The sequence below is a fragment of the Azospirillum sp. TSH20 genome, assembly GCF_003115935.1.
In the GTDB taxonomy this organism is placed as follows: domain Bacteria; phylum Pseudomonadota; class Alphaproteobacteria; order Azospirillales; family Azospirillaceae; genus Azospirillum.
Genome location: NZ_LGQU01000061.1, coordinates 1 through 55,774, shown reverse-complemented (window position 1 = coordinate 55,774; position 55,774 = coordinate 1). Strand labels below are relative to the sequence as shown.

Sequence of the window (55,774 nt, the reverse complement as noted above, 5' to 3'; positions counted from 1 at the left end):
GAAGAAAATCACCTGCGCCTCGACCGGGTCGATTGGGCGATGGTGGAGCGCTGGTTTGCCACCCTTCCCGCCGATCTTTCGCTCACCACTTATGCCGACCGCGTGCCGATGGCGGCGTTTGAGCGGATGCTGCCGGCGATCAACGCGATGGTCGCCGACATTCCGCGCGACCGGGTGAGCATCCCGGTCATCGAAGATTCCGCCTCGATGATCGAGGACTGGTACGGACGGATTGACCAACAGAATGGCCGCCATCACATGCTGGCGCTGACGGATGCGAATGGCGAGCTTGCCGCCATGGCGGATCTGCTCTGGTTCTCCGATACCCCCGACCGCGCCGGCCACAATCTGATGGGGGTTCGGCGGGACCGGCGCGGACAGGGGCTTGGCAAGGCGATCAAGGCCGCCGCGCTGTTGCATGTCCGCAAGTCGCTGCCGAACGTGGAACTGATGACCACGGGCAACAACCAGGTGAACGCGCCGATGCTGGCGATCAACCGCCAACTCGGCTTCTTCACCCACCGCAGCGGCGGCTTCTACGAGATCCCAGCGGACGCCCTGCCCCGAGAGTAAAGCCCCTCACCCCCCCTTCACCTTGTGCAACGGCTGGCTCGTCCCCGCATCGACGCGGCCGCGGCCGGGCTCCTCCGCCTCCAGCGGAGCGCAGGCGACCATGGTGGCGAGCGAGCGGCGGGCGAGGCGCTGGTATTCCTCCGTGCCTTCCGACTTCCAGGCGACCTCGTCCGGCCGCAGCTCGCGCATCACCTTGGCCGGCAGGCCGGCCACCAGCGTGCGCGGCGGCACGACGAAACCGGCCTTGACAAAGGCCATGGCGGCGACGATCGACTCCTCGCCGATCTCCGCGCCGTCCATCACCACCACATTCATGCCGACCAGCGCGTTGCGGCGGACGATGCAGCCGTGCAGCACGGCGCCATGGCCGACATGCCCGTCCTCCTCGACGATGGCGTCATGGCCGGGAAAGGCGTGGATCGTGCAGTTGTCCTGCACGTTGCTGCCCCGCTGCAGCACGATCCGGCCAAAATCGCCGCGCAGGCTGGCGCAGGGGCCGACATAGCAGCCCGGCCCGACCACCACGTCGCCGATCAGCACGGCGGAAGGATGGACGAAAGCAGTCGGGTCGATGACGGGGATCACGCCGTCGATCGCGTAGACGGTCGGGCGCGGCAAGGTGGGGGCGGTCATTATCGGGCGTTCCTCGGTGTCTCTATTCGGTCTTTTGCCGCAAGGCTACACCGCCGCACGCTGTACGCGATACTGATTTTCCGCCATAATGAACATGTCTGTATCGCTTCACCGGCAGTCCCGCCGATGATGAAGCGAAAGCTTGATTGGTATCAAATGCAACTGTATCGTTGGCAACAATAACAATCCGCCACAAGGCCGGCTGCTCCGCGGCCGGGCCGCCAACGCGTCCTGTCATGGTTTCCGGGGGAGGAAACGCCCAATGCACGCGACTTTCAGCTATCCGAAATACAGCTACGTTCCATCGGACGAACAGCGCACCGGCACCGTCCGGCGTCATCCTGTGGTGGTCATCGGCGCCGGCCCGGTTGGGCTGACCGCGGCGCTCGACTTCGCGCGCAAGGGCGTGCCGGTTGTGGTGCTCGACGCCGAGGACACCGTCAGCGTCGGCAGCCGCGCCGTCTGCTATGCCAAGCGCGCGCTGGAGGTGTGGGACCGGCTGGGCGTCGGCCAGCGCATGATCGACAAGGGCGTGGTGTGGAAGATCGGCAAGGTCTTCAACGGCGACAGCATGGTCTACCAGTTCGACCTGCTGCCGGAGCCGGACCACAAGATCCCCGCCTTCATCAACCTCCAGCAATATTACCTGGAGGATTTCCTGGTCAGGCAAGCCCAGAAAAGCGAGCTGATCGACCTGCGCTGGCTGTCGCGCGTCATCTCCGCCAAGCAGGAGGCCGACCATGTCGTCCTGCAGGTGGAGACGCCCGACGGCGTCCATGCGGTGGAGGCCGATTGGGTGATCGCCTGCGACGGCGCCAAGTCGTCGGTGCGCAAGATGCTGGGGCTGGAGTTCCAGGGAGAGGTGTTCAAGGACCGCTTCCTGATCGCCGACGTGGTGATGAAGGCCGATTTCCCGGCGGAACGCTGGTTCTGGTTCGACCCGCCCTTCCACCGCAAGCAGTCGGCCCTGCTGCACATGCAGCCCGACAATGTCTGGCGCCTCGACTTCCAACTGGGTTGGGACGCCGACCCGGAGGAGGAGAAGAAGCCGGAGCGCGTCATCCCCCGCGTCCAGGCGATGCTGGGCGCCGACACGCCGTTCGAGCTGGAATGGGTGTCGGTCTACACCTTCCAGTGCCGCCGGCTGGAGCGGTTCCGCCATGGCCGCATCCTGTTCGCCGGCGATTCGGCGCATCAGGTCTCGCCCTTCGGCGCCCGCGGCGCCAACAGCGGCGTGCCCGACGCCGACAATCTGGTGTGGAAGCTGGCGCTGGTGCTGGACGGCAAGGCGCCCGACTCGCTGCTCGACAGCTACAGCGACGAACGGGTGGCGGCGGCCAAGGAGAACATCCTGAACTCCACCCGCTCCACCGACTTCATCACGCCGAAGAGCGAGATGAGCCGCGTCTTCCGCGACGCCGTGCTGGAGCTTGCGGTCGACCAGCCCTTCGCCCGCTCGCTGGTCAATTCCGGCCGGCTGTCCACCCCCACCACCTACAGCGATAGCCCGCTGAACACGCCGGACGGCGACGTTTTCGCCGGCAAGATGGTGCCGGGCGCCCCCGCCACCGATGCGCCGGTGGAGCGCGACGGCCATCCCGGCTGGCTGATGGAGGCGCTGGACGGCCGCTTCACCGTGCTCTACGCCGCCGGTGACGGGCCGGTTCCGGCCGAGGTGGCGGAGGCACTGGACGGTCTCGCCGCCGGGCCGCTGCCGCTGGCCTGGCACGCGGTGACCGAGCGGCGTCGCGGCATCGCCGGGGAGCTGGTCGACAGTGCCGGCCGCCTGCGCGAACGCTACGACCTGACGCCGGGCAGCGTCTATCTGATCCGCCCCGACCAGCACATCGCCGCCCGCTGGCGCCGCTTCGACGCCGCGGCCCTGTCCGCCGCGCTGAACCGCGCCACCGGCCGCTGCTGATCCCCCGATTTTCCGGAGTTCCACCCATGGCCAACCTGATGACCGAGCAACGTTTCGCCAGCCCGGACGACGTGTACCAGCTGCTGATCGACAGCCACCGCGACCTGACCCCCGACCAGAGCACCCGCCTCAACGCCAAGCTGATTCTGCTGCTCGCCAACCACATCGGCGACGCGGAGGTGCTGGCCGAGGCGCTGCGCGTGGCGCGGCAGGGGGTGGAGTAGGACGGCGTTAGACCCCCACCTAACCTCCCCCGCTGGGCGGGGAGGGACTGCCGCTGCCTTTCCGAACAAGCACTTGTCCCCTCCCCTGCCCAGCTCTCGCACAAAGCTATGCTTTGTGCTGACGCGGCAGGCGGACCGTAGGTCCGCTGAGAGCGGGGGAGGGTTAGGGTGGGGGCATCGGCAGCCGACACCTTCCTCCGCTGACGCCAAGCCAAAGTTGGCGTACAACTGCGCAGCCCCTTCCCCACGCGAAGACTGCGCCGACCATGACCCTGCGCCGCCTGCTCCCCCTGCTGTTCCTGCTGCTGTGCTGCGGCCCCGCCCTGGCGGAGGGGCTGACGCAGACGGCGCTGTCGATCCCCGCGCGTTTCCCCGACGGCAGCTCCGCCGCGCTGGAGGCGATGCTGCTGCGGCCGGACGGCCCCGGCCCCTATCCCATCGCCGTTCTCAGCCACGGCACGCCGCGCGATCCGGCAGACCGGGCGCAGATGACGCCGCTGCGCTATCTGCCGGAAGCCCGCGAGTTCGCCCGGCGCGGCTGGGCGGTGGTGGCGGTGATGCGGCGCGGCTATGGCGGATCGGACGGTCCCTACAGCGAGACGACCGGCGCCTGCAGCAACCCCGACTACCTGCATTCCGCCCGCCAGAGCGCCGAGGATCTGCGTCAGGCCATCCGCTATGTCGCGACCCAACCCTTCGCCGACGCCAGCCGCATCGTCGCGGTCGGCGTCTCGGCCGGCGGGCTGGCCAGCATCGCGCTCAGCGCCGATCCGCCGCCGGGACTGAAGGCCGCCATCAGCTTCGCCGGCGGCCGCGGCTCCGTCGCTGACAACGAGGTCTGCCAGGAGAACCGGCTGGTCGCCGCCTTCGGCACGCTGGGCCGCAGCTCGCGCGTTCCCACCCTGTGGATCTATGCCGAGAACGACCTGTTCTTCGGCCCCGACCTCGCCCGGCGCCTGTGGGAGGCCTTCATCCATGAGGGCGGACGAGCGGAGTTCATCGCTGCCCCGCCCACCGGAAAGGACGGGCATGGCTTCTTCAGCACCGCCATCCCGCAATGGACGCCGATGGTCGACCGGTTCCTGGCGAAGAACGGGCTGGTGCTGCGCGACACGCCGATGGCGCTGTCGCTGCCGGCGCTTCCCCCGCCGTCGGAGCTGTCCGCCGCCAACCGGGCCAAATTCCCCGCCTACATCGAGGCCGGCGGCAACAAGGCCTTCGCGGTGTCGCCCGATGGCGCCTATGGCTGGAAGTCGGGCATGCGCAGCCTGGACGAGGCGCAGAAGGGCGCGCTGGAGAATTGCGCGTCCCACACCCAGAAGGGCTGCCGCATCGCCTATCTCAACGACCGCCCGGCCGGCGCCGCCGCCGATGCCGCCGCCCCGGCGGAGGCGCCGCTCGGCACCCGCGTCAGCCTGGAGCCGCCGAAGGAGCTGTCGGCCTCCGGCCGCGACAAGTTCGGCGCCTATGTCGCGGCGGCCGGCCGCAAGGCCTTCGCTGTGTCGCAGGACGGCGCCTTCGGCTGGAAATCCGGCATGCCCAGCGAGGACGCCGCCCGCCGCGGCGCCCTTGACAGCTGCGCCAAATACACCCGCCACACCTGCTATGTCGTCATCGTCGACGACCGGCCGCTGCGGTGAGGAAGTTGGGGAGGGGGCAAGGCACTGCCGCATTCAGCAAAGAAAAAAGGCCCGTCCGGCATCCCGGACGGGCCTTTTCCGTAATCTCACCCCGGCGTCAGCGCGGAGCCAGCACCATGACCATCTGGCGGCCTTCGAGCTTCGGCATCTGCTCGACCTTCGCCAGTTCTGTCAGTTCGTCGCGGACGCGGACCAGCACATTCATACCCAGATCCTGGTGCGCCATTTCACGGCCGCGGAAGCGCAGGGTCACCTTGACCTTGTCACCTTCCTCGAGGAAACGGCGCGCCGAGCGCATCTTCACGTCATAGTCGTTGTCATCGATGTTCGGTCGGAGCTTGATCTCCTTGACCTCGATGATCTTCTGCTTCTTGCGGGCCTCGTTCGCCTTCTTCTGCGCCTCGTACTTGAACTTGCCATAGTCGAGGATTTTGCAGACGGGCGGTTCCGCCTGGGGAGCGATCTCGACCAGATCGAGACCGGCATCCTCAGCGGCCAGCAGAGCATCGCGCAACGACACCACCCCGATCATCTCGCCGTCGGCACCGACGAGACGAACGGAACGAGCCGAGATCTCCCGGTTAACCCGCGGGCCTTCGCGGGTCGGGGCGGCTTCGGACGGAATCCTGGCTATGGACGCTTCTCCATGGTCTGAAACCACGCGGAAGCCGGCCGTCCAGAGGAGGGCCGGCGGCGTCGCGCGGTCGGTTAAAACGGCGAATCGGTCACGGTTTCGCCGGCAGGCGATCTCGCTTCCTCAACCAGTTTAGCCACGGCGGCGTCGAGGGCAAGAATTTCCTGATCCTTGCCGCCCAGCACGCGGAGCGCGACCGTCCGTTCGTCCGCTTCCCTCTTTCCGACAACCAGCATCAGGGGGACCTTCTGCAGGCTGTGCTCGCGGACCTTCAGGTTGATCTTCTCGTTGCGGGTGTCGAGTTCGACGCGCAGGCCCTTGCGCTTCAACAGCTTGGCCACTTCCTCGGCATAGCCGTCGGCCTCGCTGGTGATGGTGGCGACGGTGACCTGCACCGGCGACAGCCACAGCGGGAACTTGCCGGCATAATGCTCGATCAGCATGCCGATGAAGCGCTCCATCGACCCCAGAATCGCCCGGTGCAGCATGATCGGCCGATGGCGAGCGCCATCCTCGCCGATATAGCTGGCATCGAGTCGTTCCGGCAGGTTCGGGTCGTACTGCAGCGTGCCGCACTGCCAGGTCCGGCCGATGGCGTCGGTCAGGTGGAACTCCACCTTGGGGCCGTAGAAAGCGCCCTCGCCCGGCAGTTCCTCATACTCCAGCCCGGCGTCGCGCAGCGCCTGGGCCAGCGCCCCTTCGGCCCGGTCCCACAGCTCGTCGGCGCCGGTGCGGACGTCCGGACGCAGAGCCAGCTTCACCGAGATCTTGTCGAAGCCCAGATCCCTGTAAACGCCGAGCTGCAGCTTGAAATACTCGGCCGCCTCGCTCTGCACCTGATCCTCGGTGCAGAAGATGTGGGCGTCGTCCTGGGTGAAGGCGCGGACGCGCATGATGCCGTGCAGCGCACCCGACGGCTCGTTGCGGTGGCAGGCGCCGAACTCGGCCATGCGGATCGGCAGGTCGCGGTAGGAGCGCAGGCCGTGGCGGAAGATCTGGACATGGCCGGGGCAGTTCATCGGCTTGATGCCCAGCAGCTTCTCGCCGCCGTCGGCCTCCACCTTGAACATGTTGTCGCCATACATGTCCCAGTGGCCCGACGCCTTGAACAGCGAGCTGTCGATCAGCTGCGGCGTCTTGACCTCGACATAGCCGGCGGCCTTCAGCTTGGTGCGGATGTAGGTTTCCAGCGTCTGGTAGAGCGTCCAGCCCTTCGGATGCCAGAAGACCGAGCCGACCGCCTCTTCCTGCACATGGAACAGGTCCAGTTCCTTGCCCAGCTTGCGGTGGTCGCGCTTCTCCGCCTCCTCGATCTGGTGCAGGTAGGCCTTCAGCTCCTTCTCGTCGCGCCAGGCGGTGCCGTAGATGCGCTGGAGCATGGGGTTGCGGCTGTCGCCGCGCCAATAGGCGCCGGCCACCTTCATCAGCTTGAAGCCCTGCCCGACCTTGCCCGTGGTCATGGCGTGGGGGCCGCGGCACAGATCCAGCCAGTCACCCTGGCGGTAGATCGACACCGGCTCGCCCTGAGGGATCGCCTCGATCAGCTCGGCCTTGTAATGCTCGCCGAGCTTCTTGAAGTAGGCGACCGCCTCGTCGCGGTCCCAGACCTCGCGCACGATCGGGATGTCGGCGCCGACGATCTCGCGCATCTTCGCCTCGATCTTCTCCAGATCCTCGGGCGTGAACGGCTCGTCGCGCGCGAAGTCATAGTAGAAGCCGGTGGCGATCGACGGGCCGATCGTGACCTGCGTGCCGGGATAGAGCTTCTGCACCGCATCGGCCAGCACATGGGCGGCGTCGTGGCGGATGACCTCGAGAGCGTCGCCGTGGTTGCGCGTGACGATCTCGATCTTGGCGTTGGTAGTGACGGTGGTGGTGAGGTCCTTCACCGTGCCGTCGATCTTGACGGCAAGCGCATCTTTGGCCAGGCGCGAACCGATGGACTGGGCAATCTCAAGCCCCGTCACCGGCCGGTCGAACTCCCGCACGCTGCCGTCGGGCAGCGTGATGGCGATGTTGGACGTCACCGAAGTCACCATTTCACTAGTGTTGGTCTCACCCGCATCGGGTGCCCGGACTTGGCCGGGAACGCGAAATTTCCATCGCCGCGTGGGGGAATGTCAAGCGCGGTGGCGGAAATCAAGGGGAGCGCGGCTCAAGCACTTGCCCCCACCCCAACCCTCCCCCGCCCAGCGGGGGAGGATAGGTGGGGGTCTTACGCCGCCTCACTCCGGCTTCCGGCTCAGCCGCGGTTCGCCGAACAGGTAGCCCTGGCCGAAGTCGAAGCCGGTGTCGAGCACCTCGACCAGCTGGTTCTCCGTCTCGATCTTCTCGACGATCAGGTCGATGCCTTCGGCGGCGCAGCGGTGGCGCAGCTCGCGGATGCGCGCGGCATTGGCGGGGTCGAGCACCAGGGCGCGGTCCAGCTTGATGCAGCGGAACTCGTGGCGCAGCAGCCGGTCCAGGTCGATGGCGAGGTCCGTCACCTGATCCATCGAGAAGCGGAAGCCCAGCCGCGCCAGCTGCGACAGGATGCCCATCGTCACCGCCCCGCCGGCGCGCAGATCCTGCTGGCTCAACTCGAACACCAGTTTCGGCACCAGGGCGTGGTTCTGCGCCATCATGTTCAGGAATTGGCGCATGAACTCCGCATCGGCCAGCGTCGCGGCGGAGATGTTGGCGAAGAATCCGATGGCGTGCTGGCGCCGCTCCGTCTCGCGGATCAGCTGAACGCAGCGGACCAGCAGCAGGTTGTCGATGGTGGCGATCAGCCCCTCGCGCTCGGCGATGTCGAGATAGCGGTCGGGCATGATCTGCTGCCCGTCGGCGGCCCGCACGCGCGAGAATACCTCGTAGAAGCGGTGCTTGCGCTGCGGCAGGCTGACGATGGGCTGGAGATAGACGTCGATGCGGTCGGCCTTCAGCGCGTCGCGCACCGCCTCCAGCACCGCGGCGTCGTCCATCGGCGCCGCCGGCGCGGCCTGAGAAGTGGCGGACGGGGCCGGCGCGGGACGGCGCTCGGCACTTGCGGCCGGCGGACGCGGAGCGCGCCGTTCGGTCAGGCGGGAGACCAGCGACTGCAGAAGCTTCACCTCCTGCATCACCGCGTCGTAGCGGACGCCACCGTCGGGCTGGGCGCCGGGATCGGCCGCCAGCCGCTGTTCCAGCAGATGGGCCAACTCCTCCACCCGGTCGTTCAGGCGGGCGACACGGCGGGCGGCCTTGCGTTCGCGCTCCAGCCGCGTCACCACGTCATGGACCAGGGCACCCGCCAGCACCACCAGCGCGCCGGCCAGCCACGCCACCAGCGGATCGGCCTCCGGACGCAGCGCCCACAGCGCCGCACCGGCCGAAACCCCGGCGATCAGATAGGCCAGCGCATAGACGAGGTGCGTCAGCAGGGTCATCGCGGGAACCAGGGTGAAGGGAACGGCCGCGGATGAGGCGGTTCCGGGGCGGAGGTCGGCGGTCAGGGCCTTCACGGGTGCGCAGCCTCTGGCAGGAGCATGACACGGAACCGTGGCGGGCTCCTCACTGTCGGGGCACCCGCTTGACGATCCGTTAATGCTACGCTCCTGCCCGCCGCATCCTGCGGACCCTCAGCGGTGATCCGCCCCCACCGCCTCGGCGACCGAGCGGAAGCCGTCGCGACGCAGCAGCTCCGCCAGTTCGCGGCGGATGCGGTGGACCACCGCCGGCCCGGCATAGACCATCGCCGAATAGAGCTGCACCAGCGAGGCGCCGGCGCGGATCTTGGCATAGGCGTCTTCGCCGGTCGCGACACCGCCCACGCCGACGATCGGCAGCTTGCCGCCGGTCAGCGCGTAGATCTCGCGCAGGACGGAGGTGGAGGCTTCGAACAGCGGCGCGCCGGACAGGCCGCCGGCCTCGCTGCGCATCGCCGCCGGGATGCTGTCGGGCCGGGCGATGGTGGTGTTGGAGACGATCAGCCCGTCGATGCCGCTCTCCAGCGCCACCGCGGCGATGTCGCTCTTGTCCTCAACCGTCAGATCAGGGGCGATCTTCAGCAGCAGCGGCGGGTTGCGGCTCAGGCCGCAGGCGGCCCGCGCCTCCAGCACCCGCTCCAGCAGGGCGCGTAGCGGGTCGCGGCCCTGCAGCGCGCGCAGTCCCGGCGTGTTGGGGGAGGAGACGTTGACGACCAGATAGTCGGTCAGCGGCGCCAGCCGGCGCACGCCGATCACGTAATCGTCGGCGGCATCCACCGTGTCCTTGTTCTTGCCCAGATTGGCGCCGACGATGCCGGGCGCGCGCTTGCCGGAGTCACGGCGGCGTTCCAGCCGCTGGGCGAAGGCCTCCAGCCCCTCGTTGTTGAAGCCCATGCGGTTGATGACCGCCCGCTGCTCCACCAGCCGGAACAGGCGGGGGCGCGGGTTGCCGGGCTGGGGCCGCGGGGTGACGCTGCCGGGTTCGACGAAACCGAAGCCCAGGTTCAGCATGGCGTCGACCACCTCGGCATTCTTGTCGAAGCCGGCAGCCAGCCCGACCGGGTTGGTGAAGTCCAGCCCCCAGACGCGGGTGTGCAGCGCCGGTTCGTCCTTGCCGCGGGCCGGCGGGACCAGTCCGGACTTCAACGCCTTGATGGTCAGGCCATGCGCGGTCTCGGGGTCGAAGCGGAACAGCAGCGGCCCGGCAAGCGGATAGAGGTCGATCACGGAACGAGGTCCTGAAGGGTGAAGGGAAAGCCGGCCGGGAAGACATGGCGCCCGTCCGGCCCCAGCGGCAGCGGATCGACGCGCAGCACGGCATCCACCGGCAGCGGCCCATAGAGATGCGGGAACAGCTGCCCGCCGCGCGACGGCTCCCAGCGCAGGGCGTCGCCCAGCCGGTCGGCGTCCACCGTCAACAGCAGCAGGCCGTCCTGGCCGGCGCGGTGCTTTGCGGCGCTCTCCACCACCTGCGCGGCGGTCGAGAAATGGATGAAGCCGTCCCGGGCATCCTGGGACGAGCCGGGATAGCGGCCGGCCGGGCGGGCGGCGTCCCACTCGTCCGCGCGGCACATGTGATGAATGATACGGTCGGTCATGACGGTGGGACACTAACGCAACGCGCGGTCACCGGCCAGAGACCTCGAAGCCGCATGCTGCGGCCGGCAAGCGCCGGCACAACGCAAGATCGACTCCCCGAATGCAATTCCGCACGCTTCGCGCGTTGCATTTTGCAAAGCACACTCGAAACTATTCGGCATTTTGCGGGTATTTTTGAAATTCGGCGGCGGCCTTCCCCGCCGGATCGGTCGCTTCGCGCTCTCAACCTCCACGATTCCCTGACTTCAGGCCGTTCGCACCGGTTGGCATTGCTTTTGCTGTGACAGTTCCAAGTCAACGGAGGACCCGCCATGAACGCGATTTCCATGAGCCTGATGAAGAAGACCCAGCCCTGCGACGCGGAACTGGGCGGCTCGGTCACCGCCATGGGCGCACTGTGCGAACCGGGTCAGACCGCGGTCCCGCTGAAGCCGAGCGCCACCATGCTGGCTGCCGGCGCGCGGGCCGGCGGCGTGTCGGTCGAGGTCGCCTGGAAGATCTACCAGACGATGATCCACCACGCCGACTGAGCCGGCCCGCAAGGTCAAGGCCCCGGTCAGCGCCGCCCGCCCTCGAACGGCATGAAGCCCGAATCGAGCTTGGTCTCGATCCGCAGCAGATGGTCGGTCAGGCGTTGTTCCACGTCCTTGAGCGTCGCGAAGGAGACATAGGTCTTCGCGACCTCCAGCTTATAGGCGGCAAGGCTCTCGCGCACCTGCGCCTGGGCCTCCTCGGCCCGGCTGCGCAGATCGTCCAGCGCGCTGTCCGCATCCTTGCGCACCCGCGCGATCAGCCAGAACAGCCCGCCCATCGCCGGCAGCTCGACGGCGGTGATCCACCAGGCGAGATCCAGGCCTCCAGTCAGGGCATCATGCATCGGGGTCTCCCGTTCGTGTGGTGTGGGGATGTCGAAAGCAAAAATCTTCTCGGCTGCCTGCCCTTGAAGCCGGAACTCCGCCCAACCGACCGCTATCCGCGCGAAGGCGGGGATGACGGTCGAGAGGACGGGATGCAGACTTCCACTTCAGAGAGCGGGCGACCGCCACCCTCAAAGCTCCCAATCCGCCTCCGCCATCACCGCACCCGCACCGCGCCAGTCGGCGCGGTGGTCTGCCGGGGCGGTGCTGCGATCGAAGCGGTGGGGTTCGGCGCCCAGGCAGCCGGCAACCGCGTCCAGCCCGTCGTCGGGACCGCGATAGCGGCCGTCCGGGCGCCAGTCGCGCATCTCGCGGATAAACGACGTTTCCCAGACCTGCCGGTGGGCCAGCAGGCGGCGGTCGGCCAGCAGCGCGTCGAAGGCTTCCAAAATGCGCCGGACCTTGGGCGTGTGGCTGAACTCCTCCACCACCCCGGCGGCCAGCCGGTCATTGCGCAGCCGTTCGCGCAGCAGTCCGGGCAGGAAGCGGCCGATGCCGTTGATCTCGATGTGGACCGCCGGCAGATGGTTGTCGGCCAGAAAACGGGAGACCTGCCGGCATTGCTGGTCGGCCTCCGTCTCCGGCGCCTTGGGATCGACGGCGAGATACCGCACCCGGTGCAGATAGAGGCGCTTGTCCTCCCCGGCGAAGACCGCGGCGACCACGCTGCCGTCACCGCTCTTCACCCTGCCGTCCCCCTCCCCCGCTGGCCGGGCGAAGGCCGGGTCCCACCAGCAGGTGGCGGAGACCAGCTTCACCCCGTCCAGCGTCAGCACCGCGCGGCCCAGCGCCTCGCGATACTCCAACTCCGCCTCGTAACGGCCGAGCTTTTCGACGTCCAGCACCCCGTCGGCGACGCTGACCGGGCGCAGCAGCATCTGGCTGGTGAATTTGTTCGGACCGGTGGATTTGCGGATGCGGGCGACATGCGCCTCGCCGAAGCGCTCCTTCCAGGTGTAGGTGCGCTTGCCCTGCTCATCCTCGGTGTAGACCGGCAGGGCCAGCCGCTCGAACCCATCCAGGAAAGGCGGGCTGCCGTCGTCGGTTTCCTCGGCATAGAGGCTGTCCTGCGCATGCGGTGTGCCGACGTAAAGCTGCGCTCCGCCCGGCACCAGCACATACTCCAGCTCCGACAGACGCTCGCGCAATGCTGCGCGCTTCACCGCTGTGTCGGCGTTGCGCGGCACCTCCACGTCGTCGCAGATCACCACGTCGGCGCGGCTGCCGGTGATGTTGCCGCCGATCCCCGCCGCCGCCATCGACGGGTCGCGCAACTCCATCGGCCGCACCACGGTGAAACGGTCGGCCGCCCACTGGTCGCGCTCCTTGCTCGGCGGCTTCAGATGGCTGCAGCCGGGATGGCGTTCCAGGATGCGCTTGACGTTGCGCACCATCTTCATCGCCAGCTTCAGGTCGGCGGCCAGCACCAGCAGCCGGCGGTTGGGATCGCGCAGCAGCAGCCAGGCCGCGAACAGCCCGACCAGCGTCGATTTTCCCGACCCGCGAAAGGCCATCAGCAGCATCCGCCGGTTCGGCCCGGCCATGTGCTCCTCCAGCCAGCCGGCCATCTCCGCATGGTGGGCGGGGGTCTTCAGCTCCACCATGGCGTTCCAGCCATCGACGAAGCCGAAAAAGCTGTCGTCGTCCTTTCCCGTCATGGATTCCGCCCCAGGATGTGCCAGCCGGCGCCGTTGGACATCGCCGTCACCGCGTGGCCCTGCGCGGTCAGCGCGATGGCCTCGCTGTCCGGTCCGCCGCCACCAACCTGGGTGACGGTGACGCGGTTGCCGCCGGTATCGGACTTCTTGACGGTGACTGTCCGCCCGACCGCATGGGGGGCCGACGGCGCCGGCAGCCGCACCTCCACCGCCCCGCTCCAGGCGCTGACCAGATAGAGCTGCTGGTTCAGGTCCGGCTCGAACAGGCCGGGGGTGTCGTGATAATGGGCGTTGCCCGGCTGGCTGTTGCCGGCGACGATCCACCAGCCCGCCCCGTTCGACACCAGCGTGACGAAGTCATACCGGTTGCCGAGCGACAGCGTCCGCCCGTCCGGCCCCGGCCCGCCAAGCTCGGTCACCGTCAGCGGGTTGACCGACGCATCGGTGCGCTTGATCGTCACCGCATGGCCGTTGGCATCCCCGGCCTTGGGTAGACGCAACTCCACCGCCCCGCCATAGGCGCTGGCCAGATAGACCGAACTGCTCAGGTCCAGCGCCACCACCCCGCCCGTGGCCGGCTCCACATACTCGGTGTCGTAACGCAACGCCTCCACCACCAGTTCGGTGACGCGGCTGCGCTGAAACCGGTTCTTCTCCGGATAGCCGGCATTGACCGCCGTATACTGCCCGCCCGACCGGTCGAGGATCGCCGGCCCGGCGGCGGCGGAGAACAGGTTGACGATCGCCGTCTCCACCGACCCGGCATCCAGTTGCAGGTTCGGCAGGGCGCCCAGCGATTCGGCGTAGAAATTCACGATCAGCGTCTTGTCGGTGACGGCGCCGACACGGAAGCAGGCCTCCGCCTGCCGCCACAGATTGGCCTCGCAGTCGAAGAAGGCGTTGTTGAAGCGCCCCTGTTCGACGAAGAAACCGCAGCCGCTCATCGGCGCCGACAGCGAATAGACCCGCACGGCGTGGAAGCGGTTGGCGTTCGGCGTGTCGCCCGCCCCCGTCCGCGTCAGCCACACCCCGTGCCGCGACGGCCGCGCCACCAGCACGCGGGCGATGTTGTTCCAGTAGCAAGGCAGGTTCGGATCAATGTAGCCGTCGAAGACCAGCCCCACCTCCGGCTCCCACAGGGTCAGGTCGGTCAGGCTGTTCTGCACGCAAGGCCCGTCGCGCCCGAACAGCCGCACCCCCGCCTTGCCCTGCTCCAGCCGCAGGCCCGACAGGGTGGCGTAGCCGTCCGGCAGATGGATCAGATCGAAGCCGTTGGACGCGCCACGGATCACCGACGCCTGCCCCACCCCGTACAGCGTCCGCCCATAACCGAGCGTCAGCGTGTTGGCGATGCGGTAGGTTCCCGGCGGCACGAACACCGCGCGGGCCGAGGTCAGCGCCGTCTGCAGGGCCAGCGTGTCATCGACCAGCCCGTCGCCCACCGCGCCGAAATCCTTCACCGACGCGAGGTCGGCCAGCTTGTCGCGCACCGGCCGGGCGGTGGCCCCGGCACCCGGCGGCACATAGGTCGCCAGCGCCTCCTCGTCCACCGGCGGGCGGATTGTCGGATTGCCGGCGCTGTCGAAGGCCAGCAGCTTGCCCTGGCGCAAGGCCCGCTCCGGCAACAGCGGCGAAGCCGGCAGGTCGCTGTCGCCATAGCGCAGCATCAGCTCCTGGTCGCCCGCCACCTGCTGCAGCATCGCCGTCAGCCGGTCCAGCTCGCCATTGAGGGCGGAGGCCGGCAGCGGCCCGCTTTCGCCGAAGTCGCTGCGCCGTTCGATCGGCAGCCGGCGGCGCAGCAGCACGACGGTCCCCTCCGCCGGCGCCGTGGCGAAGGTCACCGCCCCGCCCGCGCCGGCGCCCGCCCCGCCGACAGCATAGCCGGTGCTCTGCAGCGCAGCGCCCAGGAAGACCTGCAGATCCGCGTCGGCGAAGATCGGGAACGGGTAGGTGAAGACCCGCTGCATACCGTCGGCGAGATACTGCACGCGCGGGGTCCCGCGCGGGATGAGAAGCGACGTGGACATCGGGGGTCTCCAAAAGAAAATGCCCTCTCCCGCCCCGGGAGAGGGAGGGGACCCGCCGCACAGCGGTGGGAAGGGTGAGGGGGAATACAAGAATCCCGAACCGCATGGTTCCTTGGATCACCCCTCACCCTTCCCAAGCTCCGCTTGGGCCCCTTCCCTCTCCCGGGACGGGAGAGGGAGCCGTCCCTCAGAAGAACTTGCTCATGTATTCCAGCCGCTGACGGTCGGCGAGTTGCGACAACTCCAGCAGGTTGCGGCGCTTGGCCTCGTCCAGGCTCTGCTGGATGGCGGCGCGCTTCAACTGGTCGGTCGCCTTGGCGTCCTTGCGCTCGGTCTCGCTGGAGTTGGTCAGGCCCAGCAGGATCGCCTCGCCGGAGCCGTCCTGCGCGGTGACGCCGCGCGCGCCCAGCCCGGCGCGGGTCTTGCTGACCGCCTGCCGCAACGCCGCCAGGCGGCGCTGTTCGGCGGCGTCCGCCGCCGCGGTCAGCTGCGCCAGCTGGGTTTGCGCGTCAGTTTCCTTGGCGCGGACCGCCTCCTCCTGGCTGGCGCGCAACTGGGCCAAAGTCTGTTCCTGGGACGAGCGGTAATCGTCCATTTCCTTCGCCCGCGCCGCAGCCGCAGCCGCAGCGGCGGCCTCGTCCTTCTGGCGCTGCAGCTCCTCCTCCCGTTGCCGCAACTCGGCGTCATGGCTCCACTGGCGGGCCTGCGCCTCGGCCTCCAGCTGGGCCTGCTGCTGGCGGGCGGCGGCGGCGGCCTGGGCGCTGCGTTCCGCCGCCGCCGCTTCCTCGCGGTATTTCTGCTCCAGCGCAGCCTGGGCGGCGGCGGCCTGCGCCGCGTCCTGCTGGCGCTTGTACTCAAGCTCGGCAGCGGCTTGCTGGGCGGCCTGTTGCGCGGCGGCGCCGGACTGGCCGGCACTGGCATTGCGCACGGTGCCGATGACGGAGTTCGCCAGCGGCAGCGCCGTGGTCACGAGGGGAGTGATTCCACCCATCAGTCATTCACCTTCAATTCCATGGTCACGGAAAGCAGCGTGAAGGGCAGCGGCGCATCCTGCTCGATGCGCCACAGCGGGACGTCGGTGTCATGGCGCCAGCCGAGCGCCCGCAACCGGCGGTCGCCGGACACGCGCGGCGGCACCCCGCCGGCCGGTTGCGGCCCCAGGCGGTGAAGCGGAAGTTCCTGCAACCCGCGCCCCAGATCGACGCGCAGCGCCGCCGTCTCCTCCAGCCGGAAGGTGACGGCGACCAGCCGGACGATGTCGGCCCCGGTCGCCTGCCCCAGCAGGTTGGGTGGCAGCGGCTCGACCCGGTGGGTGTAGGGCAGCCCGATCTCCACCTTGCGCGCCGGCGGGTCCAGCGTGACGCTGCCGGCCTGCACCGTGGCGGGGTTGCGGATCACTCCATCGGCGACGATGGCGACCGTCCGCCCCTCCAGATGCGCCAGCCCACCCCACACGGCGGTTGCCTCACCCCTTTCGCCGGTGATCGCCGCGTCGAGGTTCAGCGCGTCGTCGAACCGCTCGACGGTCCAGACGCCGCGCCGCTCGACCAGCGCATAGACCTCGTCCCCCACCGCGGCGACGGAGCGCACCGCCCCGTCGGTCTCCAGCAGGGTCCAGGCGGTGACGTCCTCCGCCCGGTAGGCGGTCAGCGCCCCCAGCGAGCCGTCCTCCATCGCCACGAACAGCAGCCGGCGGTTCTGGTCGTAATCCTGGTCGCGCGGGCTGGACACCAGATGGCGGGCCAACAGCGCCAGATCGTTGGCCTGATAGGCCGCTTCGGTGTCGGTATAGAGGAACTCGCGGATTTCGCGCCGGTTGCGCGGCACGAACAGCGTCGCCCCCTCCACATCGCGCGGCGGGATGGCGCGGTCCATCGGCGAGCCGATGCGCGTCTGCCGGTTGACCTGCATGCTCTGCGGGGTCAGCGGGTCGCCGGTCACCATATATTCGGCGCCGGAGGTGAAGACCTGCAGATGCCGGCCGGAGAAGACGGCGCGCACCGCGTTGACCTGATCGGACAGGATGCCGAACTCGATGGCCTGATCGTCCAGCCCCTCGCCCAGGTCGAAGTTCCAGATCTGGGCGGAGCGCGACAGCCACAGCCGGTTGGGCAGGTCGCGCGACCCGCCGATCACCAGCCGGTCCTGATGGAAGGCCGCCGACACCGGCCAGCCGCGCAATGCCGAGAAGGCCTGCTCCTCCCATTGCGTCGTCGGCTGGGTGTCGGCCAATGCCTCCTTGACCGTCGCGTTGACCTGCGTTGCCGACACCACGCCGGTCACCTGCAACTGCTTGCCTTTGATGCGGATGCGGGTGTCATCATGGCGGGGGTCGAACACCGGGGCCGACGCGGTGACGCTGATCGCCCCGCTGGTGCCGGACGGCGTCACCGTCACCGCCGGATCACCGAAGCGGTGGAAGGGCGTGCGCAGCAACTCCCCCTCGACGGCGAAGGCCCACTCCGCCAGCGTCCACCCGCCATTGTCGCCGCGCGTCAGCTTGCGCGGCGGCAGGTCGGGATGGCAGACCAGCAGCGTGTCGGCGCTCTGCGTCCAGGTGATCTGCGCCAGTTGCGTCAACGTCCAGGGCGCGGCAACCGAGGCCAGCTTGGTCCCGCCCTGGAACACGTCGATCCAGCCGTCGGTGAAGACCAGCAGATAGGTCTGCTCGGCATTGCGCTCGAACGCCACCAGCCGGCCGTCGCCACGGGCCAGTGCCGTGAAGGCAAGCCCCGACCGCCGGGTCACCCCGCCGGTCGGGTCGATGAACAGGTTGCGCAGGGCCAGCGCGCCGTTGTCATAGGCCTTGAGATCGCCGCGCCCGAGCAGGCGGCGCGACACCTCGCCGGCGGTGAAGTTGGTCTTGACCTGATGCAGCCGTCCCATCACGCCCTCCCCATCATGCCCGCGCATCGATCAGGGTGAAGTCCTCGAAGCCGGGCTGACTGTCCTGCTGGGCGTCGATCTGGCGGGCGCGGCGGAACTCGCTTTCGGCCAGTTGGGCCAGCAACTCCGCCCGCGTCGAGCTTTCGGTCAGCGGGATACAGAACTCGGAGGCGAGCCGGGCGATCAGCGCCTGATCGAAGAAGGCGGGAAACTCCTCCTCCGCCGGGCGGCCGATGTAGGACAGGGTGACGGCGCCGGCATCGCACAGCAGCGTCCGGCCAACGATGCGATAGGACAGGCCGCGCCCACGCCCGCCCCCGCCAGCCCCCAACGCCCGCAGGAAATCGGCCGGCAGCTGGAAGGCGCAGGCATAATCGGCGACCGGCGGCTCGGCCAGCCGCGGCAGCGTCGCCTGCATGCTGGCGAAGCTCCAGGCATTGGCCGACAACAGCGCGTCGCGCGTCGGTGCATAGAGGGCGGCGGCGACCTCCGCCTCGGCGGAGCCGTCCTCGAAGGAAGCGATGGCGGTGGCGCCGAGCTTGATCAGCGCCCGGCCGCACAGGCCGATGGCGGTCAGGGCCATGACGGGTCTCCCTTTCCAGGGTTCCGGAAAGGCGCAGCCCTCTATGGTCGAGGTGCGGCGCCTCTCCCCTTCGGCGGATCAGTCGCTGTTGGCGCTGCCGAACGGCGTCAGGTTGGCGACGTCCACCGCCCCATTGGCGCTGGCCGCCACCACCAGCACGCCGGTGGCCGGCGTGGCGGTGCCGACCGCACAGTTGGCCAGCAGCATATCGCCAACCCGCAGCAGGTCGGCCGCGCCGTTGAAATAGCCGGCGGTGTCGACGTCGGTCGCCGCGTCGTGCGTGGTGTAGTGCCAGAGCGTGAAGCCGTTCGCATAGGCGAGCACGCTCAAATCCTTGGACGCATAGGCCATGGATCGAAGTCTCCGGATTTTTGTGAGGGATGCGGAAGAGAGGAGGGATCACCCTCCCCCGCTCAGCTCTCCAGGCAGCGCAGGGTGACCACGCCGGTGGTGTCGATCAGCGCGGCGCCCTGGCTCATCATGTTGTTGACGAAATGCGCCGCGCGGTCACCGTGCCAGGTGATGTCGGTCTTCACGTCGGCGCCCGCCGCATGGCCGACCGCCGTCTTGTGGTACCAGTGGCAGAGCCGGACACCGCCGTTCAGCGTCAGGCCGGAATGCGGCAGCCACAGCGTGCCGAGCCAGCGCTTGGCCTGGGTGCCGCGCCAGGGCAGCTCGTCGGTGCCGACATAGTCGGAGCTGGCGAACTCCTCGATGCCCAGCAGCTGGCTCCACTGCTTCCAGCCGACGACGGCATAGCGCTGGCCGTCGTCCGGCACGTCGGCCTCGCCCATCATCTCGAAGGCAGCCAGGATCTTGGCCTTGGTCAGCCCGTCGGCGGCGCTGCCGGCATAGTTGACGGACTTGTTCAGCTCGGCGATCAGCAGTTCGTCGGTCTTGCGGCCCAGCGCATAGGCGCCGGCATTGGCGATGATCTGGCGCTCGTCGATGTTGGTCTTCAGCTCGTCCAGCCGGTCGACCCAATCACCGGCATAGAAGTCGTACAGCGCGCATTCCACCGGCGTGTGGTCCAGGTTCATCACCGGAACCGCGCCGTGCCGCGACTTGGTGGAGGCGGCGCCCTTCCCCACCTTCTGGAAGACGGTGGAGGCGCCCTGCACGTTGTTCTTGCTGCGCACCGTGTTGCGCAGCTTGGAGCCCATGCGCTGGTAGGCCTCGTGGACCTCGCGCTCGAACTGCTTGACGAAAGCCTGGGCGATGCTGGTCGACATGGGTATGTTTTCCTTTCGCGTTCCTGCGGCTCCCGCTCGGGTGACGGCGGGAGGGATCGTTCCGCCATCCGGTTGTCGGGATGCGTGCGGGACGCAGCGCCGGCCGCGGGCGAAACGCGAAAACGAAAAGGGCCGGCCGGACCTTCGAGTGTCCGGCCGGCCCTTTTCGGACCGAAGCGAGGGGGGAGCTTTGGTGCTGTCGGGCGACCGGTCCGAGGGGCGGACCCATCGCCTTGACAGGATTGGTTCTAGGATTTTATGCGGTACCCGTCAAGGACTATTTTCATATATGCGCTGACTGACGAATGCCCCCACCCTGACCCTCCCCCGCTGGGCGGGGGAGGGGATTGGAGCTTTGTCGGCGTTCAGCGGCAGTCCCTCCCCCGTCCAGCTCTCGCACAAAGCTTCGCTTTGTGCTGACGCGACAGGCGGACCGTAGGTCCGCTGTGAGCGGGGGAGGGTCAGGGTGGGGGCATTCGTCAGCCGACACTCGCCCACCCCCCCTCAATGCCGAACCGGCCCCGCCACCCAATGACTGACGATGGTCTCCGCCTGGGCCGGCGGGATCTCCGGATGGTGATAGCGATAGACCGTCACCGCCGCCTCCAGCGCATAGCGCTCCGGCTGGCCGCAGCGGCACAGGCCGGAATAGCAGCGCTGCACGGCGTCGCGGCAGGCAATGGCGTCGGCGATGGAATGATCGGCCTCAAGGAAACGGGGATCGGTCATGGACGCTCCTCCTCATCCTGGGCGTCGTCACCCGCGTCATCCAGCGGGACGCCATAGATTTCCAGCCGGTGGCCGACGATCTTGTAGCCGAGTTCGTGGGCGATCCGCTCCTTCATCGCCTCCAACTCCGGACTGGCGAACTCGATGATCCGGCCGGTGCGGGTGTCGATCAGGTGATGGTGGTGGTCGGCCGTCGCCTCTTCGTAGCGCGCACGCCCGTCGCCCAGATCGACGCGCTCGATCACCTGCGCGTCCTCCAGCAGCCGCATGGTGCGGTAGACGGTGGCGATGGAGATGCGCGGGTCGATCTGCACGGCGCGACGATGCACCTCCTCGACGTCGGGATGGTCATCCGCCTCCGACAACACCTGAGAGATGACGCGGCGCTGCCCGGTCATCTTCAGCCCCTTCTCCATGCACAATGCTTCCAGACGCGACGTCATAACCCCAACCCTGGTCTTTGCTTGCCGAGACCCCATCATACTGAAAACCGTTCGCAATCCCAGAGCGGTTTCGTAGCGACGCAAAGTCGCGAACCCGCCGGCGGCATCCCGCGCGCCGGCAATCACGGAGGACCCACCGGAATGTCGTGCACCCCGCCCCGCCATCTGCGTCGCCATCTGGCCCTTGCCCCGGCCCTGCTGCTCGCCGGCCTGTCGCTGGCGGCCGCTCCGGCTCTCGCCCAGCAATCCGTCCCGGCGCCCGCTCCGGCCGCCCAGGCCGCCATCGTCGATGCGCAAGGCAAGCCGCTGGGCACCGTCACCTTCACCAAGTTCCCGCACGGCATCCTGGTGCATGGCCAGTTGGAAGGGCTGCCGCCGGGCTGGCACGGCATCCACATCCATGAAAACGGCGCCTGCACCCCCGATTTCAAGGCCGCCGGCGGCCATTTCGGCGCCCAGGGCTCCAAGCACGGGCTGGAGGCCGAGCACATGCATTACGGCGAGCTTCCCAACATCTGGGCCAACGAAGCCGGCAAGGCCGGGTTCGAGGCGATCACCCACATGGTCAGCCTGACCGACGGCGCCGACGGCCTGTTCAAGCAGGGCGGCACCGCGATCATCATCCACGCTCAGCCCGACGATTACCTCAGCCAGCCGGCCGGCAACTCCGGCGACCGCCTCGCTTGCGGCATCATCAAGAAGCCGTAAGCGCCGACGGACGGCACCGGGGCGCGACCATTTGCCGCGGCTTCGCGGCGCAGGCTCGCGCCCCTTCCCCTCCCGCCACGTCTCCGCTTGCCCCCACGCAACACTCCGCGCACCCCTGCCGCGCGACGAGTTTGCTTGCCAAATCAAGCCACCGGCCCTATCTGTCCGGGGTCGGACGGCGCCCGGCGCCGCGCAAATCCGCGCAGGCACCTGATCGCCCGCCGCCCGACGGCTCCGCGCCAACCCGCCGCGGAGCGCGCAAGCCCGGCCGCTCCCTCCTGGCGCGGCCCCCATTCTGGTGACCAGGACCATCGCTTCCATGACCGAATTTTCCGGCCTCGGCCTGATCGAGCCTCTTCTGCGCGCCGTCGCGGAGGAGGGATACTCCACGGCCACGCCGATCCAGGCCGGCGCCATCCCGCTTCTGCTGGCCGGCCGCGACGTGCTGGGCCTCGCCCAGACCGGCACCGGCAAGACTGCCGCCTTCACGCTGCCGATGCTGCAGCGGCTGTTCCAGAACAAGAAGCGCGTGGCCGCCAAGTCGCCGCGCGCCCTGATCCTGACCCCGACGCGTGAACTGGCGCTGCAGATCGGCGACAGCTTCACCACCTACGGTCGCCATCTGCCGATCCGTCGCACCGTCATCCATGGCGGCGTCGGCCAGAGCCCGCAGGTCGCCGCCATCGCCCGCGGGACGGAGGTGCTGATCGCCACCCCCGGCCGCCTGCTCGACCTGATGGCGCAGAACCACGTCAATCTCGGCGGCATCGAGCTGTTCGTGCTGGACGAGGCCGACCGCATGCTCGACATGGGCTTCATCCGCGACGTGCGGAAGGTGGTGGCTGTGCTGCCGAAGGAACGGCAGACCCTGCTGTTCTCCGCCACCATGCCCGACGCGGTGGTCGACCTTGCGAACAGCATCTTGACCGATGCCGAGCGCATCGAGGTGACGCCGCAGTCGACGACGGTGGAGCGCATCAACCAGCGCGTCCTCTTCGTCGAGCGCAGCGACAAGCGCCGTCTGCTGGCCGACCTGCTGGAAGACAGCGCGATGGCCCGCACCATCGTCTTCGCCCGCACCAAGCATGGCGCCGACCGCATCGCCGACCATCTGAAGAAGGCCGGCATCGCCGCCGACGCCATCCATGGCGACAAGTCGCAGTCGGCCCGCGTCCGCGCGCTGGAAAGCTTCCGCGCCGGCGAATTGCGGGCGCTGGTGGCCACCGACATCGCCGCGCGCGGCATCGACATCGACGGCATCAGCCACGTCATCAACTTCGACCTGCCGAACGAGCCGGAAAGCTACGTCCACCGCATCGGCCGCACCGCGCGCGCCGGCACCGACGGCAGCGCGGTGTCCTTCTGCGACCATGAAGAGGTCGGCTATCTGAAGGACATCGAGAAGACGATCCGCCAGCCGATTCCGTCCGACACCACCCACCCCTACCATGCGGTGGACGTGGCGCAGATCCACGCTTCGTCCAAGCCGCCGCCCCGCCCCAAGGCACCGGGCAGCAACCGCAACCAGAACAACCGCAACCAGCAGCAGGCCCGCCCGGCGAACGCGGCGCCGAAGGCAGCCCCGAAGGCGGCGCAGCAGCCTGCCAAGGCTCCGCAGGCTGCCAAGACCCCGCAGAAGCCCGGCAAGCCGGCCGGTGCGCCGCGTCCGGACGCCGCTCGCAACGACCAGAACCGCCACGACCGCCGCCCGGCTCCGCATGCCGTGTCGCACGGCAACAGCCAGGGCAACGGCAAGCAGGCGCCGCGCGCCGCCGGTACCCCCGGCGGCAACACCCCGCTGCGCCGCAAGCCCAGCGCCGCCTGATCCGCGCGACGCCGACAAAGAAAAAGGCCCCGCCTCACCGAGACGGGGCCTTCTTTTTTATTCCGACCGGCCGGCCGTCAGCCTTGGGCTTCGGCGGCGTGCGCCGCCTGCACCGCCGGACGGGCGGCGACGCGCTCGGCGAAGGCCGTCAGGTTCGGCCAGGGCGACAGGTCGAAGCCGATGCGCGGCATCCAGCTCAACACCGTATAGGCATAGGCGTCGGCGACGGTGAAGACCTCGCCGGTCAGATAGGCCTTGCCCTCCAACTGCTGGTTCAACACCGACAGCTTGGCCCCCAGCACCTTGGCGGCGAAGTCGCGATAGCTGTCAGGCACCACCTCCTTCAGCATCGGGAACAGCGGGACGACGCCCTTGTGCAGTTCCGACCCGATGAAGTTCAGCAGTTCCTGCACGCGGTAGCGCTCCATCGTGCCGGCCGCCGGGACCAGACCGCTGTCCGGCACCTTGTCGGCGATGTACTGCACGATCACGGCACCCTCGGTCAGGATGCCGCCCTCGTCGAGCGCCAGCGTCGGCACCTGGCCCTTCGGGTTCACCGCACGGAAATCGCTGCCGTCGGCCAGCGTCTTGGTGACGAGATCGACCTTGACCAGGTCGAAGGGCAGCCCGGCCTCGCGCAGGACGATGTGCGGCGACAGCGAGCAGGCGCCGGGCTTGTAATAGAGCTTCATGTCTCCGAAACCCTCTTTGGGTGGTTTAGACCATCATGGCTACCCCAAAGAGGCCGGCACCGCCAGCGTCGCGGCCGGGGTCAGACCGCCTGCGCCGCCAGCTTCCTGGCCTGACGGTCGATGAACCACCACGCCCCGCGTGAGGCGACGCTGCACAGCCGGGTGTGCGGCTTCAGCCCACAAGCCTTGAACACCATGGCGATGGCGCGGTCGACATGCTTGCGGCGATAGCGGCCGAAGGCGCGGCGCTTGTAGGCGGCGTTGTAGAGCTTGTGCTCGTACGCGGCGTCGGCCGGGGCGTTGGCGGCATAGTAGGCGTAGGCCAGCTCGTCGTCCTCGGACTCGCCGATGCGCGACAGCGCCACCTTCAGCCGCTGCACCTTGTTCAACCCTTCGCGGTCCAGATACTTCTTGGCGTAGGTGTAGAAGATCTTGTAGTGGCGCAGCTCATCGGCGGCGATGTTGCGGCAGATCTCCTTCAGCACCGGCTCGTCGGTCGAATCGCCGATGGCGGCGTAGTAGGAGCTGGTGCCGGTCTCCACCATGCAGCGGGCGATCATCTCGCCGGTGCGCGAGCCGCGGACCGAGGCGTCGAGGTCGATCGGCACGCGGTAGCCGGCGCGGAAGCGCTCGACCGCCGCGCGGAAGTCGAAGGTCGGATCGACCAGCTCGGCCCAGCGGCCCAGCGCCTCGCCATGCTGGACCTCCTCGATCGCCCAGCCGCGGGCGGCCTCCTGGAACTCCGGATCGTCCTTGAAGACGTTGCACAGATAGGCTGTGTAGTCGTCGGCGTTGAATTCCACCAGGGCCGCCGCCTTGATCAGCGGGACCAGATCGGAGTCGATCTTGCCGGCGTCGAAACGGTCCCAGGGAAGCTCGTCGATCCGCCAATGCGCACGCGCCATGTCCGCTCTACCGCCTCGTTCGGGGCCGCGCTGCCGTTGCGGCCGGTTCATATCGGGAAAGGGTCCGTCGCTCCCATGCCCCGCCTTTATGCCGTCGGGTACGGCGGGGTTCACGGTTCAGGCCTTCGAATGTAATCGCTCTTTTTCGCCATGCAACCAAGTCGCAACGCGAACGGGCGGCCTGGATGCCCAAGCCGCCCGTTTGACCGAAGGGATATATGCCGTTGGCTCCAGGATCCCGCACAGACGGGAACCGGGCCAACGGCCTCCGCTCAGTGAGCGGAGGTCTGGGTCAGCGCGTCCAGCTTGGCGCGCGCGACGGCCAGCTTGGACTCGGCGGCAGCGCGCTCGGCGTCCGACTTGCTGTCGTCCACGTCCTCGGACAGATCCTTGATCTGCTTCTCGACCGTGGCGCGGTCCAGGTCGGTCAGCGCCACCGCTTCCTCGGCCAGCACGGTGCAGCGGGCCTCGGTGACCTCGGCGAAGCCGCCGGCGACGAAGACGCGGTCGACCACGCGGTCGCCCTCATAGACGTCGATGACACCCGGACGCACGGTCGAGATCATCGGCGAATGACCGGCGAGCACGCCGAAATCGCCTTCCGAACCCGGCACCACGACCATGTCCACGGGCTGCGACTTCAGCAGCTTTTCCGGCGAGACCAGCTCGAATTCGACTTTATCGGCCATGGGTTTCCTGGTGCCTCTTCATAGGAACCCCCTCCCCCGATGACGGGGGGAGGGGGTGTGCTGATGTCGATTTCCGCCCGGCTTTCTCAGGCCCCATCACAAGGCCGATGGAGCCGGGTCGGAATGCCGCAATCCCGGATGGGGATCAGGCGGCGGCCAGCTTCTTGGCCTTGGCGATCGCCTCGTCGATGGTGCCGACCATGTAGAAGGCGGCCTCCGGCAGGTGATCGTAGTCGCCGTTCACGATGCCCTTGAAGCCCTTGATGGTGTCTTCCAGGCTGACCAGCACGCCCGGCGTGCCGGTGAACACCTCGGCGACGTGGAACGGCTGCGACAGGAAGCGCTGGATCTTGCGGGCGCGGGCCACGACCAGCTTGTCCTCTTCCGACAGCTCGTCCATGCCCAGGATGGCGATGATGTCCTGCAGCGACTTGTAGGTCTGCAGAACCTTCTGGACCGAACGGGCGACCTGGTAGTGCTCCTCACCGACGACGCGCGGGTCGAGGATGCGGCTGGTCGAGTCGAGCGGGTCCACGGCCGGGAAGATGGCCATTTCGGCGATCGAGCGCGACAGCACCGTGGTGGCGTCCAGGTGGGCGAAGGAGGCGGCCGGGGCCGGGTCGGTCAGATCGTCGGCGGGCACGTAAATGGCCTGCACCGAGGTGATCGAACCCTTCTTCGTCGAGGTGATGCGCTCCTGCAGGGCGCCCATGTCGGTGCCCAGCGTCGGCTGATAACCCACCGCCGACGGGATGCGGCCCAGCAGAGCCGACACTTCCGAACCGGCCTGGGTGAAGCGGAAGATGTTGTCCACGAAGAACAGCACGTCCTGGCCTTCCTCGTCGCGGAAGTATTCCGCGAGCGTCAGGCCGCTCAGCGCGACGCGGGCGCGGGCGCCCGGCGGCTCGTTCATCTGGCCGTACACCAGGGCCACCTTGGAACCCGGGCCGTCGAGCTTGATGACGCCCGACTCGATCATCTCGTGGTAGAGGTCGTTGCCCTCACGGGTACGCTCGCCCACGCCGGCGAACACCGACACGCCGCCGTGCGCCTTGGCGACGTTGTTGATCAGCTCCATGATCGTCACGGTCTTGCCGACGCCGGCGCCGCCGAACAGGCCGATCTTGCCGCCCTTGGCGTAGGGAGCCAGCAGGTCGATGACCTTGATGCCGGTGATCAGCACTTCGGCGTCCGTCGACTGGTCGACGAAGTCCGGAGCCTGACGGTGGATCGGCAGCGAGCGGGCGGCGTTGACCGCGCCGCGCTCGTCGATCGGCTCGCCGATGACGTTGATGATGCGGCCCAGGGTCTCAGGGCCGACCGGCACGGCGATCGGGGCGCCGGTGTCCGACACCTCGGCGCCACGCACCAGACCGTCGGTGCTGTCCATGGCGATGGTGCGGACCGTGCTCTCGCCCAGGTGCTGCGCCACTTCCAGAACGAGGGTCTTGCCGTCGTTCTGGGTGTGCAGCGCGTTCAGGATCGCCGGCAGGTCGCCGTCGAACTGCACGTCCACGACGGCGCCCGTGACCTGCGTGATCTTGCCGACAGAATTGGTGGTGGCCATGGAGTAAAGCTCCCTAGGAACTCGGTAAGTGTCGGTATGCCGTCGCCGGCGCAAATAGGCTGGACGCTACGTGTCGGATGCGGCCGTTACAGGGCCTCGGCACCGGAGATGATCTCGATCAGCTCCTTGGTGATGTAGGCTTGGCGCGTCCGGTTGTAGGTGATCGTCAGCTTGTTGATCATGTCGCCGGCGTTGCGCGTCGCATTGTCCATCGCGGTCATCCGGGCGCCCTGCTCGGACGCGGCGCTCTCCAGGAGGGCGCGGTAGATCTGGATGGACAGGTTGCGCGGCAGCAGTTCGGCGAGGATCTGCTCCTCGTCCGGCTCGAACTCGTACATCGCCTTGGCTTCCGCGCCGGCGGCCTCGGCGGCCTCGGTGGCGACGGCGAAGGGGATGAGCTGCTGAACCGTGACGACCTGCGAGATCGCCGACTTGAACTTGTTGAAGATGACCGAGCAGACGTCGAACTCGCCGGCGTCGAACATCGACAGCACCTTCGTCGCCACCATGTCGGCGTCGCTGAAGCCGAGCCGGCGGCGGCCGACATCCTCATAGCTCTCGACGATCAGGGAGGCGAACTCGCGCTTCAGCTGGTCGCGGCCCTTGCGGCCGACGGTCAGCAGCTTCACGGTCTTGCCCTCGCCCTGCAGGCGGACGATCTGGCGCTTGGCCTCGCGGACGATGGAGCCGTTGAAGGCGCCGCACAGACCGCGGTCGGAGCTGATGACGACCAGCAGATGCACCTGATCGGCGCCCGTTCCGGTCATCAGCTTCGGGCCGTTGCCGCTGTCCTGCACGTTGGCGGCCAGGGAGGACAGCATGCGGCCCATACGCTCCGCGTAGGGACCGCTGGCTTCCGCCTGCTCCTGAGCGCGGCGCAGCTTGGAAGCCGCGACCATCTTCATGGCCGAGGTGATCTTGCGCGTCGACTGGACGCTCGCGATCCGGTTCTTTAGGTCCTTGAGGTTAGGCATGCCGGCCCTTCAATTCCGCTCGAGGTCGTTCCGTGCCCGTCTCTACAAGACGGTGGGGGGCGGTTTCCCGCCCCCGCGCGCGGTCGGTCAGGCGAAGACCTTGGCGAAGCCGTCGAGGAACGCCTTCAGCTTCTCTTCGGTCGCCGAGGTGATCTGCTTGTCGGTGCGGATCGCCGCCAGGATATCGGCGCCCTTGGCGCGGATTTCCGACAGGAACTTGGCCTCGAAGCGGTTCACGTCCTCGACGCGGATGGCGTCCAGGTAGCCCTTCACGCCGGCGAAGATCGACACGACCTGCTCTTCGACGGGCAGCGGCTGGAACTGGCCCTGCTTCAGCAGCTCGGTCAGACGGGCGCCGCGGGCCAGCAGGCGCTGGGTCGAGGCGTCGAGATCCGAGGCGAACTGGGCGAAGGCGGCCATCTCGCGGTACTGCGCGAGTTCCATCTTGATGGTGCCGGCGACCTGCTTCATCGCCTTGATCTGGGCGGCGGAGCCGACGCGGCTCACCGACAGACCGACGTTGATGGCGGGACGGATGCCCTTATAGAACAGGCCGGTTTCCAGGAAGATCTGACCGTCGGTGATCGAGATCACGTTGGTCGGGATGTAGGCGGACACGTCGCCGGCCTGGGTCTCGATGACCGGCAGGGCGGTCAGCGAGCCGTTGCCATGGGCGTCGCCCATCTTGGCGGCGCGCTCCAGCAGGCGGCTGTGGAGGTAGAACACGTCGCCCGGATAGGCTTCGCGGCCCGGCGGACGGCGGAGCAGCAGCGACATCTGGCGGTAGGCGACGGCCTGCTTGGACAGATCGTCGTACACGATCAGGGCGTGCATGCCGTTGTCGCGGAAATACTCGCCCATCGTGCAGCCGGTGTACGGCGCCAGGAACTGCAGCGGAGCCGGCTCCGACGCGGTGGCGGCGACGACGATGGAGTATTCCATGGCGCCGGCGTCTTCCAGGGTCTTGACGATCTGGGCGACGGTGGAGCGCTTCTGGCCGACGGCGACGTAGATGCAGTAGAGCTTCTTGCTCTCGTCGTCGCCCTGGTTGATCGGCTTCTGGTTCAGGAAGGTGTCGATGACGACGGCGGTCTTGCCGGTCTGACGGTCACCGATGATCAGCTCGCGCTGGCCGCGCCCGATCGGAACCAGGCTGTCGACGGCCTTCAGGCCGGTCTGCATCGGCTCGTGCACCGACTTGCGCGGGATGATGCCGGGGGCCTTCACCTCGACGCGCTTGCGCTCGACGTCGACCAGCGGACCCTTGCCGTCGATCGGGTTGCCGAGGCCGTCGACCACGCGGCCCAGCAGGCCACGGCCGACCGGAACGTCGACGATGGTGCCGGTGCGCTTGACGGTGTCGCCTTCCTTGATGCCGCGGTCGTCGCCGAAGATCACGATACCGACATTGTCGGTCTCGAGGTTCAGCGCCATGCCCTGCAGGCCACCCGGGAACTCGACCATTTCGCCGGCGCGGACGTTGTCCAGGCCGTGCACGCGGGCGACGCCGTCACCCACCGACAGGACCTGACCAACCTCGGCGACATCCGCCTCGGTCCCGAAATTCGCGATCTGCTGCTTGAGGATCGCAGAGATTTCTGCGGCGCGGATATCCATCAGACTGATCCCCCTGAGGCCTTCATGGCGAGTTGCAATTTGTTCAGCTTCGTGCGCACCGAGGTATCGACCATGCGCGAGCCGAACTTAACGATCATGCCGCCGATCAGCTCCGGATCGACGGAGGTGTTCACCAACACCTTGGAACCGATGGACGCCTTGAGCGCGTCGATGACGGCGTCGCGCTGGGCGTCGTTCAGCGGCTGGGCCGTCGTGACCTGCGCCGTGACCTCGCCGCGGCGCCGGGCCAGCTCGGCCAGGAAGCCTTCGATCATCCCGTCGATCGAGAACAGGCGGCGGTTGGCCGCCACCAGCCCGATGAAGCGCTTGGTCAGATCGGACACGCCGGCGCTGTCCAGGACAGCGGCCATGGCCTTGCCCTGATCGGCGCGGCTGATGACGGGGCTGCGGACGAGGCGACGGAGGTCAGCGCTCTCGGCCAGGATCTGCTTCAGCGTGGCCAGATCGCTCGCGACCGTGTCCAACGCCTGATTTTCGTCCGCAAGCTCGAACAGCGCGGTGGAGTAACGCGCGGCGAGTTCGGATACGCCTGTTCCTTCGGATGCCACCTGATCCCTCGAATTGAGTTCGGTAGACGGTGAATTCGGCGGCCTTATAGGGTGTCAACCCGAGGCACAAACACCCCGGCCGCGAAAGCGAGCGGTCCAATATCACAGGAATCGCCACCACGCAACGGGGTCTGGACAATTTGGCTGCGGCGTTTTGAGCAACTGCGGAATCATTGGTCGCAACTGCGTTCGCCGAGGACTCGGGCAACGCTCGACTGGTCATACCGGCTGTGACTTCGATGTGGCCCTATTCCCGGTTTAATTCAAGGTTAACCAATCTGATCCACGGTCGGCCGGAACCGTGCGGGCGGCCGATCCGACCTTGGGATTCCTGTCGTTTTGCCCCGCCGCAGCCGGTCCCGAGAGACCAGAGGCCTTATCCGCCATGACCATCCTGCCGACGACCGACACCCCTGCGGACACCGACGCCGGCGCCGGCTCCCGGCTGGAGGAGCGCGCGCCCAACGTCATCCAGTTCAGCCGCGCCCGCTTTACCCCGGACGATCTGGACGCCTTCGCCGCCGTGGCCGAACCGAAGATTCGCGACGGGCATTGGGTCGGCGTGCTGCGCGAGTCGGGGCGCACCCACGACCGGCTTCTGGTGCTGCTGCCGGAGGTCGACCGCCCGGTCTTCCGCTTCGAACGCGACGCCAAGGGCCGCTACAGCCTGTCCTTCCACGACCGCTCGGGCTGGTACGGCATCGGGGCCGGTGACAACGCCGCCGAATGCCTGTCGATCTGGCGCCCGCGCCGGCCGCGGTCGCCCTGACCTTCCTCGGAATTGGCCCCGTGGATTTGGCCGCTGCAATTTTCACCATGTAAAAAAGCGACCTGCGGCATCCCGCCGCAGCAGTTTCATAAAAGCCTCAACGATAGACGCCGACCGCCAGCATGTAGGGCTTGCCGTTCAGAACCAGACGGCGGGCGTGCATCGTCTTGCGCGCGACTTGGCCCGTAAGCGGGTCGATCCATTGATAGGTGACGTCGGTGCGGCCGGCGCGCGCCACCCCGTCCAGCGCCTCGCGGATGAAGGGCTTGCCGTCGACGTCGCGCAGCTCCTTCAGGTTCGACCCGTTCAGCGTCGCGGTCCAGCCATGGGCGACCATCACGCCGGTGTCGTCCAGCAGCATCGGATAGAGGTCGCGGTCGGTGAAAGCGCTATCATGGGCGACAAAGGCTTCGGCCGCCGCGTCCGGACCGATCCGCTCCAGCAGCTGCTCGGCGCGGTCGATCATGGTCAGCGCTTCGGCATCGGTGCCGCGGGTGCGGGCCGGGGCGCCGGCGGCGAAGGCGATGACCACCAGCAGCAGAAGAACCGGCAGCACGGTCAGCAGGGTTTGCCGCTGAACGCGCAGACGAAGCTTGGAGATCATGCCGACCATCAGCCTGAACCTGTGCCTGTGACGTTTGGGTCCGGGAAGGAAGTTTGGATTCGGAACCATCCCGACCGTGGTAATACCATGCTCCACGCCGCGCAATGGACCAAACGTCACAGGTGCCATGTCGAACCCCTGCCGCGACCGGATCGTGTCAATTCGCCGCAGCCTGCCCTGCCGACGCTAACGCCCCTTAAAGGAAGCTATAGGGGTCGACATCGATCTGCACCCGGATGGCCGGCGGGATCTCCACCCTGTCCAGCCACTCCGCGATCAGCGGCTGCACCTGGGTGCTGCGCGGCGCCTTCAGCAGCAGGCGGCGGCGGTGCCGTCCGCGCAGCAGGGCCAGCGGCGCCGGGGCCGGCCCCAAGATATGGACCGAGTCGCTGCGCGGTGCGGCCCGGCCCAGCGCCATCGCCACCCGCTCCACCAGCGTCGGATCCTCGCCGGACACGATCAGCGCCGCCAGCCGGCCGAAGGGCGGCATGCCGGCTTCCAGCCGCATCTCGGCCTCCAGCTGATAGAAGCCGTCGCGGTCGCCGGCGGCCAGCGCCTGCATCACCGGATGTTCGGGCATGAAGGTCTGCAGCATCACCCGCCCCGGCCGCTCGCCGCGCCCGGCGCGCCCGGCAACCTGATGCAGAAGCTGATAGGTGCGCTCCGCCGCCCGCAGGTCGCCGCCGTTCAGCCCCAGGTCGGCATCGACCACCCCCACCAGCGTCAGCATCGGAAAATGGTGGCCCTTGGCCATCACCTGGGTGCCGATGATGATGTCCAGCTCGTGCCGGCCGATGCTCTCCACCATCTCCTGGATGGCGCGCGGGCCGTGCAGGGTGTCGGACGCCATGATGGCGGCGCGGGCGTCGGGGAACAGCTCCGCCACCTCCTCGGCGATGCGTTCCACGCCGGGACCGCAGGCGGCCATCGTCCCCTCCTCCCCGCATTCCGGGCAGGCGTGGGGCAAGGGCTGCTGCAGGCCGCAATGGTGGCATTGCAGCTTGCGGGCGAGCCGGTGTTCGACCAGCCACGCCGTGCAGTTCGGGCATTGCATGCGGTGGCCGCAGGCGCGGCACAGGGTCAGCGGGGCATAGCCGCGGCGGTTCAGGAACAGCATCGCCTGCTCGCCCGCCGCCAGCGTGTCGTTCAGCGCCTTGCGCAGGCTGGGCGCCAGCCAGTGCCGGGCGGGAGGGCGGTCGCGCCGCAGGTCAATCAGCTCGACGTCGGGCAGCACCGCACCGCCATGGCGGGCCGGCAGCTCGATGCGCGCATAGCGGTGGCTGTCGGCATTCACCTTGGTCTCCAGCGACGGCGTGGCGGAGACCAGCACGATGGGCAAGCCGCCCAGATGCGCCCGCGCCACCGCCATGTCGCGGGCGTGGTAGATCGCCCCCTCCTCCTGCTTGTAGGCGGAGTCGTGTTCCTCATCGACGATGATGACACCCAGATCCGGGTAGGGCAGGAACAGCGCCGAGCGCGCGCCCACCACCACCGGCACCTCGCCCTTGGACACCGCTCGCCAGGTGTCGCGGCGCTGCCCCCCGGTCAGCTCCGAATGCCATTCCGCCGGAGGCGCGCCGAAGCGGCGGGCGAAGCGGTCGAGCCACTGTGCCGACAGTGCGATCTCCGGCAGCAGCACCAGCGCCTGTTTGCCCTGTTCCAGCGCCGCCGAGATCGCCTCGTAATAAACCTCCGTCTTGCCCGACCCGGTGACGCCGTCGAGCAGCACGGTGGAATAGCTGCCGGATGCCACCCGCGCGCGCAGATCGTCGGCCGCCGCCCGCTGGTCGGCCGACAGGCTGGGTCCGGGCCGGCGCCAGTCGGGCCGGCCGAGCCGGGTCGGCTGCAGCATCACCGGCTCCAGCAGCCCGGCCTCGGCCAGCCCGCGCACCACCGTCACGCCGCAGCCGGCCTCCTCCGCCAGCTCCGCCGGGGTACGGGGAGGCCCATCTTCCAGCAGCGCCAGGATGCGCTTGCGCGGGTCGGTCATCTTGAAGCCGGGGGGCGGCTCCGCCCCCTGCTTGCGCAGATAGGCCAGCATCGGCTTGGGCGGCTCCAGCGCCGCCGGCACGCTGACCGCCATGCGCAGGACGAAGCCCGGCGGCGTCATGGTGTAGGCGGCGACCCATTCGACGAAGCGGCGGCCGACCTCGGTCATCGGCGGCACGTCGAACCGCCGCACCACCGGCTTCAGCCGGCCGGACTCCAGCGTCCCCGCACCGCGGCCCCAGACGACGCCGACCACCCGGCGCGGGCCCAGCGGCACCTCGACGAAATCGCCGGGGACCAGCTCCATGCCGTCCGGCACGCGGTAGTCGTAGGCCTCGCGCAGCGGCAGCGGCAGCAGGACGGCGACTCGGCGGTCCGACCCGCGAGGCTGCGGCTTCGCCGGGGAATCGGTGGTTTCACGCACCAAATCGCCTTCGGGCTGCCCCGTTTCGGGCGTGTCCCCAAGAAGATCCCCCTGGAAGCCCGGGGCGGAACTGGCGGAAGTCGAACGCATCGGCTAGAGTGGCCTCATGTCCCGGGCACCGGGCGGGACGGCGCGTCGGTCAGCTTTCCGGCGCGGCCGGTTCCGGTCAACATCAGCAAGCATGGACCCTTCGTCATGAAGTTCTTCGTCGACACCGCCGACATTGCCGAGATCCGCGATCTGGCCGATACCGGTCTGCTGGACGGTGTTACCACCAACCCCTCCCTGATCGCCAAGTCCGGCCGTCAATTCCTCGACCTCGTGGCCGAGATTTGCGACGTCGTCAACGGTCCGGTCAGCGCCGAGGTGGCGTCCACCGACTTCGAGACCATGCTCGCCGAGGCCCACAAGATCGCCAAGATCTCCCACCGCGTCGCGGTGAAGGTGCCGCTGACCCCGGCCGGCCTGAAGGTCTGCAAGATCATCTCGTCCGAAGGCACGATGGTCAACGTCACGCTGTGCTTCTCCCCCGCCCAGGCGATCCTGGCGGCCAAGGCCGGCGCCAGCTTCGTGTCGCCCTTCGTCGGCCGCCTGGACGACATCGGCCAGGATGGTATGGGCATCATCAAGGACATCTGCGAGATCTATAACAATTACGACGCCTTCAAGACCGAGGTGCTGGTCGCCTCGATCCGCAACCCGATGCACATCGTCAAGGCCGCCCGTCTGGGCGCCCATGTCGTGACCGCGCCGGCGTCGGTGCTGAAGCAGCTGTTCAACCACCCGCTGACCGACAAGGGTCTCTCCCAGTTCGTCGATGACTGGAAGAAGACCGGCCAGTCGATCCTGTAAGGCGGGCCGGAGCGATCATGGCCGACAGGGGCCGCGAACCGGGCCACCCCCCGCGCCAGGCGTCGACGCTCTCTTCGGAGGATGTGCGCGCCTATCTGCGGACCCACCCGGACTTCCTGGCCCAGAACGCCGATCTGGTCCACCACCTGACCCCGCCGTCGGTCGACCGCGGGCGTGGGGTGGTGGACCTCCAGGCCTTCATGGTCGACCGGCTGCGCGCCGAGGTCCGCACCCTCAAGGACCAGCAGCGCGAGCTGATCGGCACCAGCCGGGCCAACCTGAACAGCCAGAACCGCATCCACGCCGCGGTCCTGTTCCTGCTCGACGCCCAGAGCTTCGAGCAGCTGATCCAGACCATCACCACCGACCTCGCGGTCCTGCTCGACCTCGACGTCGCCTGTCTGGTCATCGAATCCAACGGCAGCGACATTCCCCACGTCCACCGCTCCGGCGTGCGGGTGGTGGAGCCGGGCGCCATCGCCGACCGGCTGGGCCGCGCCGACGTGGTGCTGAACACCGACATCCAGGGTGATCCCGAGATCTACGGCCCCGGCGCCGGCCTCGTCCGGTCGGAGGCGCTGATCCGCATCCAGGTTTCCAGCGAGACGCCCGACGGCCTGCTCGCCTTCGGCAGCCGCGAGCCGGACACCTTCCACAACGGCCAGGGCACCGAACTGGTCGGCTTCCTCGCCCGCGTCATCGAACGGGTGATCCGCGGCTGGCTGGAGCTGCCGGCGTGACAGAACCTGTTCCCATTGCTCCAAGTTTGGGGTTTTCCGCCAAGCCCGACGTTCAGGACGTGCTGGCCCACTGGCGGCGCTGGATGGAGAGCGAGAAGGCGGTGTCCCGCCACACCCTGTCGGCCTATACCGCCGACGTGGGGGAGTTCCTGCGCTTCCTCACCGAATTCCGCGGCGGATCGCCGCCCTCGCTGAACGACCTGGGCGACCTGAAGGCGGCGGATTTCCGCGCCTGGATGTCCCGGCTGGCGATGGACGGTCTGGTCGGGGCCAGCCGGGCGCGCAAGCTGGCGGCGGTGCGCAACCTGTTCCGCTGGATGGACCGCAGCGGCCGGCTGCACAACCCCGCCGTCGCCACCCTCGCCACGCCCAAGGTCAAGCGCCCCGCCCCGCGCCCGCTGACGGAGATCGATGCCGACCGCCTGCTGGAGGAGGCCGAGCGCGATCGCGACGAGCCCTGGATCGGCAAGCGCGACCGCGCCCTGTTCACCCTGCTCTACGGCTGCGGCCTGCGCATTTCCGAAGCGCTGGGTCTGGCCCGAAAGGACGCGCCGCTGACCGACACGCTGCGCGTCACCGGCAAGGGGCGCAAGGACCGCATGATCCCGGTCCTGCCGGCGGTGACGGAGGCGGTGCGCGCCTATATCGAGTCGTGCCCCTTCACGCTGGCGCCGGACGGCCCGCTGTTCGTCGGCACCCGCGGCGGCCGGCTGAACGCCAGCGTCGCCCAGCATCAGATGCAGAAGCTGCGCGCCCTGATGGGCATGCCCGACAGCGCGACGCCGCACGCCCTGCGACACAGTTTCGCGACCCACCTTTTGGCGGACGGCGGCGACCTGCGCGCCATCCAGGACCTGCTCGGCCACGCCTCGCTCTCCACAACCCAGCGTTACACGGACGTCGAGAACGAGCAGTTGATGAACGTGTACCGCAACGCCCATCCTCGGGCGCGCAAGGGCTGATCGGGACCGGTCTCCACAATCGAGCCTAGCATACCGGGATATTCACGCCGATCCCCGTCGCAAATGTCGGCGGAGCCTTCGCGCATTGAATGCAACCTCGCAACAATCTGTCTGTCTGTGGAAAATGAAAATACATTTCCGGATTTCCCCATGAACGTTAGAATCATTCGCAAATAGTGAAGCAATGCCGCGCAACCGTAATACTTTCGCATCAAAGGCCGTATTCTAACCCTTATCCAGGCTTCACCATTCGTTAAGGGGCGAATTCCACAGTGCCTTCAGCGTGTGATTCATGCTGGGGAAACACCATGCAAATAAGATCAATCCAATCGAAGATCGCGATGCTGTCGGGCTTGTGCCTGGCAGGCACCGTCGCCGTGCTCGTCGGCTTCGCCGTCCTGTCGACGCGCTCCAGCAACGAGTTCGTGACCGGCAACGTCGAACGGATCATCGAAAGCAAGACGACGGAATCCCTGCAGAATCTCGCGGCCACCCAGGCCGGCCTGCTGCGGTCGGAATTCGACACCGCGCTGAACGCCGCGCGGACGATGGCCAGCAGCTTCGCCAGCCTCGCCGACGACGGGGCGCCCGGCCACGTCCTGCCGGAAAAGCGGCGCGAGGCCTTCAACGGCGTTCTGCTGTCGGTTCTGAAAAACAACCCGCTGTTCAACGGCACCTATTCGGCGTGGGAGCCCGACGCGCTCGACGGCCGGGACGAGGAGTTCCGCAACCGCCGCGAAGCCGGCACCGACGCCACCGGCCGTTTCATCCCCTATTGGAACCGCGACCAGAACGGCCGCATCGCCATGCAGTCGTTGGTCGAGTATGACAGCCGCGACCGGCATCCCAACGGCGTGATGAAGGGCGGCTGGTACATCGGCCCGCAGGAGAACGGACGCGAAAGCGTGCTCGACCCCCTGCCCTACATCGTGCAGGGCAAGCAGGTGTTCCTGGCGACCCTGTCGGTGCCTGTGGTCATCGGCGGCAAGTTCCGCGGCGTGGCCGGCGCCGACTTCAACCTCGATTTCGTGCAGCAACTGTCGACCAAGGTCAGCGCCGCCGTCTTCAACGGACGCAGCCAGGTGGTCATCATCAGCAACATGGGCCTGATCGTCGCCCACAGCGCCCGGCCCGACCTGATCGGCCAGTCGATTTCCACCTTCGATGCCTCGTGGCAGAACGATCTGACCAGTGTCCAGGCCGGCAAGCCACATGTCGACATCGAAGCCTCCACCAACATGCTGCGTGCATTCGCTCCCATCACGCTCGGCAACACCGAAAAGCCGTGGGCCGTGCTGGTCCAGGTGCCGAAGGACATCGTGCTGGCCGACAGCATGGCCCTGGCCTCGGAACTGGGCGAGCGGGCCAACTCCAGCATCCTGTGGCAGGTGACCGTCGGCGCCCTGGTCGCCCTTGGCGCGGTCGCGGTGATGTGGGTGGTCGCCGGCGGCATCGCCCGGCCGATCCGCGCCAGCGTCAGCTTCGCCGAGGGCATCGCCGCCGGCCGCTTCGACCAGACGCTGGATATCCGGCAGGCCGACGAGGTCGGCGCCCTTGCCGACGCCCTGCGCAAGATGCTGGCCGACCTGAAGCGGATGATCGACCAGCGGGCCAAGGATCAGGCCAAGGCCGACGCCGAACGCCGCAAGGCCATGCTGCAGCTGGCTGACACTCTGGAAGCCCAGGTGATGAATGTGGTGGACGGCGTCGACCGCGCCGCCCAGTCGATGACCGGCACCGCCCAGACCATGACCGCCACCGCGACCCAGACCAGCCAGCAGGCCGGCGTGGTCGCCAACGCCTCGCAGGATGCCAGCAGCAACGTGCAGACCGTCGCCAGCGCGACCGAGCAGCTGTCCTCCTCGATCCAGGAGATCGGTGAGCGGGTCAACCGCTCCGCCCAGATCGCCCGCGAGGCGGTGGAGGCGGCCCAGCAGGCCAACGGGCAGGTGCTCAGCCTGACCGAGGCGGCGGAGAAGATCGGCACGGTGGTGCAGCTGATCCAGGACATCGCCAGCCAGACCAACCTTCTCGCCCTCAACGCCACCATCGAGGCCGCCCGCGCCGGAGAGGCGGGCAAGGGCTTCGCCGTGGTGGCGCAGGAGGTGAAGAGCCTCGCCAGCCAGACCGCCCGCGCGACGGAGGAGATCGCCGGCCACGTCACCGGCATGCAGCGGGTCACCGACGAGACCGCAAGCGCCATCAAGGGCATCGGCGGCATCATCGCCCAGATCGACGAGATCTCGACCGCCATCGCCGCCGCGGTGGAGGAACAGGGCTCCGCCACCGCCGAGATCGCCCGCAACGTCCAGCAGGCCGCCAGCGGCACCCAGGAGGTGACCAGGACAATCGCCGACGTCCGCAGCGCCGCAGTCGAGGCCGGCCATTCCGCCGAGACCGTCCTGTCGGTGTCCGGTCAACTCGCCGGCGACGCCGGCCGCCTGCGCACCGCGGTGAACGGCTTCCTGTCGACCATCCGTGCGGCCTGACGGGGCGCGACACAAAAGGGCTTCCCTGCCGGCCGGCGGGGGAGCCCTTTGGCGTTCGCGACCTCTCCCGCTGTTGACCCTCCTCCCCCGTCTCCCCACACTGGAGGCGGGAGACCGGAGGCGGAAATGTCGGATGTGGCGCTGTCGGAGCGGGCGAGGCGAGCCATTGACTTCGTGCTGGGAACGATCAACGCTCCCCGTCCGGCCGCGATGGACGAGGCGACGCTGCTCGACTGCCTCGGCGCCGACCACCCCGATCCCCGCTGGCGCCCGCATATCGAAGCCCTGTTCGACGAAGTGTCCATCGAGGCGCTGCACGATCTGGTGCTGGCCGGGGTGGTGGATTTCGATCAACTGGACCGTGCGGCGCGAATTTGGGGGATGACCAATGGACGAAACCACCCCTGGATCGAAGAAATGGCCGCCCTCACGCTGGCCTGCATTGCTCGCGGACGCCCTCCGTCTGCTACGGTCGCTCCCGGACAAACCGCGCTGGAGCTTCGGCGGCGGCACAGCGCTCGCCGCGCAGTATGACCACCGCGTCAGCTACGACATCGACATCTTCGTCCGTGACTCGGACGTGCTACGCGACCTGACCCCGGCGCGCAATGCGACCACCCGCGCCTTGCTGGCGGGACGTGGCTTCGAATATCCGGGCAACTACCTCAAACTCAATCTGGATGGCGGCGAAATCGACTTCATCGTCGCCGGGCGCCGCACAGAGAACCCGACACGGCCCTGGACGTTCGGCGGCGAAGAAATCCTGATCGAGACGCCGTGGGAAATAGCGATCAAGAAGATCTTCTATCGGCCGTCTTCGTTCAAGGTCCGTGACCTCTTCGATCTGGCAGCAGTGCTCGATCGCGACCCCGCCGACTTGGCGGTCTCCCTGCCGGAGGTGGAGGATCGCCTGGACAAGGTCATCGACCGGGTCGAGCGGATGGTTCCGGACTATCCCGAGGCGGCGGCAGCCGACATCAACCCGACGGCCGGCGGGCGGCGTTACATGACGCGCGAAGCCGCAGAGCAGGCACTTTTCTTCCTCAAATCCCGTCGCCAGCACCGGTCCTGAAATGAAAACGCCCCCTCCCGCGCATGCGGGAGAGGGCGCTCGGCACCAATATTCTGGGCGGAAAGCCCGATCAGATGTGCAGCGGACGACCGTCCACCGCCAGCGCCGCTTCCTTGACCGCTTCCGACAGGGTCGGGTGGGCGTGGCAGGTGCGGGCGACGTCTTCGGCGGACGCGCTGAACTCCATGGCCAGGACCAGCTCGCCGATCATCTCCGACACGTTCGGGCCGATCATGTGGACGCCCAGCACCTGATCGGTGGAGGCATCCGACAGGATCTTCACGAAGCCGTCGGTGTTGCCGCCGGCACGGGCGCGGCCGTTGGCGGTGAACGGGAACTTGCCGGCCTTGTAGGCGACGCCCGCGGCCTTCAGCTGCTCCTCGGTCTTGCCGACGGCGGCGACTTCCGGCCAGGTGTAGACGACGCCGGGGACGAGGTCGTGGTTGACGTGGCTCTTCTGGCCGGCCAGCTGCTCGGCCAGCGCCACACCCTCTTCCTCGGCCTTGTGGGCCAGCATCGGGCCTTCGACCACGTCGCCGATGGCGTAGATGCCCGGCACGTTGGTCTGGAAATGGCCGTCGATCTTGACGCGGCCGCGCTCCAGCTCGACGCCCACCGCCTCCAGGCCCAGGCCTTCGGTGTAGGGGCGGCGGCCGATGGCGACCAGCACGGTGTCGGCTTCGATGGTCTGCGCGGCACCGCCGGCGGCGGGCTCGACCGTCAGGGTGACGCCGGTCTCGGTCACCGACGCGCCGGTCACCTTGGTGCTCAGCTTGAAGTCCATGCCCTGCTTGGCGAAGATGCGCTGGGCCTGCTTCGACAGCTCGTTGTCCATCGTCGGCAGCACGCGGTCGAGATACTCGACCACCGTCACCTTGGCGCCCAGGCGGCCCCAGACGGAGCCCAGCTCCAGGCCGATCACGCCGCCGCCGATGACGACCAGATGCTTCGGCACCTCCGGCAGCGCCAGGGCGCCGGTGGAGGACACCACGCGCTTCTCGTCGATGGCGATGCCCGGCAGCGGGGTCACGTCCGAACCGGTGGCGATGACGATCGCCTTCGACGCGGTGATGGTGCCGACGCCTTCGACCTCGACGGTGTTCGGGGCGGTGATCTTGCCGGCGCCCTTCAGCCAGGCGATCTTGTTCTTCTTGAACAGGAACTCGATGCCGGTGACGTTGTCCTTAACGACCTTGTCCTTGTGGGCCAGCATGCCGGGCAGGTCCAGGTCGACGCTGCCGACCTTGATGCCGAACTTGGCAAGGCCGTGGGCCGCTTCCTCGAACTTCTCCGACGCCGCCAGCAGAGCCTTGGACGGGATGCAGCCGACGTTCAGGCAGGTGCCGCCCAGCGTCCCGCGCTTTTCCACGCAGGCAACCTTGAAGCCGAGCTGCGCCGCGCGGATCGCGCAGACATACCCGCCGGGACCGCCGCCGATCACAACGACGTCAAAAGTGCTTTCAGCCATGAGAGGCTTTCCTTTCGCCATTCTTGCTCGTTGCCAAAAGCCGTCCCATCCAGCGGGGAGGGCCGCGAGATATTCCGCGGGGCGATTTATGCCCGCGCTCACGCCCCGTGGCAACGGGACACTTCGTCTCTGGATGCAGGGTTGCCTGATGGACGGAGGTCAGAACCCGAGGTCGCGGTACAACTCCGCCAGCGGCATATCGAGGCCGGCGGTCTCCAGCACCAGCCGCCCCTCCTCCTCCAGCACCTCGGGTGCGGCGGGCCAGAGATTGTCCGAATCGCGGCGGTGCAGTTCCGCCCGGATGGTCCGGGAGTCGAGGAACAGGATCTCCCGCACCGACAGCATGGCGGCATAGGCGTGCAGCTTGGCCCGCTGCGCCTTCTCCTCGGTCGGCGACAGAATTTCCACCAGCAGTACCGGGGCGGTGGTGTAGGGAATTTCCGGATCGAACGGCTCGCAGGTCACGGCAAGGTCGGCGACGCGGTAATTGTGGGTCGGGTCGAAATGCGGACGGACGCCGGCTTCCGACAAAGTCCGGCAACGGCTTCCGTCACGCTTGCCCTTCTCCCGCAGGGCATCGCGCAATGCGGCACCCAAAGCGATCTGCAAGGTGCTGTGTGCGGGGCTCGGATGTGCCTGCCCGACAATTTCACCATCGACGAGTTCATACCGGCCATCGTCCCGGAACTCCGTTGCCAGGAATTCACCGACGGTCGTCAGCGGAGTGAAGCGACGGGCGAGCGGCATGGCGGTCTCCGGTCCGGACGGGACGTTCGGCAACAGCCCCAATGTTAATCCATTCCCATGCCGAAGCGAAGGGCACCACCTTTGCGCAAGCCCCCTCCCCGATCGGATCGGGAAACCTTTACGGCTCCGCTCGCGTTCCCATCGGCATCACACAGCCACCGCAACGGAGACCACCATGACCACCGTCAAGAAGTTCGCTCTGCTCGCCGTCCTGGGCACGCTGCTGGGCACCACGCTGGCCGCCTGCAACACCGTGGAGGGCGCCGGCCAGGACGTGCAGGCCGGTGGCCGCGCCATCGAACGGGGCGCCGACAACGTCCAGAAGAAGATGTAAATCCGCAGTCGGCTCGGCCTTGGAAATCCATCCTTCCAAGGCCGACCGCAAAACAGCCACCAACAAAACAGCCATGGAGCCTGATGCGGTTCGGATCGACCGCATCAGGCTCCATGGCTGTTTTGGTTTGACGGCCGGAGCGGCGCGTCACGTCGACTCCGGCATCCCGCGATGCGGGTCAGCGGCTCCGGGCCTTGCGCGCCGCATAACGGGCGTCGCGGGCGGCTTTCGCCTCGGCTGCCGTCGCCACCTGGCGCTTGGCCTGTTCGGCGATCTCCTGAGCAGCAAGCGCCTCGCGGGCGGCCCGCTCGGCCTGTTCTGCCTGCAGCGCTTCCTGTTCGGCGGCCTTGCGGGCTTCGCGCGCCGCATTGCGTTCGGCCTCGCGGGCCTCACGGGCGACGCGGACGGCCAGCCGGGCCTCTTCGCGCTCCATGAAAACCGGATCGTTCACACCGGGCTGCGCCTTGAACTTGTCCAGCAGTGCCTTCTTCGCGCCGGCGGCCGCGCTCAGACGCTCCGAAAGCCCTGCATCTTTAAAACCGTTCATGTCCATCCATTTCGTAAATTTTGCCGTACCCTCGGGACGATCATCCTTGGGAAGATCAGGGGGCCGGTCGGGCCGGGCATCGTCAACCGAGGAGGCGGGTACAAAAAAAGGCGGCCGGAGCCGCCCTTTCTCTTCGAACCTGCTGCGCTCAGAGAGCGCGGAGGTTCTCGGCTGCAACCTTGCCGCGGCGCGGATCGCGGATCGCGTCGAAGGACAGCTTCTGGCCTTCACCAAGATTGCTGATCCCGGCGCGCTCGACGGCGGAGATGTGGACGAACACGTCGGCCGTGCCGTCTTCCGGCTGAATGAAGCCGAAGCCCTTGGTGGAGTTGAAAAACTTGACGGTTCCGATAGCCATGGGTCAGTTCCCTTCCTGGCGTTGCGCCGCGCGAGTTTGCGCAGGCGCATCAATTTCACTTCAGGGAAGAGACCCAGATCCGCGTGACGGATCAGAATAACAAAGCCCAGAGCAACGTCGACCACCCATAGATGGGGCATGTGTCGGCAGCTTACAAGCGACAATCGACGCTCGCCGCCGATGCACGTGCGATTGTCTCAGCCCTTCATGCGTTTGATGGTGTTGGTCGTGCTCTGGCCCTGGACCAGCTCGGCCAGCACCACTTTCCCGCCATAGCTCTGGACGAAATCCGCCCCCACCACCGTGGCGATGGTGTAGTCGGCTCCCTTCACCAGCACGTCGGGGCGCAGAGCGTGGATCAGCGTTTCCGGCGTGTCCTCGCCGAAGATCACCACCAGATCGACGCAGCCCAGCGATGCCAGCACGGTGGCGCGCGCCGTCTCGTTCTGCACCGGCCGGCTGTCGCCCTTCAGCCGCTTCACCGAGGCGTCGCTGTTCAGCCCGACCACCAGCACGTCGCAGGCCGCCCGCGCCTGCTTCAGCAGCGAGATGTGGCCGGGGTGCAGCAGGTCGAAGCAGCCGTTGGTGAAGCCCACCCGCTTGCCGCGCAGCCGCCAGCGCTCCGCCCGTTCCGCCGCGGCGTCGCGGGTCAGCACCTTTTCCTCGCCATGGCGCCATTGCTGCTCGTGCAGGCCCGACAGCAGCTCGGCCGAACGGACCACCGCCGTGCCGACCTTGCCCACCACGATGCCGGCCGCCAGATTGGCCAGCCGCGCCGAATCGACCAGATCGATCCCCACCGACAGCGCGGCGGTCAGCGTCGCCACCACCGTGTCGCCGGCGCCCGACACGTCGAACACCTCGCGCGCCTCGGCCGGCAGATGCACCGCGTCCTCAGCCGTCACCACCGACATGCCCTGTTCGCTGCGGGTGGCGACGACGGCGCCGATGCCGCAGGTGGCGATCAGGTGACGCGCGGCGGCGATCACCTCCTCGTCCGTGCGGGCCGGCAGGCCGGTGGCCTCCATCAGCTCCTTGCGGTTGGGCGTGACGATGTCGGCGCCGCGATAGCGGCGGTAGTCGCGCCCCTTCGGGTCCACCACGACGGTGCGCCCGGCGTCCCGCGCGGCGGCGATCACCGCCACCACCAGCTCGTCGGTCAGCACGCCCTTGCCGTAATCGGACAGGATGACGCCGCCCACCTCGGGCAGCAGGTCGCGCACGCGCTCCAGCACGCGGTCGGCGACGGTGATCGGCACCACCGTCTCGATGTCGGTGCGCAAAAGCTGCTGCTGGCCGGCGATGAAGCGGGTCTTGACGGTGGTCTGGCGCCCGTCCTCCACCACGATGGCGCCGTCGCTGACACCCTCGCGCCGCAGCAGGGCCAAGAGGTCGGTGCCGATGCCGTCGCGCCCGACCACCGAGACGAAGCGGCAGTCCGCCTCCAGCGCCACCAGATTGGCGGCGACATTGCCGGCGCCGCCCAGCTTGGGCACTTCGCGGTCCACGCGCAGGACGGGGATCGGCGCCTCCGGTGACACCCGGTCCACCGAACCATAGACGAAACGGTCGAGCATCACGTCGCCAAGGCACAGCACGTTGGCGCGCGACAGGGTGTCGATGTGACGGGCAAGGTCGCTCATGGCGCCTGTCTTACCAACGCCAAAGCGGTAACGCCAGCGCATCGGCGTCTTCGCAGGGGTGACGCTCGTTTGTCACCGTCGTACGATGGCGTTCCGGCAACACCTCCTCCCATCCCCGCTGGTCCCCCGCATGCCCCGCCCCACCGTCGCGACCAGCCTGTCGGCCAAGCTGCTGCTGCTCACCATCCTGTTCGTGCTGCTGGCGGAGGTGCTGATCTACGCCCCCTCCATCGCCCGCTTCCGCATGAGCTACCTGGAGGAGCGGCTGGCCGCCGCCCACATCGCGGCCTTGTCGGTGGAGGCCGCGCCCGACCTGATGGTGACCAAGGAGCTTCAGGCGAAGCTGCTGGCCTACACCGGCACCCACGTCATCGACCTGATCCAGCCCGGCGCCCGCGTCTACATGCTGTCCAGCCCGATGCCGCCGCGGGTCGATGCGGTGTACGACCTGCGCGGCACCGGCATGGCCATGCAGGTCGTCGATGCCGGCAACGCCCTGTGGCTCGCCCTGGAGGGTCTCTTCGGGCCGCAGCACGACCGGGTGATCCGGGTGATCGACCGCTCGCCCAACGACCCGGCCCAGCGCGTCGAGGTGACGATGGACGAACGGCCGCTGATCGACGCCATGCTGGACTTCTCCCGCCGCATCCTGGCGGTGTCGGTCGCCATCTCGCTGATCGCGGCGATCCTGGTGTATCTCACGCTGCATGCCCTGCTGGTGCGGCCGATGCGCCGGCTGACCGCGGAGGTCGTCGCCTTCCGCCGCGATCCCGACGGTGCACCGCCGCTGGTGCCCGGCAGCCGCAGCGACGAGATCGGCGTGGCGGAGCGCGAGCTTGCCGCCATGCAGGGCACGGTGCGCGCGGCGCTGCGCCAGCGCGAACGGCTCGCCACGCTCGGCACCGCGGTTGCGAAGATCAACCACGACCTGCGCGGCATCCTCTCCACCGCCTCCCTCCTGTCGGAGCGGCTGACCGAGAGCGCCGATCCGGAAGTGCGGCGGGTGACGCCACGGCTGGTCGCCTCGCTCGACCGGGCGGTGGAGCTGTGCAGCCAGACCCTGTCCTTCACCCGCGACGGCGTCCTGCCGCTCACCCCCGCGCCCACCGATCTGCACCGGCTGGCCGAGGAGGCGGGGGCCGAGGTTCTCGCCACCGCCCGCCCCGACGGCGGCCGGGTGGAGGCGGAGTGGATCAACGACATCCCCGCCGGCACCCTGGCCCAGGTCGATGCCGCCCAGCTCGGCCGCGCCCTGGTCAATCTCGGCCGCAACGCGGTGCAGGCCGGCGCCGACCGGGTGCGCCTGTCCGCCCAGGCCGGGCGCACAGGCGCGCTGACCCTGACCATCGCCGACAACGGCCCTGGACTCGCCCCACGCGCACGGGAAAACCTGTTCCAGCCCTTCGCCGGATCGGCGCGGGCCGGTGGGATCGGCCTCGGCCTCGCCATCGCGCGCGAGGTGCTGCGCGCCCATGGCGGCGATCTCAGGCTGGTGGAGAGCGGCGCCGAAGGAACGGCCTTCGCCCTTGACATACCGCAATGCAACGAGGACACCGGCCCTGTAGCTGTTGCAGGGCACAAGTCGTTTGTGTCGCATTGATTCCGCGGGCTCCCTCCCGCAGAATCCCTTCAACAGCGAAGCGTTCGCGGGCAGCCCGGCGGGGCGGGAGGCGGGCGCATCCACCCTGACAACGCCTTGTTCTGAAAGGACTCCGGGACGTGAAAGCCTTCTCCTTCTGGATCAACCCCATCCTCGCCGGCATCATGGCCTTCGTCGGCCTGCTCGCCTCCTCGCGCGCGGCGGACGAAGCCTTCGCGGCCGGCGGTCTGATCGTTTTCCTCGGCTGCGTGCTCTTCATCTTCGCGTCGATCGGCCGCTATTTCGACCGCATGGGCTCCGCCCACTGACCGTCCGCACAGGCGACCGGTAACGCGATGGCCGGGTGAAAGACCCGGGGGGCAGGCGCCCAACACAAGCGGGTGCCACATGGCTCTGAACATGGCATGGGACCCCAACGCCTTCGCGACGATTGACGTCCTGCGCCGCCGTCCCGTCATGGACCTGACGGCGGCGCTTCCCTTCTCCCTGGCTCCGAACACCATCGTCGATCTCGGCTGCGGTGCCGGACAGCTGTCCCGGCTGCTGGCGGCGCGCTGGCCGCTGGCCGACGTGCTGGCGGTCGACCACTCCCCGGCGATGCTGCGCTGGGCCGCCGACACACCGTCGCGCGTGCGCTACCGGCAGGCCGACCTGACCGTCTGGCGTCCGCACTGGCCGGCCGATCTCGTCATCTCCGCCGGCGGGCTGCAGCATGTCGGCGGGCACGAGCGGCTGTTCCCCGACCTGCTGCAAGCGCTCGGCCCCGGCGGGGTCCTCGCCGTCGCCCTGCCCCGCCCGCAGGACCAGACCGCCCACCGCCTGCTGCTGGAAACCGCCGCCGACGGCCCCTGGTCCGACCGTCTGCACGGCGCCTGGCCCGCCGCCCCGTCAATCGGCAGCCGCAGCTATGGCCCGCAGGACTACTATGACTGGCTCAGCCCCCAGGCCGCCGCCGTCGATCTGTGGGAGACCGAGTATTTCCACGCGCTGGACGGCGACGTCCCGCTTCTGCAATGGCTTCATCAGTCGGCGCTGGTCCCGGTGATGGACCGCCTGACCGGTCCCGAACTCGACCGCTTCCTCGCCGCCTACCGCCGCCGGCTGGAAACCGCCTATCCCGAGCATTCCAGCGGCAGCGCGCTGATCCCGACCAAATGGCTGTTCATGGTGGTGCGGGTGTAGGAGACACCCGCCCGCACCGGCCGGCCATCAAACCCCGTCGATGTAGCTCAGCAGCGGCTGCCAGTCGCCGCGATGCTCGGCGGCGCGCTTGCCCGGCATGTCGAACAGGCTGAGCCCGCTTTCCGCCGCGTCGGCATAGATCTGGCTGTCGCGCAGCCGGGTCACCACCTGATGGCCGACGCCGCCCAGGAAGCGGTCCAGCCGGTCGGCGGCCTTGGTGCGGGCGCGCATCCGGTTGCCGACGACCGCCACCATGGTCTTCTTCTTCGCGATGCGCTTCAGCTCGTCCAGTTTGGTGAGGAAGCGCTGGGTCGCCTGCTCGTCGAAGGCGCCGGGGAGCACCGGCAGCACGACGACGTCGGCCATCTTCACCAGATCCTCGATCTGTTTGGTTTTCAGCGCGGCGGGCGCGTCGATGACCAGCCGCTTGGTCCCGCGTGGCGTGTCGGTGAAGTCCTTGGCCCAATCGAGCCCGACCAGTAGCGGCGCCTTCTCCGGCCGGCGCTCCAGCCAGCCGAGCGAGGAGCGCTGACGGTCGACGTCGGCCAGCACGGTGGGCAGGCCCGCCGCGGCGGACGCGGCGGCGAGATGGGTGGCGACGGTCGTCTTGCCGCAGCCGCCCTTGATGTTGGCGACGAGGATCGTGAGCATGGCCGTGGACTCTACACCGCGGCGTCCGGCTTCGACCAGAAATGCTTGGTGTCGATGAAATCATGCCACAGGGCGACCAGCGCCGCCTCGGTGTCGGCCACCCCGCGGGCATGCCAGCCGATGACGATGCCGGCGGCGCGCGGCTCGCCGGGGGCCGACCGGCTGCCGTCGTCATGCAGCTCGTGCAGAAGCCGGGTCGCCGTCGCCACGTCGTTCAGATGCCCCAGCGCGTCCTGCAGGGCGGCAAGCTGATGGATGTAACGGCGCACCGGCTTGTCGTCATACAGGCTGCGGAAGAACTCCACGGCATAGCGCAGCTTCTTCAAGGCGATGCGCAGCTGGTGGCGCTGGGCCACCGGCAGATGGGCGAAGCCGTGGCCGGCCCGCTTGGCCTTCTTGTGGCGCTTGTTCAGCAGATGGTCGGCCAGCCCGATCACCGGCTGGAACAGCCGCACCGATTCCTCGCTGACCGGCTGGTCGCGCCAGCCGCGCTTCTCCACCCAGCTGCCGACGCCCAGCAGGAAGGCGGTGTAGCGCTCCGACCGGATCGCCTCGCGCACGCCCTCATAGGCGCGCAGCCGCTTGGCCTCGGCCGCCGCCGCCAGCGTGTCGAGATCCTCCACCGCCGAGCGGCCATGGCCGTCGGCCTTGTGGAAGGCGTCGCGCACGGGGGCCAGCAGCTCCTCGCCGAACACGTCCCAGTCGCGCGCCGGCCCCAGGCTGCCGGCCAGCCATTTGATCTCGCCGACCAGCCACAGATATTGCGCGGCCGGAATGAAGGGCCGGAACAGCGCGGTGGCCGAGCGCAGCCGGCGCAGCGCGACGCGCATCTGGTGCACGCCCTCCGGGTCCTCGCCGGCCAGCGTCACCGCCTCGTTCGCCACCAGATGGGCGAGGCAGGCACGCACGATGCGGGCGACCGCCCCTTCGACCGTGGTCTCCGGGTCCAGCACCAGCTTTTCTGCCTTCAGCGCCTTGTCGGCGCCGCCGTTGGCCAGCGCATGGCCGCGTTCCGCCTTGGTCCGCATCTCCAGCCGCAGCGGGGCGGACTTGGTCAGCTCCTGCGCCAGATCGTAGAGCGCGGCGGGCGTGCCGCTTTTCAGCTCCAGCTCCACCTCGCACAGGTCGCGGGATTGTCCGTCGGGCAGTTCGATCCGGCCTCGGTCGAAGGCGACCTCGATCAGGGTCGCGTCGCCACCGTCGCCCAGCGTCACGTCCTGCGTGGTCCGTTCGACGATTGAGGTGAAGACCGGCCGCAGCTCCCTGTCGCTGAGCGACCCCAGCAGCTCGATCGCGGCGCCGTCGGCGATCAGCGTCAGGTCGGGTGCGGCGGAGGTCACCGCGCATTCCCACTCGCCGCGCCCCAGCCCGTCCTCGTCCGGTGCGGACTTGACCGTCTGGACGAAGCCGTCGCCGGTCTTGCGCACCCGCAGCGTCACCTTGCGCGCGGCGAGCCGGCGGTCCTCGGTGTCGTAATAGGTGCTTTCCAGGGTCCGTGTCGCCGCCGGGCCGGTGGCCCGGTCTGCGATGGCGGAAGCGGCGCGCAGCCTGTCGAAGTCTTCCGGCTTCGCCGCCAGCTTCAGTTCCGTCTCGCGGTTGATCTCGGCCTCAGCCATCGCCTGCGCTTCAACCCCCGTTTTGCGGCCCATTGGCCTACAGTTGGGTGTTTGCACAGGCTATGGACAGGGTCAAGTTACGGAAATGTTGCAGGAGCCTGCAGTTGCGGTACCCCCAGCCCCTGCATCCCGGTCCGTTCAGGAGCAGCCGGAACGACGCATCGAGCATGCGGTTGCAGGGTCATTATGCCCCATTTCACCCCACCCTTGGGACGTTGCAAAGCGTGCAGGGCTGTGGTTGGGTTCCCCGAAATCGAAACGGCCCGTCCCGTTGGGAGAGGCCATAATTGGGGAAGTGTGACGATGACCGATTTCAACACGATCGACGACCTTGAGGTGAGCGGCAAGACGGTGCTGGTCCGCGCCGACCTGAACGTTCCGATGCAGGACGGCAAGGTGTCCGACACCACCCGCATCGACCGCCTCGCCCCCACCCTGAAGGAGCTGTCCTCCAAGGGCGCCAAGGTCGTGGTCCTGTCGCATTTCGGTCGCCCGAAGAACGGCCCGGACGCCAAGAACTCCTTGCGCAACGTGCTGGACGCGCTCAGCGCCGCCGTCGGCCAGAAGGTCGCCTTCGCCGAGGATTGCGTCGGCGAGAAGGCCAAGGAGGCCATCGCCAAGGTGCATGGCGGCGCCATCGTGCTGCTGGAGAACACCCGCTTCCACGCCGAAGAGGAAAAGAACGACCCGGCCTTTGCCAAGCAGATGGCCGAGCTGGGCGACCTCTACGTCAACGACGCCTTCTCCGCCGCGCACCGCGCCCATGCCTCGACCGAGGGCGTCGCCCGCCTGCTGCCCAGCGCCGCCGGCCGCCTGATGGAAGCCGAGCTGAAGGCCCTGACGCTGGCGCTGGAGAAGCCGGAGCGTCCGGTCGCCGCCGTCGTCGGCGGTGCGAAGATCTCGACCAAGCTGGAGCTGCTCGGCAACATGGTCCGCAAGGTGGACCTGCTGGTGCTGGGCGGCGGCATGGCCAACACCTTCCTGTTCGCCCAGGGCACGGACGTCGGCGCCTCGCTGTGCGAGAAGGACATGGCCGACCAGGCCCGCGCCATCATGGCGACCGCCAAGGAAGCCAACTGCGAGATCCTGCTGCCGAAGGACTTCGTCGTCGCCAAGGAGTTCAAGGCCGGGGCCGCCAACCGCGTCGTCGCCTTCGACGCCATCGGTGCGGATGAGATGGCTCTCGACATCGGCCCGGCCACCGTCGAGTTCCTGGGCGTGAAGCTGCAGGGCGCCAAGACCATCGTCTGGAACGGCCCGCTCGGCGCCTTCGAGATCCAGCCCTTCGACGCCGGCACCAACGCGGTGGCCGGTCTGGTCGCCGCCCGCACCGAATCGGGCGGCCTGCTGTCGGTCGCCGGCGGCGGCGACACCGTCGCGGCGCTGGCCCATGCCGGTGCCGAGGACAAGTTCACCTACGTGTCCGCCGCCGGTGGCGCCTTCCTGGAATGGCTGGAAGGCAAGGAGCTGCCGGGTGTGGCCGCGCTGAAGAAGTAAGCGGTTCCACGGTTCAATGGGTTCGATTTAGGGGGGTGCCACGGCATCCCCCTTTTTCATTGCCTCCAGACACCCCCGGAGGGCAAAGGACCCGTTAGGGCCGATTATGGGCGGAACCATAAATTATAGTCCGAAAAATAATTGCCCATAGTCCGCCCTCGCCCCCGCACACCAACCGTTTCCCCTTGCATCCGCCCGCACGAATCTCCATAACAGCGGCGGGAGGCTGGCGTCGGACGAGTCCCTCGCCAACCCGGTCAGGTCCGGAAGGAAGCAGCCGCAACGAGTTACGGCTCGGGTCGTTCGTCCAGTCTCCCACCCTATCCGAAAATTGCCAGCACGAAACAGACGGCGACAGCGCGGCGCCGGGACGCTATCCTGCGGCCCGAAATTCCCCTCCCGTCGTTTCGACAGGCCAGCCGCGTGACCGATACCACTGCCGAAATCACCGCCGCTCCCGCCGCTCCCACCACCGGGCAGGCTTACCGGGTGCTCGCGCGCAAATACCGGCCGAAGACCTTCGACGAGCTGATCGGGCAGGACGCGCTGGTCCGCACCCTGACCAACGCCATCCAGTCCGGCCGCATCGCCCAGGCCTTCATGCTGACCGGCGTGCGCGGCGTCGGCAAGACCACCACCGCCCGCATCATCGCCCGCGCGCTGAACTGCACCGGCCCGGACGGCACCGGCGGGCCGACGGTCAGCCCCTGCGGCGTCTGCGACAACTGCCGCGCCATTGCGGAGGACCGCCACGTCGACGTGATGGAGATGGACGCCGCCAGCCACACCGGCGTCGACGACATCCGCGAGATCATCGACGGGGTGCGCTACTCGCCCGTCTCGGCCCGCTACAAGCTCTACATCATCGACGAGGTCCACATGCTGTCGAAGAGCGCGTTCAACGCGCTCCTGAAGACGCTTGAGGAACCCCCGAGCCATGTGAAGTTCGTCTTCGCCACCACCGAGATCCGCAAGGTCCCGGTCACGGTGCTGTCACGCTGCCAGCGCTTCGACCTGCGCCGGGTCGACGCCCAGGTGTTGAAGGAGCACTTCACCCGCATCACCGCCCTTGAGGGCGCCGACATCGAGGGCGACGCCGCCGCCCTGATCGCGCGAGCCGCCGACGGGTCGGTGCGCGACGGCCTGTCGCTGCTCGATCAGGCCATCGCGCTGGCCGCCGGCACCGTCACGGCGCAGCAGGTGCGCGACATGCTGGGTCTGGCCGACCGCACCCGCGTCATCGACCTGTTCGAGGCCGCCGTCTCCGCCAAACCCGCCGAGGCGATGGACATCCTGGCCGACCTGCACCGCGTCGGCGCCGATCCGGTGGTGATCCTGCAGGACCTGCTCGATCTCGTCCACAATCTGACCCGCCTGAAGGTGGTGCCCGACAGCGCCAACGACCCGTCCCTGCCGGAGGCGGAGCGCACGCGCGGATCCGCCCTGTCGTCCAGGCTCGGCATGCCGGCACTGACCCGCGCGTGGCAGCTTCTGTTGAAGGGGCTGAACGAGGTGCAGGCCGCCCCGGTGCCGCAGCAGGCGCTGGAGATGGTGATCGTCCGCCTGTCCTACGCCGCCGACCTGCCGACGCCGGGCGAGCTGATCCGCCAGTTCCAGGCCCAACAGGCCAACGGCGGCAGTGGCGGCGCACCGATGGGCCGCGGCCCCGGCGGCGGCGGCGGACCGGTCGCGGTCGCCAGCCAGACCACCCACGCGGTTGCCCGTTCCATGGGTTCGGCCCAGCCGCAGAGCGCTCCCGTTGCGCAGGCCGCCCCCGCCGCCACCCCGGCCGGCGAAGAGCTGTCGCCGATGCCGCACGACTTCCGTGCGCTGGTGCAGCTGTTCTCCGACCGGCGCGAGGGCGCGCTCTACGGTTATCTGATGGAGACGGTTCAGCTGGTCCGCATGGAGCCGGGCCGGCTGGAGCTGAAGCTCCGTCCCGCCGCCCCGCCGACCCTGCCGGCCAAGGTCGGGCAGTTCCTGAGCGAATGGACCGGCCATCGCTGGATCGTCGCCCTGTCCGAAGGCCCGGCCCAGCCGACGCTGGCGGAGCAGGACAAGGCCGAGAAGCGCCGCGCCTGGTCGGAGGCCGAAACAAACCCGGTGGTGCGCGCCGTGCTCGACGCTTTCAGCGGCGCAAAGATCATCGACGTCCGCGATCTCGCCGAAGTTGCCGCGGCGGAGAGTGCGGCGGTTGCGGATGACGGCGAGACACCCGATTTCATGGTTCAGCAGCAGGACGATGGGGTCTATTACCCCCTCGACGACGAAGGAGAGTACTGACCGATGAAGAATATCGGCAACATGATGAAGCAGGCCCAGCAGATGCAGGCCAAGATGCAGGAAATGCAGGCGAGCCTGGAGCAGGTCGAAGTGACCGGCCAGAGCGCCGCCGGCATGGTCGTCGTGACCGTCAACGGCAAGAGCGAGATGAAGAAGGTCAAGCTCGACAAGTCCGTCGTCGATCCCGAGGACGTCGAGGTGCTGGAGGACCTGATCGTCGCCGCCTTCAACGACGCCAAGAAGAAGGTCGAACAGCACGTCGCCGAGGAAACCTCGAAGATGATGGGCGGCCTGAAGCTCCCGCCCGGCATGAAGCTGCCGTTCTGATTTCTTGCCCTCTCCCGCCCCGGGAGAGGGAGGGGACCCGCCGAAGGCGGGGAGGGTGAGGGGCGATCCGGACATGGATCCCCTGATCCTCGCATCACCCCTCACCCTTCCCATGGCTGACGCCATGGGCCCCTTCCCTCTCCCGGGGCGGGAGAGGGAGTTATGTGTCGGCCGCCAAGTGAATGATCGGACCTGAAATCGAACGCCTGATCCAGTTGCTGTCCAAGCTGCCGGGACTCGGTCCCCGGTCGGCGCGGCGGGCGGCACTGCATCTGATGAAGCGGCGGGACAGCCTGCTGGTTCCCCTGTCGGAAGCGATGGCGGCGGCCGGCGAGTCGATCCGCGCCTGCTCCATTTGCGGCAACCTGGACAGCCGTGATCCCTGCACCGTCTGCTCCGACCCCACCCGCGACCGTTCGGTCATCTGCGTGGTGGAGGATGCCGGCGACCTGTGGGCACTGGAACGCACCCGCGCCTTCCGCGGCACCTACCATGTGCTGGGCGGCCTACTGTCGGCCCTGCAGGGTGTCGGCCCTGACGACCTGAACATCGCCGGCCTCGCCGAACGCGCCAAGGACCCGGCGGTGCGCGAGATCATCCTGGCGCTGAACGCCACCGTCGACGGCCAGACCACCGCCCATGTGGTGACCGACCGCCTGACCGACTCCGACGTGTCGGTCTCCCGCCTCGCCCACGGCGTTCCGGTAGGTGGCGAACTGGACTATCTCGACGATGGCACGCTCACCGCAGCATTGAAGGCACGGCGGCCTTTGTAAGTGGCTGCGTAGTCCCCCCACCCCGACCCTCCCCCGCTGGGCGGGGGAGGGAGCAAGCGCTTGATCGGGAGAGTGGCGGCAGTCCCTCCCCCGCCCAGCTCTCGCACAAAGCTTTGCTTTGTGCTGACGCGGCAGGCGGACCGTAGGTCCGCT

General features: G+C 68.2%; 54 protein-coding genes and 1 other RNA gene (1 of these 55 cut by a window edge). 23 read left to right on the top strand and 32 right to left on the bottom strand.

The window, feature by feature from the left end:
- A protein-coding gene (locus tag TSH20_RS17755; protein ID WP_109075951.1) for a GNAT family N-acetyltransferase crosses the window boundary here: on the top strand, window positions 1-573 show its 3' portion. 471 nt of this gene lie to the left of the window's left edge; 573 of the gene's 1,044 nt are visible here — the last part of the coding sequence; its start codon lies off the left edge, out of view; the stop codon is at window positions 571-573.
- Between the two features lie 6 nt (window positions 574-579).
- On the opposite strand, the gene TSH20_RS17750 is transcribed toward TSH20_RS17755, so the two are convergent.
- Window positions 580-1,206, bottom strand: a complete 627-nt coding sequence (locus tag TSH20_RS17750) for a transferase hexapeptide repeat family protein (RefSeq protein WP_109075950.1) — start codon at window positions 1,204-1,206, stop codon at window positions 580-582.
- A gap of 262 nt (window positions 1,207-1,468) precedes the next feature.
- Between TSH20_RS17750 and TSH20_RS17745 the strand changes: the two genes are divergently transcribed.
- The 3 genes from TSH20_RS17745 to TSH20_RS17735 all read left to right on the top strand — a co-directional run bounded on the left by TSH20_RS17745 (window position 1,469) and on the right by TSH20_RS17735 (window position 4,991).
- Window positions 1,469-3,127, top strand: coding sequence for an FAD-dependent oxidoreductase (locus TSH20_RS17745; RefSeq protein WP_109075949.1), 1,659 nt, complete (start codon window positions 1,469-1,471; stop codon window positions 3,125-3,127).
- Between the two features lie 26 nt (window positions 3,128-3,153).
- Window positions 3,154-3,351: a DUF2783 domain-containing protein gene (locus TSH20_RS17740; RefSeq protein ID WP_109075948.1), complete on the top strand. Its 198-nt coding sequence runs from the start codon at window positions 3,154-3,156 to the stop codon at window positions 3,349-3,351.
- A gap of 266 nt (window positions 3,352-3,617) precedes the next feature.
- A complete protein-coding gene (locus TSH20_RS17735; protein WP_109075947.1) occupies window positions 3,618-4,991 on the top strand; it encodes a CocE/NonD family hydrolase in 1,374 nt (457 codons plus the stop codon).
- Between the two features lie 97 nt (window positions 4,992-5,088).
- Here TSH20_RS17735 and infC read toward each other — a convergent pair whose 3' ends face one another.
- The 5 genes from infC to TSH20_RS17710 form a co-directional block, all read right to left on the bottom strand.
- Window positions 5,089-5,616 (bottom strand): translation initiation factor IF-3, encoded by a 528-nt coding sequence (infC, locus tag TSH20_RS17730; protein WP_109075960.1) that lies wholly within the window; start codon window positions 5,614-5,616, stop codon window positions 5,089-5,091.
- Window positions 5,617-5,699: 83 nt separating this feature from the next.
- Window positions 5,700-7,664 (bottom strand): threonine--tRNA ligase, encoded by a 1,965-nt coding sequence (thrS, locus tag TSH20_RS17725; protein WP_109075946.1) that lies wholly within the window; start codon window positions 7,662-7,664, stop codon window positions 5,700-5,702.
- A 186-nt stretch (window positions 7,665-7,850) separates the two neighbouring features.
- The gene (locus TSH20_RS17720; protein ID WP_247871616.1) at window positions 7,851-9,107 is read right to left on the bottom strand and encodes an EAL domain-containing protein; all 1,257 of its coding nucleotides are present in this window, start codon (window positions 9,105-9,107) and stop codon (window positions 7,851-7,853) included.
- Between the two features lie 117 nt (window positions 9,108-9,224).
- A complete protein-coding gene (locus TSH20_RS17715; protein WP_109075945.1) occupies window positions 9,225-10,298 on the bottom strand; it encodes a quinone-dependent dihydroorotate dehydrogenase in 1,074 nt (357 codons plus the stop codon).
- Window positions 10,295-10,669: a DUF952 domain-containing protein gene (locus TSH20_RS17710; RefSeq protein ID WP_109075944.1), complete on the bottom strand. Its 375-nt coding sequence runs from the start codon at window positions 10,667-10,669 to the stop codon at window positions 10,295-10,297. The genes TSH20_RS17715 and TSH20_RS17710 overlap by 4 nt, the downstream gene beginning before the upstream one ends.
- Before the next feature lie 312 nt (window positions 10,670-10,981).
- On the opposite strand from TSH20_RS17710, the gene TSH20_RS17705 reads away from it, so the two are divergent.
- Window positions 10,982-11,200 carry a hypothetical protein gene (locus TSH20_RS17705; protein WP_109075943.1) on the top strand — a complete coding sequence of 73 codons (219 nt, stop codon included), beginning with the start codon at window positions 10,982-10,984 and terminating at the stop codon, window positions 11,198-11,200.
- Between the two features lie 26 nt (window positions 11,201-11,226).
- On the opposite strand, the gene TSH20_RS17700 is transcribed toward TSH20_RS17705, so the two are convergent.
- From TSH20_RS17700 to TSH20_RS17655, 10 genes are all read right to left on the bottom strand, one after another.
- Entirely contained in the window at window positions 11,227-11,547 is a 321-nt protein-coding gene (locus TSH20_RS17700; protein WP_109075942.1) for a hypothetical protein, read from the bottom strand.
- 171 nt (window positions 11,548-11,718) lie between these two features.
- On the bottom strand, window positions 11,719-13,245 hold the full coding sequence (gene terL / locus TSH20_RS17695; RefSeq protein ID WP_109075941.1) for a phage terminase large subunit: 1,527 nt from the start codon (window positions 13,243-13,245) through the stop codon (window positions 11,719-11,721).
- The gene (locus tag TSH20_RS17690) at window positions 13,242-15,272 is read right to left on the bottom strand and encodes a glycosyl hydrolase family 28-related protein (RefSeq protein ID WP_109075940.1); all 2,031 of its coding nucleotides are present in this window, start codon (window positions 15,270-15,272) and stop codon (window positions 13,242-13,244) included. Before TSH20_RS17690 ends, terL begins: the two co-directional genes overlap by 4 nt.
- A gap of 187 nt (window positions 15,273-15,459) precedes the next feature.
- Window positions 15,460-16,263 (bottom strand): hypothetical protein, encoded by an 804-nt coding sequence (locus tag TSH20_RS17685; protein ID WP_146205455.1) that lies wholly within the window; start codon window positions 16,261-16,263, stop codon window positions 15,460-15,462.
- Complete coding sequence (locus TSH20_RS17680; RefSeq protein ID WP_109075958.1) at window positions 16,263-18,158, bottom strand: hypothetical protein; 1,896 nt, start codon at window positions 18,156-18,158, stop codon at window positions 16,263-16,265. Before TSH20_RS17680 ends, TSH20_RS17685 begins: the two co-directional genes overlap by 1 nt.
- A 13-nt stretch (window positions 18,159-18,171) precedes the next feature.
- The gene (locus TSH20_RS17675) at window positions 18,172-18,741 is read right to left on the bottom strand and encodes a hypothetical protein (RefSeq protein ID WP_109075938.1); all 570 of its coding nucleotides are present in this window, start codon (window positions 18,739-18,741) and stop codon (window positions 18,172-18,174) included.
- Window positions 18,742-18,819: 78 nt separating this feature from the next.
- Window positions 18,820-19,092: a hypothetical protein gene (locus TSH20_RS17670; protein WP_109075937.1), complete on the bottom strand. Its 273-nt coding sequence runs from the start codon at window positions 19,090-19,092 to the stop codon at window positions 18,820-18,822.
- A gap of 62 nt (window positions 19,093-19,154) precedes the next feature.
- Window positions 19,155-19,973, bottom strand: coding sequence for a phage capsid protein (locus TSH20_RS17665; RefSeq protein WP_109075936.1), 819 nt, complete (start codon window positions 19,971-19,973; stop codon window positions 19,155-19,157).
- A 504-nt stretch (window positions 19,974-20,477) separates the two neighbouring features.
- Window positions 20,478-20,702 (bottom strand): hypothetical protein, encoded by a 225-nt coding sequence (locus tag TSH20_RS17660; protein ID WP_109075935.1) that lies wholly within the window; start codon window positions 20,700-20,702, stop codon window positions 20,478-20,480.
- Window positions 20,699-21,145: a Fur family transcriptional regulator gene (locus TSH20_RS17655; protein WP_085090276.1), complete on the bottom strand. Its 447-nt coding sequence runs from the start codon at window positions 21,143-21,145 to the stop codon at window positions 20,699-20,701. The genes TSH20_RS17660 and TSH20_RS17655 overlap by 4 nt, the downstream gene beginning before the upstream one ends.
- Before the next feature lie 141 nt (window positions 21,146-21,286).
- On the opposite strand from TSH20_RS17655, the gene TSH20_RS17650 reads away from it, so the two are divergent.
- Together TSH20_RS17650 and TSH20_RS17645 are read left to right on the top strand one after the other, a co-directional pair.
- Window positions 21,287-21,853, top strand: a complete 567-nt coding sequence (locus tag TSH20_RS17650) for a superoxide dismutase family protein (RefSeq protein ID WP_109075934.1) — start codon at window positions 21,287-21,289, stop codon at window positions 21,851-21,853.
- A gap of 319 nt (window positions 21,854-22,172) precedes the next feature.
- Window positions 22,173-23,678 carry a DEAD/DEAH box helicase gene (locus tag TSH20_RS17645; protein ID WP_109075933.1) on the top strand — a complete coding sequence of 502 codons (1,506 nt, stop codon included), beginning with the start codon at window positions 22,173-22,175 and terminating at the stop codon, window positions 23,676-23,678.
- Between the two features lie 77 nt (window positions 23,679-23,755).
- Here the strand turns inward: TSH20_RS17645 and gstA are convergent, their stop codons facing one another.
- The 7 genes from gstA to TSH20_RS17610 all read right to left on the bottom strand — a co-directional run bounded on the left by gstA (window position 23,756) and on the right by TSH20_RS17610 (window position 30,691).
- Window positions 23,756-24,370, bottom strand: a complete 615-nt coding sequence (gene gstA / locus TSH20_RS17640) for a glutathione transferase GstA (RefSeq protein WP_109075932.1) — start codon at window positions 24,368-24,370, stop codon at window positions 23,756-23,758.
- 80 nt (window positions 24,371-24,450) lie between these two features.
- Window positions 24,451-25,275 (bottom strand): acyl-ACP desaturase, encoded by an 825-nt coding sequence (locus tag TSH20_RS17635; RefSeq protein WP_109075931.1) that lies wholly within the window; start codon window positions 25,273-25,275, stop codon window positions 24,451-24,453.
- Between the two features lie 272 nt (window positions 25,276-25,547).
- Window positions 25,548-25,964 carry a F0F1 ATP synthase subunit epsilon gene (locus TSH20_RS17630; protein ID WP_109075930.1) on the bottom strand — a complete coding sequence of 139 codons (417 nt, stop codon included), beginning with the start codon at window positions 25,962-25,964 and terminating at the stop codon, window positions 25,548-25,550.
- A gap of 145 nt (window positions 25,965-26,109) precedes the next feature.
- The gene (gene atpD / locus TSH20_RS17625) at window positions 26,110-27,531 is read right to left on the bottom strand and encodes a F0F1 ATP synthase subunit beta (protein WP_109075929.1); all 1,422 of its coding nucleotides are present in this window, start codon (window positions 27,529-27,531) and stop codon (window positions 26,110-26,112) included.
- 86 nt (window positions 27,532-27,617) lie between these two features.
- Window positions 27,618-28,505: a F0F1 ATP synthase subunit gamma gene (locus TSH20_RS17620; protein WP_109075928.1), complete on the bottom strand. Its 888-nt coding sequence runs from the start codon at window positions 28,503-28,505 to the stop codon at window positions 27,618-27,620.
- An 87-nt stretch (window positions 28,506-28,592) separates the two neighbouring features.
- Window positions 28,593-30,122 (bottom strand): F0F1 ATP synthase subunit alpha, encoded by a 1,530-nt coding sequence (gene atpA, locus TSH20_RS17615; RefSeq protein ID WP_109075927.1) that lies wholly within the window; start codon window positions 30,120-30,122, stop codon window positions 28,593-28,595.
- Window positions 30,122-30,691 (bottom strand): F0F1 ATP synthase subunit delta, encoded by a 570-nt coding sequence (locus tag TSH20_RS17610; RefSeq protein ID WP_109075926.1) that lies wholly within the window; start codon window positions 30,689-30,691, stop codon window positions 30,122-30,124. The genes atpA and TSH20_RS17610 overlap by 1 nt, the downstream gene beginning before the upstream one ends.
- A 385-nt stretch (window positions 30,692-31,076) precedes the next feature.
- On the opposite strand from TSH20_RS17610, the gene TSH20_RS17605 reads away from it, so the two are divergent.
- Window positions 31,077-31,460, top strand: a complete 384-nt coding sequence (locus TSH20_RS17605; RefSeq protein WP_109075925.1) for a hypothetical protein — start codon at window positions 31,077-31,079, stop codon at window positions 31,458-31,460.
- 97 nt (window positions 31,461-31,557) lie between these two features.
- On the opposite strand, the gene TSH20_RS17600 is transcribed toward TSH20_RS17605, so the two are convergent.
- Together TSH20_RS17600 and TSH20_RS17595 are read right to left on the bottom strand one after the other, a co-directional pair.
- Complete coding sequence (locus tag TSH20_RS17600; protein WP_109075924.1) at window positions 31,558-32,073, bottom strand: cache domain-containing protein; 516 nt, start codon at window positions 32,071-32,073, stop codon at window positions 31,558-31,560.
- Between the two features lie 187 nt (window positions 32,074-32,260).
- Window positions 32,261-34,477, bottom strand: coding sequence for a primosomal protein N' (locus TSH20_RS17595; RefSeq protein ID WP_109075957.1), 2,217 nt, complete (start codon window positions 34,475-34,477; stop codon window positions 32,261-32,263).
- Window positions 34,478-34,672: 195 nt separating this feature from the next.
- Between TSH20_RS17595 and fsa the strand changes: the two genes are divergently transcribed.
- From fsa to TSH20_RS17570, 6 genes are all read left to right on the top strand, one after another.
- Complete coding sequence (gene fsa, locus TSH20_RS17590; protein WP_085090287.1) at window positions 34,673-35,329, top strand: fructose-6-phosphate aldolase; 657 nt, start codon at window positions 34,673-34,675, stop codon at window positions 35,327-35,329.
- Between the two features lie 17 nt (window positions 35,330-35,346).
- Window positions 35,347-36,069, top strand: a complete 723-nt coding sequence (locus tag TSH20_RS17585; RefSeq protein ID WP_109075923.1) for a DUF484 family protein — start codon at window positions 35,347-35,349, stop codon at window positions 36,067-36,069.
- Window positions 36,066-37,031 carry a tyrosine recombinase XerC gene (locus tag TSH20_RS17580; protein ID WP_109075922.1) on the top strand — a complete coding sequence of 322 codons (966 nt, stop codon included), beginning with the start codon at window positions 36,066-36,068 and terminating at the stop codon, window positions 37,029-37,031. The genes TSH20_RS17585 and TSH20_RS17580 overlap by 4 nt, the downstream gene beginning before the upstream one ends.
- A 308-nt stretch (window positions 37,032-37,339) precedes the next feature.
- Entirely contained in the window at window positions 37,340-39,520 is a 2,181-nt protein-coding gene (locus tag TSH20_RS17575) for a methyl-accepting chemotaxis protein (RefSeq protein WP_109075921.1), read from the top strand.
- 126 nt (window positions 39,521-39,646) lie between these two features.
- Complete coding sequence (locus tag TSH20_RS35710; RefSeq protein WP_247871617.1) at window positions 39,647-40,054, top strand: hypothetical protein; 408 nt, start codon at window positions 39,647-39,649, stop codon at window positions 40,052-40,054.
- Window positions 39,963-40,592: a nucleotidyl transferase AbiEii/AbiGii toxin family protein gene (locus tag TSH20_RS17570; protein ID WP_247871620.1), complete on the top strand. Its 630-nt coding sequence runs from the start codon at window positions 39,963-39,965 to the stop codon at window positions 40,590-40,592. Before TSH20_RS35710 ends, TSH20_RS17570 begins: the two co-directional genes overlap by 92 nt.
- 70 nt (window positions 40,593-40,662) lie before the next feature.
- Here TSH20_RS17570 and lpdA read toward each other — a convergent pair whose 3' ends face one another.
- The gene (gene lpdA / locus TSH20_RS17565; protein ID WP_109075919.1) at window positions 40,663-42,060 is read right to left on the bottom strand and encodes a dihydrolipoyl dehydrogenase; all 1,398 of its coding nucleotides are present in this window, start codon (window positions 42,058-42,060) and stop codon (window positions 40,663-40,665) included.
- Window positions 42,061-42,219: 159 nt separating this feature from the next.
- The gene (locus TSH20_RS17560; protein WP_109075918.1) at window positions 42,220-42,807 is read right to left on the bottom strand and encodes a Uma2 family endonuclease; all 588 of its coding nucleotides are present in this window, start codon (window positions 42,805-42,807) and stop codon (window positions 42,220-42,222) included.
- Between the two features lie 175 nt (window positions 42,808-42,982).
- Between TSH20_RS17560 and TSH20_RS17555 the strand changes: the two genes are divergently transcribed.
- On the top strand, window positions 42,983-43,141 hold the full coding sequence (locus tag TSH20_RS17555; RefSeq protein ID WP_042443141.1) for an entericidin A/B family lipoprotein: 159 nt from the start codon (window positions 42,983-42,985) through the stop codon (window positions 43,139-43,141).
- Between the two features lie 178 nt (window positions 43,142-43,319).
- Here the strand turns inward: TSH20_RS17555 and TSH20_RS17550 are convergent, their stop codons facing one another.
- From TSH20_RS17550 to rfaE1, 3 genes are all read right to left on the bottom strand, one after another.
- Window positions 43,320-43,694, bottom strand: coding sequence for a DUF6481 family protein (locus TSH20_RS17550; RefSeq protein ID WP_247871618.1), 375 nt, complete (start codon window positions 43,692-43,694; stop codon window positions 43,320-43,322).
- A 142-nt stretch (window positions 43,695-43,836) separates the two neighbouring features.
- Complete coding sequence (locus TSH20_RS17545; RefSeq protein ID WP_109052004.1) at window positions 43,837-44,046, bottom strand: cold-shock protein; 210 nt, start codon at window positions 44,044-44,046, stop codon at window positions 43,837-43,839.
- A gap of 197 nt (window positions 44,047-44,243) precedes the next feature.
- Entirely contained in the window at window positions 44,244-45,689 is a 1,446-nt protein-coding gene (gene rfaE1, locus TSH20_RS17540) for a D-glycero-beta-D-manno-heptose-7-phosphate kinase (RefSeq protein WP_109075917.1), read from the bottom strand.
- Window positions 45,690-45,819: 130 nt separating this feature from the next.
- Between rfaE1 and TSH20_RS17535 the strand changes: the two genes are divergently transcribed.
- From TSH20_RS17535 to TSH20_RS17525, 3 genes are all read left to right on the top strand, one after another.
- The gene (locus tag TSH20_RS17535; protein WP_109075916.1) at window positions 45,820-47,289 is read left to right on the top strand and encodes a HAMP domain-containing sensor histidine kinase; all 1,470 of its coding nucleotides are present in this window, start codon (window positions 45,820-45,822) and stop codon (window positions 47,287-47,289) included.
- 119 nt (window positions 47,290-47,408) lie between these two features.
- Window positions 47,409-47,597, top strand: a complete 189-nt coding sequence (locus TSH20_RS17530) for a hypothetical protein (protein WP_085090296.1) — start codon at window positions 47,409-47,411, stop codon at window positions 47,595-47,597.
- A gap of 79 nt (window positions 47,598-47,676) precedes the next feature.
- A complete protein-coding gene (locus TSH20_RS17525) occupies window positions 47,677-48,471 on the top strand; it encodes a methyltransferase domain-containing protein (RefSeq protein ID WP_247871619.1) in 795 nt (264 codons plus the stop codon).
- Between the two features lie 27 nt (window positions 48,472-48,498).
- On the opposite strand, the gene TSH20_RS17520 is transcribed toward TSH20_RS17525, so the two are convergent.
- Both TSH20_RS17520 and TSH20_RS17515 read right to left on the bottom strand, forming a co-directional pair.
- Complete coding sequence (locus TSH20_RS17520) at window positions 48,499-49,122, bottom strand: ParA family protein (protein ID WP_109075915.1); 624 nt, start codon at window positions 49,120-49,122, stop codon at window positions 48,499-48,501.
- A gap of 11 nt (window positions 49,123-49,133) precedes the next feature.
- Window positions 49,134-50,738 (bottom strand): CYTH and CHAD domain-containing protein, encoded by a 1,605-nt coding sequence (locus TSH20_RS17515; protein ID WP_109075914.1) that lies wholly within the window; start codon window positions 50,736-50,738, stop codon window positions 49,134-49,136.
- A 303-nt stretch (window positions 50,739-51,041) separates the two neighbouring features.
- Between TSH20_RS17515 and TSH20_RS17510 the strand changes: the two genes are divergently transcribed.
- From TSH20_RS17510 to recR, 5 genes are all read left to right on the top strand, one after another.
- Window positions 51,042-52,235 (top strand): phosphoglycerate kinase, encoded by a 1,194-nt coding sequence (locus TSH20_RS17510; RefSeq protein WP_109075913.1) that lies wholly within the window; start codon window positions 51,042-51,044, stop codon window positions 52,233-52,235.
- Window positions 52,236-52,456: 221 nt separating this feature from the next.
- Window positions 52,457-52,554: signal recognition particle sRNA small type (ffs, locus tag TSH20_RS17505), an RNA gene on the top strand.
- A gap of 104 nt (window positions 52,555-52,658) precedes the next feature.
- Window positions 52,659-54,518 (top strand): DNA polymerase III subunit gamma/tau, encoded by a 1,860-nt coding sequence (locus TSH20_RS17500; RefSeq protein WP_109075912.1) that lies wholly within the window; start codon window positions 52,659-52,661, stop codon window positions 54,516-54,518.
- A 3-nt stretch (window positions 54,519-54,521) separates the two neighbouring features.
- On the top strand, window positions 54,522-54,845 hold the full coding sequence (locus TSH20_RS17495; RefSeq protein WP_085090301.1) for a YbaB/EbfC family nucleoid-associated protein: 324 nt from the start codon (window positions 54,522-54,524) through the stop codon (window positions 54,843-54,845).
- Window positions 54,846-55,027: 182 nt separating this feature from the next.
- Window positions 55,028-55,621, top strand: coding sequence for a recombination mediator RecR (gene recR / locus TSH20_RS17490; protein ID WP_085090302.1), 594 nt, complete (start codon window positions 55,028-55,030; stop codon window positions 55,619-55,621).
- Window positions 55,622-55,774 lie beyond the last annotated feature (153 nt).

Excerpts from the sequence above, each read along its gene's own strand:
- atpA (WP_109075927.1), bottom strand. The coding sequence starts at position 30,122 with ATGGATATCCGCGCCGCAGAAATCTCTGCGATCCTCAAGCAGCAGATC.
- TSH20_RS17520 (WP_109075915.1), bottom strand. The coding sequence starts at position 49,122 with ATGCTCACGATCCTCGTCGCCAACATCAAGGGCGGCTGCGGCAAGACG.
- TSH20_RS17750 (WP_109075950.1), bottom strand. The coding sequence starts at position 1,206 with ATGACCGCCCCCACCTTGCCGCGCCCGACCGTCTACGCGATCGACGGC.
- TSH20_RS17670 (WP_109075937.1), bottom strand. The coding sequence starts at position 19,092 with ATGGCCTATGCGTCCAAGGATTTGAGCGTGCTCGCCTATGCGAACGGC.
- TSH20_RS17655 (WP_085090276.1), bottom strand. The coding sequence starts at position 21,145 with ATGACGTCGCGTCTGGAAGCATTGTGCATGGAGAAGGGGCTGAAGATG.
- TSH20_RS17745 (WP_109075949.1), top strand. The coding sequence starts at position 1,469 with ATGCACGCGACTTTCAGCTATCCGAAATACAGCTACGTTCCATCGGAC.
- TSH20_RS17585 (WP_109075923.1), top strand. The coding sequence starts at position 35,347 with ATGGCCGACAGGGGCCGCGAACCGGGCCACCCCCCGCGCCAGGCGTCG.
- TSH20_RS17535 (WP_109075916.1), top strand. The coding sequence starts at position 45,820 with ATGCCCCGCCCCACCGTCGCGACCAGCCTGTCGGCCAAGCTGCTGCTG.
- TSH20_RS17680 (WP_109075958.1), bottom strand. The coding sequence starts at position 18,158 with ATGGGACGGCTGCATCAGGTCAAGACCAACTTCACCGCCGGCGAGGTG.
- terL (WP_109075941.1), bottom strand. The coding sequence starts at position 13,245 with ATGACGGGAAAGGACGACGACAGCTTTTTCGGCTTCGTCGATGGCTGG.
- atpD (WP_109075929.1), bottom strand. The coding sequence starts at position 27,531 with ATGGCCACCACCAATTCTGTCGGCAAGATCACGCAGGTCACGGGCGCC.
- TSH20_RS17690 (WP_109075940.1), bottom strand. The coding sequence starts at position 15,272 with ATGTCCACGTCGCTTCTCATCCCGCGCGGGACCCCGCGCGTGCAGTAT.
- TSH20_RS17495 (WP_085090301.1), top strand. The coding sequence starts at position 54,522 with ATGAAGAATATCGGCAACATGATGAAGCAGGCCCAGCAGATGCAGGCC.
- TSH20_RS17575 (WP_109075921.1), top strand. The coding sequence starts at position 37,340 with ATGCAAATAAGATCAATCCAATCGAAGATCGCGATGCTGTCGGGCTTG.
- TSH20_RS17735 (WP_109075947.1), top strand. The coding sequence starts at position 3,618 with ATGACCCTGCGCCGCCTGCTCCCCCTGCTGTTCCTGCTGCTGTGCTGC.
- rfaE1 (WP_109075917.1), bottom strand. The coding sequence starts at position 45,689 with ATGAGCGACCTTGCCCGTCACATCGACACCCTGTCGCGCGCCAACGTG.
- TSH20_RS17525 (WP_247871619.1), top strand. The coding sequence starts at position 47,677 with ATGGCTCTGAACATGGCATGGGACCCCAACGCCTTCGCGACGATTGAC.
- fsa (WP_085090287.1), top strand. The coding sequence starts at position 34,673 with ATGAAGTTCTTCGTCGACACCGCCGACATTGCCGAGATCCGCGATCTG.
- TSH20_RS17740 (WP_109075948.1), top strand. The coding sequence starts at position 3,154 with ATGGCCAACCTGATGACCGAGCAACGTTTCGCCAGCCCGGACGACGTG.
- TSH20_RS17630 (WP_109075930.1), bottom strand. The coding sequence starts at position 25,964 with ATGGCCGATAAAGTCGAATTCGAGCTGGTCTCGCCGGAAAAGCTGCTG.
- TSH20_RS17560 (WP_109075918.1), bottom strand. The coding sequence starts at position 42,807 with ATGCCGCTCGCCCGTCGCTTCACTCCGCTGACGACCGTCGGTGAATTC.
- TSH20_RS17660 (WP_109075935.1), bottom strand. The coding sequence starts at position 20,702 with ATGACCGATCCCCGTTTCCTTGAGGCCGATCATTCCATCGCCGACGCC.
- TSH20_RS17645 (WP_109075933.1), top strand. The coding sequence starts at position 22,173 with ATGACCGAATTTTCCGGCCTCGGCCTGATCGAGCCTCTTCTGCGCGCC.
- TSH20_RS17665 (WP_109075936.1), bottom strand. The coding sequence starts at position 19,973 with ATGTCGACCAGCATCGCCCAGGCTTTCGTCAAGCAGTTCGAGCGCGAG.
- TSH20_RS17685 (WP_146205455.1), bottom strand. The coding sequence starts at position 16,263 with ATGGGTGGAATCACTCCCCTCGTGACCACGGCGCTGCCGCTGGCGAAC.
- TSH20_RS17545 (WP_109052004.1), bottom strand. The coding sequence starts at position 44,046 with ATGGCTATCGGAACCGTCAAGTTTTTCAACTCCACCAAGGGCTTCGGC.
- lpdA (WP_109075919.1), bottom strand. The coding sequence starts at position 42,060 with ATGGCTGAAAGCACTTTTGACGTCGTTGTGATCGGCGGCGGTCCCGGC.
- TSH20_RS35710 (WP_247871617.1), top strand. The coding sequence starts at position 39,647 with ATGTCGGATGTGGCGCTGTCGGAGCGGGCGAGGCGAGCCATTGACTTC.
- TSH20_RS17635 (WP_109075931.1), bottom strand. The coding sequence starts at position 25,275 with ATGGCGCGTGCGCATTGGCGGATCGACGAGCTTCCCTGGGACCGTTTC.
- TSH20_RS17675 (WP_109075938.1), bottom strand. The coding sequence starts at position 18,741 with ATGGCCCTGACCGCCATCGGCCTGTGCGGCCGGGCGCTGATCAAGCTC.
- recR (WP_085090302.1), top strand. The coding sequence starts at position 55,028 with ATGATCGGACCTGAAATCGAACGCCTGATCCAGTTGCTGTCCAAGCTG.
- TSH20_RS17515 (WP_109075914.1), bottom strand. The coding sequence starts at position 50,738 with ATGGCTGAGGCCGAGATCAACCGCGAGACGGAACTGAAGCTGGCGGCG.
- TSH20_RS17700 (WP_109075942.1), bottom strand. The coding sequence starts at position 11,547 with ATGCATGATGCCCTGACTGGAGGCCTGGATCTCGCCTGGTGGATCACC.
- TSH20_RS17620 (WP_109075928.1), bottom strand. The coding sequence starts at position 28,505 with ATGCCTAACCTCAAGGACCTAAAGAACCGGATCGCGAGCGTCCAGTCG.
- TSH20_RS17650 (WP_109075934.1), top strand. The coding sequence starts at position 21,287 with ATGTCGTGCACCCCGCCCCGCCATCTGCGTCGCCATCTGGCCCTTGCC.
- TSH20_RS17555 (WP_042443141.1), top strand. The coding sequence starts at position 42,983 with ATGACCACCGTCAAGAAGTTCGCTCTGCTCGCCGTCCTGGGCACGCTG.
- TSH20_RS17510 (WP_109075913.1), top strand. The coding sequence starts at position 51,042 with ATGACCGATTTCAACACGATCGACGACCTTGAGGTGAGCGGCAAGACG.
- TSH20_RS17605 (WP_109075925.1), top strand. The coding sequence starts at position 31,077 with ATGACCATCCTGCCGACGACCGACACCCCTGCGGACACCGACGCCGGC.
- gstA (WP_109075932.1), bottom strand. The coding sequence starts at position 24,370 with ATGAAGCTCTATTACAAGCCCGGCGCCTGCTCGCTGTCGCCGCACATC.
- TSH20_RS17705 (WP_109075943.1), top strand. The coding sequence starts at position 10,982 with ATGAACGCGATTTCCATGAGCCTGATGAAGAAGACCCAGCCCTGCGAC.
- TSH20_RS17550 (WP_247871618.1), bottom strand. The coding sequence starts at position 43,694 with ATGGACATGAACGGTTTTAAAGATGCAGGGCTTTCGGAGCGTCTGAGC.
- TSH20_RS17710 (WP_109075944.1), bottom strand. The coding sequence starts at position 10,669 with ATGACCGACCGTATCATTCATCACATGTGCCGCGCGGACGAGTGGGAC.
- TSH20_RS17600 (WP_109075924.1), bottom strand. The coding sequence starts at position 32,073 with ATGGTCGGCATGATCTCCAAGCTTCGTCTGCGCGTTCAGCGGCAAACC.
- thrS (WP_109075946.1), bottom strand. The coding sequence starts at position 7,664 with ATGGTGACTTCGGTGACGTCCAACATCGCCATCACGCTGCCCGACGGC.